Source organism: Tateyamaria pelophila, assembly GCF_019966495.1.
In the GTDB taxonomy this organism is placed as follows: domain Bacteria; phylum Pseudomonadota; class Alphaproteobacteria; order Rhodobacterales; family Rhodobacteraceae; genus Tateyamaria; species Tateyamaria pelophila.
This window is the reverse complement of sequence record NZ_JAIMIA010000004.1, coordinates 1-57,671: the sequence shown is the minus strand read 5'-3', so window position 1 is coordinate 57,671 and position 57,671 is coordinate 1. Positions and strand designations below refer to the sequence as shown.

At 58.7% G+C, this 57,671-nt stretch carries 54 protein-coding genes (1 of these 54 running past the window's edge); 35 read left to right on the top strand and 19 right to left on the bottom strand.

All coding sequences use genetic code 11. The features are described 5' to 3' along the window. Positions 1–63 carry the start of a CDP-alcohol phosphatidyltransferase family protein gene (locus LC354_RS02525; protein ID WP_223421262.1) on the bottom strand. 1,074 nt of this gene lie to the left of the window's left edge, so 63 of the gene's 1,137 nt are visible here — the first part of the coding sequence; it begins with the start codon at positions 61–63; its stop codon lies beyond the left edge, outside the window. Positions 64–142: 79 nt separating this feature from the next. Here LC354_RS02525 and LC354_RS02520 point away from each other — a divergent pair, with 79 nt between their 5' ends. The 8 genes from LC354_RS02520 to LC354_RS02485 all read left to right on the top strand — a co-directional run bounded on the left by LC354_RS02520 (position 143) and on the right by LC354_RS02485 (position 7,997). After that, positions 143–1,042: a metallophosphoesterase family protein gene (locus LC354_RS02520; RefSeq protein WP_223421261.1), complete on the top strand. Its 900-nt coding sequence runs from the start codon at positions 143–145 to the stop codon at positions 1,040–1,042. A 142-nt stretch (positions 1,043–1,184) separates the two neighbouring features. Then, positions 1,185–1,634 (top strand): HIT family protein, encoded by a 450-nt coding sequence (locus LC354_RS02515; RefSeq protein WP_223421260.1) that lies wholly within the window; start codon positions 1,185–1,187, stop codon positions 1,632–1,634. A 21-nt stretch (positions 1,635–1,655) separates the two neighbouring features. Continuing rightward, entirely contained in the window at positions 1,656–2,864 is a 1,209-nt protein-coding gene (locus LC354_RS02510) for an LptF/LptG family permease (protein WP_223421259.1), read from the top strand. Next, entirely contained in the window at positions 2,861–3,913 is a 1,053-nt protein-coding gene (gene lptG, locus LC354_RS02505; RefSeq protein ID WP_223421258.1) for an LPS export ABC transporter permease LptG, read from the top strand. The genes LC354_RS02510 and lptG overlap by 4 nt, the downstream gene beginning before the upstream one ends. Positions 3,914–3,925: 12 nt before the next feature. Next, positions 3,926–5,131: a CDP-alcohol phosphatidyltransferase family protein gene (locus LC354_RS02500; RefSeq protein WP_223421257.1), complete on the top strand. Its 1,206-nt coding sequence runs from the start codon at positions 3,926–3,928 to the stop codon at positions 5,129–5,131. Positions 5,132–5,280: 149 nt separating this feature from the next. Beyond that, positions 5,281–6,036: a sterol desaturase family protein gene (locus tag LC354_RS02495; protein ID WP_223421256.1), complete on the top strand. Its 756-nt coding sequence runs from the start codon at positions 5,281–5,283 to the stop codon at positions 6,034–6,036. Between the two features lie 27 nt (positions 6,037–6,063). Then, the gene (locus tag LC354_RS02490; protein ID WP_223421255.1) at positions 6,064–7,206 is read left to right on the top strand and encodes a GNAT family N-acetyltransferase; all 1,143 of its coding nucleotides are present in this window, start codon (positions 6,064–6,066) and stop codon (positions 7,204–7,206) included. Continuing rightward, positions 7,203–7,997 (top strand): NTP transferase domain-containing protein, encoded by a 795-nt coding sequence (locus LC354_RS02485; RefSeq protein ID WP_223421254.1) that lies wholly within the window; start codon positions 7,203–7,205, stop codon positions 7,995–7,997. The genes LC354_RS02490 and LC354_RS02485 overlap by 4 nt, the downstream gene beginning before the upstream one ends. A gap of 6 nt (positions 7,998–8,003) precedes the next feature. Here LC354_RS02485 and LC354_RS02480 read toward each other — a convergent pair whose 3' ends face one another. Next, on the bottom strand, positions 8,004–8,804 hold the full coding sequence (locus tag LC354_RS02480) for a phosphocholine cytidylyltransferase family protein (RefSeq protein ID WP_223421253.1): 801 nt from the start codon (positions 8,802–8,804) through the stop codon (positions 8,004–8,006). A gap of 327 nt (positions 8,805–9,131) precedes the next feature. Here LC354_RS02480 and LC354_RS02475 point away from each other — a divergent pair, with 327 nt between their 5' ends. Beyond that, a complete protein-coding gene (locus tag LC354_RS02475; protein ID WP_223421252.1) occupies positions 9,132–10,073 on the top strand; it encodes a sulfotransferase family protein in 942 nt (313 codons plus the stop codon). Positions 10,074–10,374: 301 nt separating this feature from the next. After that, positions 10,375–11,319 carry a lysophospholipid acyltransferase family protein gene (locus LC354_RS02470; RefSeq protein WP_223421251.1) on the top strand — a complete coding sequence of 315 codons (945 nt, stop codon included), beginning with the start codon at positions 10,375–10,377 and terminating at the stop codon, positions 11,317–11,319. A 90-nt stretch (positions 11,320–11,409) separates the two neighbouring features. Here LC354_RS02470 and LC354_RS02465 read toward each other — a convergent pair whose 3' ends face one another. Continuing rightward, a complete protein-coding gene (locus LC354_RS02465) occupies positions 11,410–12,183 on the bottom strand; it encodes an aspartyl/asparaginyl beta-hydroxylase domain-containing protein (RefSeq protein WP_223421250.1) in 774 nt (257 codons plus the stop codon). A gap of 286 nt (positions 12,184–12,469) precedes the next feature. On the opposite strand from LC354_RS02465, the gene LC354_RS02460 reads away from it, so the two are divergent. From LC354_RS02460 to LC354_RS02450, 3 genes are all read left to right on the top strand, one after another. Continuing rightward, positions 12,470–13,816: a DUF3300 domain-containing protein gene (locus LC354_RS02460; RefSeq protein WP_223421249.1), complete on the top strand. Its 1,347-nt coding sequence runs from the start codon at positions 12,470–12,472 to the stop codon at positions 13,814–13,816. Continuing rightward, positions 13,813–14,730: a DUF2950 family protein gene (locus LC354_RS02455; RefSeq protein ID WP_223421248.1), complete on the top strand. Its 918-nt coding sequence runs from the start codon at positions 13,813–13,815 to the stop codon at positions 14,728–14,730. Before LC354_RS02460 ends, LC354_RS02455 begins: the two co-directional genes overlap by 4 nt. A 281-nt stretch (positions 14,731–15,011) precedes the next feature. After that, a complete protein-coding gene (locus tag LC354_RS02450) occupies positions 15,012–15,233 on the top strand; it encodes a hypothetical protein (protein WP_223421247.1) in 222 nt (73 codons plus the stop codon). A gap of 109 nt (positions 15,234–15,342) precedes the next feature. Here the strand turns inward: LC354_RS02450 and LC354_RS02445 are convergent, their stop codons facing one another. From LC354_RS02445 to LC354_RS27645, 3 genes are all read right to left on the bottom strand, one after another. Continuing rightward, the gene (locus LC354_RS02445) at positions 15,343–16,110 is read right to left on the bottom strand and encodes a GntR family transcriptional regulator (RefSeq protein ID WP_317849262.1); all 768 of its coding nucleotides are present in this window, start codon (positions 16,108–16,110) and stop codon (positions 15,343–15,345) included. A gap of 81 nt (positions 16,111–16,191) precedes the next feature. Next, a complete protein-coding gene (locus LC354_RS02440; RefSeq protein ID WP_223421325.1) occupies positions 16,192–17,166 on the bottom strand; it encodes a membrane dipeptidase in 975 nt (324 codons plus the stop codon). Beyond that, positions 17,166–17,291: a hypothetical protein gene (locus LC354_RS27645; RefSeq protein ID WP_263289290.1), complete on the bottom strand. Its 126-nt coding sequence runs from the start codon at positions 17,289–17,291 to the stop codon at positions 17,166–17,168. Before LC354_RS27645 ends, LC354_RS02440 begins: the two co-directional genes overlap by 1 nt. Positions 17,292–17,926: 635 nt before the next feature. On the opposite strand from LC354_RS27645, the gene LC354_RS02435 reads away from it, so the two are divergent. From LC354_RS02435 to LC354_RS02405, 7 genes are all read left to right on the top strand, one after another. After that, the gene (locus LC354_RS02435; protein WP_223421246.1) at positions 17,927–19,042 is read left to right on the top strand and encodes a PucR family transcriptional regulator; all 1,116 of its coding nucleotides are present in this window, start codon (positions 17,927–17,929) and stop codon (positions 19,040–19,042) included. Positions 19,043–19,266: 224 nt separating this feature from the next. Next, positions 19,267–20,226, top strand: coding sequence for a DNA cytosine methyltransferase (locus LC354_RS02430; protein ID WP_223421245.1), 960 nt, complete (start codon positions 19,267–19,269; stop codon positions 20,224–20,226). A gap of 18 nt (positions 20,227–20,244) precedes the next feature. Further along, positions 20,245–21,147: a NaeI family type II restriction endonuclease gene (locus LC354_RS02425; protein ID WP_223421244.1), complete on the top strand. Its 903-nt coding sequence runs from the start codon at positions 20,245–20,247 to the stop codon at positions 21,145–21,147. Positions 21,148–21,240: 93 nt separating this feature from the next. Next, on the top strand, positions 21,241–21,471 hold the full coding sequence (gene nrtS, locus LC354_RS02420; RefSeq protein ID WP_223421243.1) for a nitrate/nitrite transporter NrtS: 231 nt from the start codon (positions 21,241–21,243) through the stop codon (positions 21,469–21,471). Positions 21,472–22,187: 716 nt separating this feature from the next. After that, a complete protein-coding gene (locus LC354_RS02415) occupies positions 22,188–22,418 on the top strand; it encodes a hypothetical protein (RefSeq protein WP_223421242.1) in 231 nt (76 codons plus the stop codon). Between the two features lie 459 nt (positions 22,419–22,877). Beyond that, the gene (gene ppk2, locus LC354_RS02410; RefSeq protein ID WP_223421324.1) at positions 22,878–23,708 is read left to right on the top strand and encodes a polyphosphate kinase 2; all 831 of its coding nucleotides are present in this window, start codon (positions 22,878–22,880) and stop codon (positions 23,706–23,708) included. Positions 23,709–23,724: 16 nt separating this feature from the next. After that, the gene (locus tag LC354_RS02405) at positions 23,725–23,961 is read left to right on the top strand and encodes a YdcH family protein (protein WP_223421241.1); all 237 of its coding nucleotides are present in this window, start codon (positions 23,725–23,727) and stop codon (positions 23,959–23,961) included. Positions 23,962–24,042: 81 nt separating this feature from the next. On the opposite strand, the gene LC354_RS02400 is transcribed toward LC354_RS02405, so the two are convergent. After that, positions 24,043–25,662, bottom strand: a complete 1,620-nt coding sequence (locus LC354_RS02400; protein ID WP_223421240.1) for a long-chain fatty acid--CoA ligase — start codon at positions 25,660–25,662, stop codon at positions 24,043–24,045. Between the two features lie 135 nt (positions 25,663–25,797). On the opposite strand from LC354_RS02400, the gene LC354_RS02395 reads away from it, so the two are divergent. After that, entirely contained in the window at positions 25,798–26,274 is a 477-nt protein-coding gene (locus tag LC354_RS02395) for an acyl-CoA thioesterase (protein WP_223421239.1), read from the top strand. Between the two features lie 142 nt (positions 26,275–26,416). Here the strand turns inward: LC354_RS02395 and pgi are convergent, their stop codons facing one another. The 3 genes from pgi to zwf are packed head-to-tail and all read right to left on the bottom strand — an operon-like array spanning position 26,417 to position 30,116. Continuing rightward, positions 26,417–27,994, bottom strand: a complete 1,578-nt coding sequence (gene pgi / locus LC354_RS02390) for a glucose-6-phosphate isomerase (protein ID WP_223421238.1) — start codon at positions 27,992–27,994, stop codon at positions 26,417–26,419. Positions 27,995–27,999: 5 nt separating this feature from the next. Then, entirely contained in the window at positions 28,000–28,668 is a 669-nt protein-coding gene (pgl, locus tag LC354_RS02385; protein WP_223421237.1) for a 6-phosphogluconolactonase, read from the bottom strand. After that, positions 28,665–30,116, bottom strand: a complete 1,452-nt coding sequence (zwf, locus tag LC354_RS02380) for a glucose-6-phosphate dehydrogenase (RefSeq protein WP_223421236.1) — start codon at positions 30,114–30,116, stop codon at positions 28,665–28,667. Before zwf ends, pgl begins: the two co-directional genes overlap by 4 nt. A gap of 210 nt (positions 30,117–30,326) precedes the next feature. Between zwf and LC354_RS02375 the strand changes: the two genes are divergently transcribed. Further along, complete coding sequence (locus LC354_RS02375) at positions 30,327–31,274, top strand: radical SAM protein (RefSeq protein WP_223421235.1); 948 nt, start codon at positions 30,327–30,329, stop codon at positions 31,272–31,274. A gap of 102 nt (positions 31,275–31,376) precedes the next feature. Here LC354_RS02375 and LC354_RS02370 read toward each other — a convergent pair whose 3' ends face one another. Next, the gene (locus tag LC354_RS02370) at positions 31,377–31,646 is read right to left on the bottom strand and encodes an usg protein (RefSeq protein WP_223421234.1); all 270 of its coding nucleotides are present in this window, start codon (positions 31,644–31,646) and stop codon (positions 31,377–31,379) included. Positions 31,647–31,850: 204 nt separating this feature from the next. Here LC354_RS02370 and gyrA point away from each other — a divergent pair, with 204 nt between their 5' ends. Beyond that, positions 31,851–34,595: a DNA gyrase subunit A gene (gene gyrA / locus LC354_RS02365; protein WP_223421233.1), complete on the top strand. Its 2,745-nt coding sequence runs from the start codon at positions 31,851–31,853 to the stop codon at positions 34,593–34,595. Between the two features lie 90 nt (positions 34,596–34,685). On the opposite strand, the gene LC354_RS02360 is transcribed toward gyrA, so the two are convergent. From LC354_RS02360 to LC354_RS02350, 3 genes are read right to left on the bottom strand one after another with little or no spacing between them, the layout of a single operon-like run. Continuing rightward, positions 34,686–36,161 (bottom strand): carboxypeptidase M32, encoded by a 1,476-nt coding sequence (locus LC354_RS02360; protein ID WP_223421232.1) that lies wholly within the window; start codon positions 36,159–36,161, stop codon positions 34,686–34,688. Next, positions 36,158–37,306, bottom strand: coding sequence for a heme A synthase (gene ctaA / locus LC354_RS02355; RefSeq protein WP_223421231.1), 1,149 nt, complete (start codon positions 37,304–37,306; stop codon positions 36,158–36,160). Before ctaA ends, LC354_RS02360 begins: the two co-directional genes overlap by 4 nt. A 59-nt stretch (positions 37,307–37,365) precedes the next feature. Beyond that, positions 37,366–38,094: an RNA methyltransferase gene (locus tag LC354_RS02350; protein WP_223421230.1), complete on the bottom strand. Its 729-nt coding sequence runs from the start codon at positions 38,092–38,094 to the stop codon at positions 37,366–37,368. 134 nt (positions 38,095–38,228) lie between these two features. Between LC354_RS02350 and LC354_RS02345 the strand changes: the two genes are divergently transcribed. Further along, positions 38,229–38,843 (top strand): thiamine phosphate synthase, encoded by a 615-nt coding sequence (locus LC354_RS02345; protein WP_223421229.1) that lies wholly within the window; start codon positions 38,229–38,231, stop codon positions 38,841–38,843. 9 nt (positions 38,844–38,852) lie between these two features. Here LC354_RS02345 and LC354_RS02340 read toward each other — a convergent pair whose 3' ends face one another. Next, entirely contained in the window at positions 38,853–40,046 is a 1,194-nt protein-coding gene (locus tag LC354_RS02340) for a HupE/UreJ family protein (protein WP_223421228.1), read from the bottom strand. Between LC354_RS02340 and LC354_RS02335 the strand changes: the two genes are divergently transcribed. From LC354_RS02335 to LC354_RS02320, 4 genes are all read left to right on the top strand, one after another. After that, positions 40,045–40,848: a DUF4198 domain-containing protein gene (locus LC354_RS02335; RefSeq protein ID WP_223421227.1), complete on the top strand. Its 804-nt coding sequence runs from the start codon at positions 40,045–40,047 to the stop codon at positions 40,846–40,848. The two genes, LC354_RS02340 and LC354_RS02335, sit on opposite strands and share 2 nt — an antisense overlap. Positions 40,849–40,899: 51 nt before the next feature. Next, the gene (locus tag LC354_RS02330) at positions 40,900–41,793 is read left to right on the top strand and encodes a PfkB family carbohydrate kinase (protein ID WP_223421226.1); all 894 of its coding nucleotides are present in this window, start codon (positions 40,900–40,902) and stop codon (positions 41,791–41,793) included. Then, positions 41,790–42,710, top strand: coding sequence for a pseudouridine-5'-phosphate glycosidase (locus LC354_RS02325; protein ID WP_223421225.1), 921 nt, complete (start codon positions 41,790–41,792; stop codon positions 42,708–42,710). Before LC354_RS02330 ends, LC354_RS02325 begins: the two co-directional genes overlap by 4 nt. 74 nt (positions 42,711–42,784) lie before the next feature. Beyond that, on the top strand, positions 42,785–43,492 hold the full coding sequence (locus LC354_RS02320; RefSeq protein ID WP_223421224.1) for a DUF502 domain-containing protein: 708 nt from the start codon (positions 42,785–42,787) through the stop codon (positions 43,490–43,492). A 119-nt stretch (positions 43,493–43,611) separates the two neighbouring features. Here LC354_RS02320 and LC354_RS02315 read toward each other — a convergent pair whose 3' ends face one another. Continuing rightward, on the bottom strand, positions 43,612–44,397 hold the full coding sequence (locus tag LC354_RS02315) for a 3-hydroxybutyrate dehydrogenase (RefSeq protein WP_263289289.1): 786 nt from the start codon (positions 44,395–44,397) through the stop codon (positions 43,612–43,614). A gap of 291 nt (positions 44,398–44,688) precedes the next feature. On the opposite strand from LC354_RS02315, the gene LC354_RS02310 reads away from it, so the two are divergent. Next, positions 44,689–46,518 (top strand): extracellular solute-binding protein, encoded by a 1,830-nt coding sequence (locus LC354_RS02310; protein WP_449649476.1) that lies wholly within the window; start codon positions 44,689–44,691, stop codon positions 46,516–46,518. A 291-nt stretch (positions 46,519–46,809) separates the two neighbouring features. Then, positions 46,810–47,190 carry a hypothetical protein gene (locus tag LC354_RS02305; RefSeq protein WP_223421222.1) on the top strand — a complete coding sequence of 127 codons (381 nt, stop codon included), beginning with the start codon at positions 46,810–46,812 and terminating at the stop codon, positions 47,188–47,190. Between the two features lie 11 nt (positions 47,191–47,201). Here the strand turns inward: LC354_RS02305 and LC354_RS02300 are convergent, their stop codons facing one another. After that, positions 47,202–47,825, bottom strand: coding sequence for a helix-turn-helix domain-containing protein (locus LC354_RS02300; protein WP_223421221.1), 624 nt, complete (start codon positions 47,823–47,825; stop codon positions 47,202–47,204). Positions 47,826–47,890: 65 nt separating this feature from the next. Here LC354_RS02300 and LC354_RS02295 point away from each other — a divergent pair, with 65 nt between their 5' ends. From LC354_RS02295 to LC354_RS02285, 3 genes are all read left to right on the top strand, one after another. Next, positions 47,891–49,411: a class I adenylate-forming enzyme family protein gene (locus LC354_RS02295; RefSeq protein WP_223421220.1), complete on the top strand. Its 1,521-nt coding sequence runs from the start codon at positions 47,891–47,893 to the stop codon at positions 49,409–49,411. 11 nt (positions 49,412–49,422) lie between these two features. Continuing rightward, the gene (locus LC354_RS02290; RefSeq protein ID WP_223421219.1) at positions 49,423–50,067 is read left to right on the top strand and encodes a DsbA family oxidoreductase; all 645 of its coding nucleotides are present in this window, start codon (positions 49,423–49,425) and stop codon (positions 50,065–50,067) included. A gap of 119 nt (positions 50,068–50,186) precedes the next feature. Next, positions 50,187–51,407: a multidrug effflux MFS transporter gene (locus LC354_RS02285; protein ID WP_223421218.1), complete on the top strand. Its 1,221-nt coding sequence runs from the start codon at positions 50,187–50,189 to the stop codon at positions 51,405–51,407. Between the two features lie 35 nt (positions 51,408–51,442). Here the strand turns inward: LC354_RS02285 and mfd are convergent, their stop codons facing one another. After that, a complete protein-coding gene (gene mfd, locus LC354_RS02280; protein ID WP_223421217.1) occupies positions 51,443–54,898 on the bottom strand; it encodes a transcription-repair coupling factor in 3,456 nt (1,151 codons plus the stop codon). Between the two features lie 66 nt (positions 54,899–54,964). Continuing rightward, the gene (locus tag LC354_RS02275; RefSeq protein WP_223421216.1) at positions 54,965–55,492 is read right to left on the bottom strand and encodes a component of SufBCD complex; all 528 of its coding nucleotides are present in this window, start codon (positions 55,490–55,492) and stop codon (positions 54,965–54,967) included. Positions 55,493–55,615: 123 nt separating this feature from the next. On the opposite strand from LC354_RS02275, the gene hemB reads away from it, so the two are divergent. Both hemB and LC354_RS02265 read left to right on the top strand, forming a co-directional pair. Further along, on the top strand, positions 55,616–56,617 hold the full coding sequence (hemB, locus tag LC354_RS02270; protein WP_223421215.1) for a porphobilinogen synthase: 1,002 nt from the start codon (positions 55,616–55,618) through the stop codon (positions 56,615–56,617). 292 nt (positions 56,618–56,909) lie between these two features. After that, positions 56,910–57,476, top strand: a complete 567-nt coding sequence (locus tag LC354_RS02265; RefSeq protein WP_223421214.1) for a lipid-binding SYLF domain-containing protein — start codon at positions 56,910–56,912, stop codon at positions 57,474–57,476. The last annotated feature ends 195 nt before the right edge of the window (positions 57,477–57,671 follow it).

Here is a 57,671-nt window from a genome sequence, read left to right as displayed (position 1 = left end):
ACCCTCGCCCACCAGCTTGACCGGAGCGATGGCGGTTTCCTGTTTGTGCGCAGATGTCGCCATAGGGGATTTTGCTTTCCTTAAAACCAGCGTAGCGATTATGCGGATATATGACCCGAAACAATCCGAAAACGCGAGTGCCATGCATCTTTCCTTCGCCCATCTGTCAGATCCGCACAATCCCCTGACGCCGAATGTGAAGGCCACGCAGGTGCTGAACAAACGGCTGCTTGGATATTTGTCATGGCATCGCAAACGGCATCTGCGCCACCGACCTGAAGTATTGACGGCGATGCTGGAAGATATCGCGGCGGCGGACTTGGACCATACAATCGTGGCGGGCGATCTGACCAACATCGCCTTGCCCGATGAGTTTGCGGCCGCGCGTGACTGGTTGAAAACGGTTGGTCCGCCTCAAGACGTAACCGTTATTCCGGGCAATCACGATGCCTATGTTCGCGTGCCCTTCGCCGAAGGGATCGGCCTGTGGAGCCCGTGGATGCTGGGCGATGATGCGACCGATGTGACCTTCCCCTTTGTGCGCAAGCGCGGACCGGTCGCATTTGTCATGTTGTCCACGTCAAATCCGACACCGCCCCTGTTCGCTTCGGGCACGCTGGGCAAGGCGCAGCTGGACCGGCTTGAGGCCGTGCTGGACGATCTGCGCGGACAGGATGTGTTTCGTGTCGTCGTTCTGCACCATCCGCCGGAGGATTACCCGACCAAGCGCCGCAAAGCCTTGCGCGACCGGGCCGCGTTTCGGGCGGTCTTGGCGCGCACGGGTGCGGAACTGGTGTTACATGGCCACCAGCATCACAGTCACTTTGGCCTGATTAGCGGACCGCAGGGCAAAATCCCGGTGCTTGGCGTGCCCTCCGCATCCATGGCGCTCAATTCCGAAAAGGATGACGAAGCACGCTGGAACCTCATCAATGTACGCCGAGAAGACGCTGGCTGGCGTCTGTCAACGCATGGCCGTGGTCTGACGCCGCGTGGGTTCGAGACCCTTGGCCGCTGGACCTTGCAGGTTCCACTGTCTTGACCCAACTGGAAATAGTGGACGCATCTGTGGCTTCGGTCGCACAGTCCTGCTTCTTGAGTAAACGGCAATTGTCAGTTAACCGTGACATGGAAAAGCCAAGGATGGCAGCAGTGCTCCTTTCCGATGGCAGCGGAGATCAATTATGCATGACAATCCCCCAAACAGCACAATGACGAAGTTTGGCCATCCCGCCACTGTGATCGGCGAAACGGAGCATTGGACTGTGCTGTTGCGCCCCGAGCAGGTCACCCTGGGGTCGCTTGTTCTGATCAGCCGTGAACCGGTCAGTGCGTTTGGCGATGTGAGCGCCGAAGGGTTTGCAGGCCTCAAGCCGGTCATCGACAAGATCGAGCATATGCTGCGCGACATGGTGCACTATGAAAAGATCAACTACCTGATGTTGATGATGGTCGACAATGATGTGCATTTTCACGTGATCCCCCGCTATGACGGTAGCCGAACCTTTGAGGAGATGACCGTCAATGATGCCGGATGGCCGGGTCCCCCACAGCTGGCGCAGGCGGTTTCAATGGATGACGCAACGACGAAACGCCTCGTCGATGCGCTGCGACACCACTGGTCAGACCTCTGATCCGGGGCGCAACAGGTTCATATGACCATCCTAGACAAATACGTGCTTTCGCAGACGATGCGCCGCCTGATGATCGCGCTCAGCATCGTGCTGCTGACGCTGATCCTGGAGCGGGTCCTGCGGTTGTTCGAATTTGCCGCGGCCAATAACGCGGCCTTCGGGCTGGTTCTGCAAATGGCCGCCAACCTGCTGCCACATTACCTGGGCCTAGCCCTTCCGGCCGCGTTTTTCATCAGCATTCTGCTGCTCATGGCGCAACTGGGCGACAATAACGAACTGGACGTCATTCTGGGATCAGGCGCATCCGTGCGGCGGATGGCGCGCACCGTGATCGTGGCGGGCGTAATCCTGTCGATCCTGAGCGTGTTGCTTCTGGGTTATCTGCAACCCTATAGCCGCTACGGATACCGCGCCATTCGGCATGCCGCGACCCACGCTGTCTGGACCGAGGCTATTTCGGCGCAAACCTTCTTCGCCCCCGCCAAGGGTCTGACGATCCTTGCGAACGAGATCGATCTGGATGACCGCGGCCTGAGCGGCGTCTTTGTGCACCAAATTTCCGATGACGGTCAGGAAATGACGATAACGGCGGCGAATGGTCAGGTGACCACGAGCCCAGACACCGGCGAGACGAAGATCGTTCTGGAAAACGTCGTTCAGATCATTGAGCAACCCGGACAAGCGCCGTATACCCTGTACCTGGGCAAGCTCACTTTTACGCCTGACTTTCCATTTGAACCAACGCCGTTTCGGGAGCGCGGAAACGATCAGCGTGAATTGACGCTGGGCGAGCTTTGGAAACGCAACACCCAACCGCAACCCGGCGCAGACCCCAAAGACGCGATTGAACAGACAAAGCTGAATGCCGAAGTCAACGGTCGCCTTGTCAGATCGATTTCCGTGGCCACCATGCCCTTCCTCGCGGTGCCCATGGGGATCGCCGCCAAACGGCGCAGGCGCGGCCCGGCGGTGGCCACGGCTGCCATTCTGCTGCTTCTCTATCACTATTCACTGGAAGTGGGCGAAGGGCTTGTGGGGCTTGGCGTTGTCTCTCCGCTGGTCGGGCTCTGGGTTCCCTTTGGCCTGTTTTCACTGTTTTGTATCAATATGTTCTGGCAAATCGACCAACGTTTGCGCCCCAACAAGTTCGAACAGTTCTTTGACCGCGTCGACAGTGTGTTCCAGGCGATGAAAAAGCGGATCTGGCCAAAAAGGCAGCCCTCGGAGTGAGAGTTCTCATTGGCTATTTCGGTTGGGTCCTCGGAGTCCGTATCCTGTCGGTCTTGCTGGCCTTCGCGGCGCTCTTGGTGCTGATGGATCTGATCGACAACATCGAGGATATCCTCGAGCGGCGCGGCAGCGTCGCCGACGTGGTCCTGTTTGCCGGATACAGGGTGCCCACGATTGTCGAGCGATTGATCCCGCTGTCTGTCCTGATCGGCAGCACCATGGGCATTCTCGCACTGGCCAATCACAGCGAATTGATCGTACTGCGCGCCACCGGCATGTCGCCACTTCGGATTGCAGCCTTGGGTATTCCCGCCTGTCTGATGGTCGTGCTGGGGCATTTCATTCTGGCCGACAGGGTGGCCCCTGCGTCGCAACAGGCCTTTATCGAGTGGTGGGAACCGCTTCTGAACCGGGGCGGGACGCAATGGCTGCGCGGCGAGGATAACCTTGTGCGGATCAGTGAAGTTTCGCGCGACGGCCAGACGCTGATGGGTCTGAGCTTTTTCGAGCGGGATGAAGCAGGTCGTCTGATCGCGCGCGTCACGGCGACGACGGCGAAATTCGAAGGGTCGGAATGGCAGCTTTATGATGCCGCCGAAACCATACTCTCCCAGACGTCGTCCGAAACCATCAAAACGGCGGTAAAGCCTTGGCCCGGCGGACCCGATCCACAGGTTATTCTGGACCTGATCGCGCGTCCCGAACAACTGTCAAAAGGCACGCTTGGCCAAGTTCTGTCTGTCGACTGGAGTTCAAGCGCCGATCCGTCGGTTTACAGTACCGAATTGGCGCGCCGGTCCGTCGGGCCGCTGACATCGCTTGTGATGATGCTCATTGCCGCCTCAACCATTCGGGGCATGAGCCGGTCCGGCGGGCCGCAACTGGGCGCGGCACTGGCTCTCGTGCTCGGCTTGACGTTTCTGGTCGTCGACGGCATGTTCGCGTCTCTCGGGAAGGCCGGCGTGCTTGGCCCGACCTTTGCCGCCTGGACGCCGCTCTTCATCTTTACCGGCATATCGGCATTTTTTCTGTTCCGTTTCGAAAGGTAGTGGGCCCCTCATATGCATATCTGGATTGATGCAGAGCCGGTGGCCGGCGCCCCGCGCCTTTTCGGCTTCACAACGCTGGAGCGCATTTTGCGCTCCATTGCAAAGGCGGGCGATCCATCGGTCAAGGTGGTGATTTCGGGCGTTGCAGACACTAAAGCGGACGCGAGATACACGGTTCTCGACGATACAGGCACGGTTGGTGAACGTCTCTCGGCCTATCTGGATAAGGTGGACGGCCCGGTATTGGCGCTGGATGGTGGCGCGGTCATCGATGCGCGCCTGTTGCCACTGCTGATGCAGGAGACCGATCCCGCCTGTTTCCTGGGCCATCCGGCCAGCAAGGATACCGCCGTTCTTCGGCTTACCAAGGGCACACCGCCGCCCACAAACACGACATCATTGCACGCGGCAGCAGAGCATTTGCGCGCGGCGGGCACCATTCGCGAAATCACGCCAGATGAGTTGCCTGATTTTGTTGGCAATCTGCGCCGCAACGTGCCGTTCCTGCTGGAGCGCGTGGCCGACGATCAGCACCGTGCCGAACTGGAGAAACGCCTCTTCCATCTGAACTACAAGGGCTCGACCGACTTCATGACGAAGTGGGTGTATCCGCCGATCGTGTGGCAATTGACCCGATTGTGCATCCGCTGGCGCATCACACCGAACATGGTGACGGTGTTCAGCATTTTCCTGACCATTCTGGCCGTTCCCTTGTTTGCCTACGGTTATTGGTTTGCAGGCTTTGTCGCCGCCTACAGCATGACCATTCTGGACAGCGTTGACGGCAAATTGGCGCGTCTGACGCTGACGGATTCACCCATCGGGAATATACTGGATCACGGGCTCGATATCGTGCATCCGCCGTTCTGGTATTGGGCATGGGCGGCGGGCCTCGTTGCCGCCGGGTCCGAGGCCCCGCTTTATGCGGCCACCCTCTGGTTGACCCTGTTTTATATCGCGGACCGTCTGGCATTGATGGTCGCCAAGGCCCGGTTCAAACGGGGCCTGCACGCGGTGACGCCATTGGACGGCACGGTGCGCACCTGGATCGCGCGACGCAACGTCAATCTGGTCGTGTTCACCCTCGGGGTCGCCCTCGGGTTTGGATCCGCCGCATTCCTGTTCATTACGGCTTGGCAGGGGCTGACCTTTGTGTGGCATGCCGCGCGCACTGCTTGGCTTTACCCCAGGGCTCGGCACGAACCCTTCCTCACCTGATCCGCGCAAAACCTGCCGGTAACAATTGGTGAAACATATTGAAACACCCTTATTTTGTTGCGTAATCTGCGACAATCCGTGAACTGGACATGCAGGGACCGGAGGACTATCTACCCAGTCCAAACGCTCCAAGTGAAAGGGATGCGACAATGTTTGTTGCCACATGGAAAGGCCGCAGTTTCGATCTGGGCAAAATGACCCTGCCTGATCTCGTGAAGGCCTATTGCACCTTCTACGCCATTCAGGCGTATTTCGGGCTCGCGATCATCTCGATCATCGCTGCCTTCTATTTTGGCTCTGGCTGGGTTGGGCCGCTCGTGGCGGCGGCTGCCGTTGTGGCGCTCTACCCGGTGGTCTGGTACCTTTTGCACCGCTTCGTCTTGCACAGCACATACCTTTATCGCTGGAAGTCGACCGCCGCGATCTGGAAGCGTATTCATTTCGATCACCACCAGGACCCCCATCGCCTCGACGTTCTGTTCGGCGCGCTTTACACGACCTTGCCGACCATCGTCGTTGTGACCATTCCTGTCGGTTGGGCGATCGCAGGCCCTGCCGGGGCGGCGTCGGGTCTGGCTGCGGGCCTTCTGACAACATGCGTCTATGAATTTGTGCACTGCATCCAGCACCTGAACTTCAAACCCAGGAACAAATACCTGAAATACATGAAAGAGCACCACCTGTTGCACCACTTCCACCACGAAGATGGCAATTACGGGATCACCAGCTTTGCCGTGGATAAGGCGCTGGGGACGTATTATGACAAGGCCAAGGACCGTCCGCGCAGCCCTACTGTCTACAACCTTGGCTACGACGTCGAAAAGGCCAAGAAATACCCTTGGGTGGCAGAAGAAAGCGGGCATATGCCACGGGATCGTCCCCCATCGGCGCGACAACAGGCGTAACGCGCCCCAACAATTGGAATACCGCCCGTGAGTGAAGCCCCGCTCGTTATTGTTCCGGTCGACACAGCGGCGGAAATGGATGCCTTTATCAAGCTGCCATACCGGCTGCATCAGGACGATCCGACATGGATCCCCCCGCTTTTTCTGGAGCGGCGGGAGGTTCTGGACCCCAAGAAGAACCCCTACCTCAAGCGTGCCACGGTCAAGCTGTGGCTCGCCAAACGCGGCGATGCGGTCGTGGGCCGCATCAGTGCGCAAATGGACCCTTTGGTTGCAAAACAGCGTAGCGCCGAAGAGGGGCATTTCGGTATGATCGCCGCCGAAGATGACCCTGCCATTTTCAAGGCCCTGACGGAAACAGCTGAAGCTTGGTTGCGCGATCACGGCGCGACTGTGGTTTTTGGCCCGTTCAACCTGAATATCAACGAAGAGACCGGCCTGCTGATCAACGGGCGCGACACTGTTCCGATGATGATGATGGGCCATGACTACGGGTATGTGGCCCGGCATCTGGAGGCCTTGGGCTATCACAAGGGTCGCGATCTGAATGCCTATGTGTGGAATGTCGGCGGTGAACTGCCTGCAACGCTGAAGGCCTTTGAAAAACGCGCGCCGACCAAGGGCATGGTGGTGCGCCCGATCAATATGAAGGATTACCGCGCTGAAGTGGGCCGGCTCGTCCAGATATTTAACGATGCATGGTCCGAAAACTGGGGCTTTGTTCCCATGGCCGATGACGAAGTCGCGCATATGGCCAATCAGCTCAAACCGCTGATCGTCCCGGACCTCGTTTGGTTTGTCGAGATGGATGGCGATCCGGCCGCCTTTCTGGTCTGCCTGCCCAACATCAACGAAGCCATCGCCGACCTGAACGGCAAGCTTTTGCCGTTTGGCTGGGCCAGGCTCTTGTGGCGCCTCAAGGTAAAAGGCCTGAAATCCGCCCGCGTTCCCCTGCTGGGTGTGCGCAAGAAATACCTCAACAGCATGCTGGGCCCGTTCATGACCGGCAGCATCATGGCCAAAATGTACCGCGAAGTCGAAAAACGCGGCATCGAAACGCTTGAGATGTCATGGGTCCTGGAAGACAATACCGCGATGAACCGACTGGCCGAACAGATGGGCGGTCGCCACTACAAGACCTACCGAATTTTTCAAAAATCGCTGACGTGACCTATTCTGCGCTTGTTCTGGCCGGCAGCCGTGGCCCTGACTGCACGGTGGCAGCCCTTGGCGGCGTGTCGCACAAGGCGCTCTTGCCGATAGCCGGTAAACCGATGATCGAACGGGTAATCGCAACGCTTTCAGCGGTCAAATCCATCGATAAAGTCGTGGTGGTCATCGAGACGCCCGAAGTTCTAAGCGATCTGCACAGCCTCAACGTCCTGATGGATAGCGGATACTTGCAAACGCTGACGGCCAAACCTTCGCCTGCGCAAAGCGCGCTGCATGGCTTTGAAGCGCTTGGGGGCGGTCAATCGGGGCCTGTCGTGATCACGACGGCGGACAATTGCCTGCTGACGCCGGAGATACTGGAGTATTTTCTCAGTTCGCTCCCGGTCGGCTCTGATGTTACCGCTGCCATGGCCAAAACCGACATGGTCCTGCAGGCCTACCCAGAGGCCCGCCGCACCCGCATGCGTTTTCGGGACGGTGGTCAAGGCGGGTGCAACTTGTTTGCCTTTCAGTCCCCACAGGCAGGCAAAATCATCCGCTTCTGGCGTCAGGTCGAGGAAAACCGCAAAAGCCCGCTCACCATGCTGCGCCAGTTGGGCGTCATGACGGCGCTGCGCTATCTCACGAACACCCTGACGCTGGCGCAGGCAGTGGAAAAACTGGGCAAGCGAACAGACACCAAACTGGCCGTGACGCATATGCCCTTTGCCGAAGCGGCGATTGATGTCGACAGCCCGGAAGACTTCTATCTCGCGGAAAAGATATTGATCGCACGTGACAGCAGGTAAGGCGGGTTATCCCGCCGAACGACCGGCCCATTTGTCACCCAGCGCTTCAGCGCGGCTCAGGTCTTCCATGAAATCGACCTCCTGCCATGTGTAGCCTTCGATGGACGCGGTGCCGACGACCTTTCTCACAGCCAGCGCATCGATGGCGCGCAGATACCAGCTTTTGAGGCCGTTTTCGCCGCGCAGCAGGTTGACGATGGCATCCTTGAAGTGCTGGCCACCCTCTTCGTTGAACATCAACAGGCCGATGGACTCGGCGTCCACCACATCCAGCGGCAGGGCTTTGCCGATACGGATCAGACGATCGCCTTCAAGGCAGACCTTCATGTCATCCGCGTCATAAGAGTCTTTGCGGTCGATGGTCACGGTGATGGGCATCTTGCGCTGTGCAAGCGCCCTGCCCGCCAGTTCGGGTTCGAACAATGTGTCACCGTTGATCACCATAAATTCGCCCGTCATCGCCTCGCGGGCAACATAGCAGCTGCCGGCATTGTCGGCGACGGCGTAAAACGGATTATAAACGGTGCGCACCTTCTGGTCGCCAAAATCCTGGGATGCGATCAGGTTGTCGACCTCTTCGGCATAAAACCCGGTGACGACCGTCACGTCGTTCACGCCATTTGCGGCCAACGCGCTCAGCTGCCATTCAAGGATCGACCGCCCGTTTATGGGCAGCAAGCATTTGGGTTGGTTCTGGGTCAAAGGAAGCAATCTGCTTCCCTGACCGGCGCTCAAAATGACTGCTTTCAACGTTTTATTCCAGTGTTTTAAGGTTTCTCGCGTTCTGCCCCTGTTCAGTCGAAACATCAAGTCCCCTGCAGCCGTGAGGTTTCAAAGTGTTACAGCTTCGAGTGGCCTTGGGGAAAGCCCAACACTCCGACGCGCCCGCACGCGAGCGATTGGCCGCGATCCCCCCCCGCGCGCCGGCGCGGTGCCTCTCTTTCGCGCAAAAGATTGACGCGCTTATCTATCAGGTGGGGTGGCAACCGCTCAACGGGTGCGATAAAACTTTACTCGACCTGGTGTCTTCGATGCGGCACGCTCCGTTCAGGCCAAAGCGATGCGGAGCAACACGCAAATGACACAATTTCTGCTTTGCGCATCGTGGAGCCAGAACCTTTGAGTGAGTACGTCATGAGCCGTAACCTTGGGGCATTTTTTATCGTCGGCGCTCCGCGTTGCGGAACCACTGCGATGGCACGCTATCTCGGAAAACATCCCAAGATCTGCTTTTCGAAACCCAAGGAAACGCACTATTTCTCATTCACGCGCAAGTCGGCCGATCCCGTGGCCATGCGGAAGGAATTTCTGACGGCGTATTTTCCGACCCTGAAAGACGACACCATGATGATCGGTGAAGGTGCTGTTTCGACACTGTATTCGCCAGACGCCGTCGAACGGATATTGCGAAGTTTCGAGGCACCCAAATTCATTGTCATGCTGCGTGATCCAGTCGAATTGATCCGATCCTATCATGCGCGTCTTCTGCACTTGCGGCAGGAAGACGAAGCGGATCTGGCCAAAGCCTGGGCGCTTCAGGAGGCGCGCGCGCAGGGAAAGCACATTCCGCGCAACTGTCAGGATCCACGGGTTTTGAAATACAGCGAAATCGCCCGCATCGGGGAGTATTCCGCTCAGTTGATCGCGTTGGTCGGCCGCGAGAACTGCATGCCTATCTTTTTTGAGGATTTCCTGACCGACACGCTTTCGACGTACAAGAGCACGCTTGAGTTTTTGGATGTCCCCTATGATGGGCGCGTTGAATTCAAGCGGACCAACCCGGCCAGCAGTTATAAAATAGGTCTGCTTCAAAGTCTATATACGGGCCGCCTGATGCGACCGGTAGCCGGGCAGTTGCTCAACAACCCTGTGCGGGCGGCACAGTTTCAACGAGCGTTCCGAAAGCTGCGCAAAAAGGTCAAACGTTTCAACGCTGTCGAGGCCAGTTCACCTCCATTGGATCCAGGCTTTGCGGATGAACTGCGCCTTGGCTTCGGGAAAGATATCGCGATCCTGGGCAAGACCTTTGGCAGAGATCTGTCCCACTGGATGCACTCTCCACTCGGCGTGTCCTGAACTGGTCTCAAATTATTCATCAACTTGCATGATTATTTGCCAGTCGAATTGATGTCCCCGACATGAGCGCGCACGGTTTTGAAACGGACCGCTTTGCTGACGTGGTCGACATCGTTGTCTTATACGGGTTGACCAGAGCAGAGCCGAAACCACCTGACCAAGACCGCGACCAAACCCGCTCTTGATCTGGCGCGAACATCAAATTAAGACCTAACGACGATGCAAAAAACGCGCTTGCGGCGTATTGAAACGGCAACAACTTCGGGTCAGTATTTAACAAAAACAAGCGAGGGAGGGGGCAATGCCAAAGAAAATATCAAAGCGTTTCAACCCTTTGATTTCGGCCCTCCACTTCGCGATCCGTCGCCTTCCGGCAAAACAGGCCACCGCGCTGATGGCCTTTGTACTGTCCAAGGCAGGAAGTTCCTTTGTAAAATCGACGAATATGCGCCGGAATATCCAGGAAGCCTTTCCGGAACTGGAAGAGGGTAAAGCCGATGCCCTTGCCAATGAGATGCTTGCCAATTTCGGAAGACACATCGCAGAGGTCGCCCATATTCCGGATTTCAGAGACGGTAAGAACGGGACACGAATCGATTGGATCACCTCCGATGGTTCCACCTTCGACGGTAAAGGGCCGGTGATTTATGTCGGCGCGCATGTGGGGAGTTGGGAACTGAGCCCGTTGCTTTTCCATCAGCTGAAACAACCATTGACGGTAATCTATTCGCAAAACAAAAACCCGATTATCGAGAACTTGCTGGCGGCGCATCGCGCTGAAACCGGTGCAATCTACGTGGAGAAATTCAAAGCCCTGCGCCCCTGTTTTCAGGCGCTTGACCGCTCGGAGTGTATCGCCTTGCTGGTGGATCAACGGGTCAATGCAGGCATTGAAGTTGATTTCTTTGGGCGTACCACGGCGATCACGCGACTGCCGGCCCGATTGGCGACAGGTTTCAATTGCCCCATTGTCCCCTTCGAGATCATACGGGTCGCACCCGGACACCTGCGCGTGACTTTTCAAGAGCCGATTTTGCCGGAAGGCAGAAAAGGCAAGGAAGCCGAGTTTGACCTGACACAGAAAATTGCCAACGCGATCGAAGGCTCCATCACGCGAAACGCCAGCCATTGGTTCTGTAGTAAACTCAGATGGAAGCGGGCCGACCGTGAAAGGATGAAGCTTCAGGCGCTGGAAAACGCGACAGTCAAGCCGACACTGAAGCCTTTGTCACAAGACGAATTGTAGTCGCGATCCGCGTGTCACCGGTCTTGCGACCGGCAAGCAGGCTCCTTTGGTCCACAGGCACGCGGCCAGCTTCGGTCATGGCACGAGACTTCACTCGTCGGCTTTTTCAAATTTCCGGAATGTGTCTTCCCAATCGCCCAACTGACGCCGCGCATTCCCAACAAAGGACGTGCGTCGGATGGCCTGGAAAAACAACGATGCCACGACGTTGCCGGGAAACCGTAGAGGCCTGTCAAACTGAACCAACAGGATGACCCGCTCATCGTCTGTCCGGTTCCAGGTCTCGTGTTGCTTGGTGTCATCAAACACAAAGCCTTCACCATCTTGCCAATGTACGATCTCGTTTTCGACGCGGATGGCGCAATTTGCGGTATCCTTCGGTACTTTCAAGCCGAGGTGAAACACGCACATGCCCGCGGTCACGCCCTTGTGCGGAGGAATGGCCATGCCCGGTGCATGAATGGAAAACATCGCGGTGCGCAGTCCGGGCACATTTTTCAGGGCCGCTGTCGTCTGCGGGCAGCGCGCGCAGTTCTGATCAACGCGAAATCCGTAACCCCACAGAAAGAAAGACCGCCATTTATTCTGATCATCCAAGCCTTTGTGATCCGGAGATATCTGCGCCAGTGGCGGGATCCCTTCGCGGTTTTTCAACACCGCCAGTGCCTCGTCCCGAATGGCTTCCCAATTGGCCTCCAGAGCATCGATCCATTCAAAGTTTGACCGGTCGAACACTGCGGCGTCACCAACCTTGGAGTGGCGTTTGATATACGGATTGATCCATTTGCGTTGGCGTTTGCCAAAACGCACAAACCATGAATTTACTGGCTTTTTACGCGGCGCGGCGGTTGTTGTCTGGCTCATACAAACAATGCTCTGAAAAAGGAATTGGGGCGCGATCAACGAAACATCGCACAGTCAGAAAAAATTGTAAACGCCACACACAGCGCGTGAACTGCCACCTCTGATTGCAGAGCAGGATTGGCATCTGCGCGCGCCGTTCCCTTTGAAACGGTTGCACTCTGCAATACGGAAAATCGGTCATTCATGGGCACACGGTCAGTGAACTCTGGAAGTCATTCATGGAACTTACCTGTTGCATCCTTCCATGGGCATAATACACTTTGCGTACAAAGCAGGGAGCTGACAATTGAACAATCCATGGACATCCGCTGCATTGATGCTTGCCATTGCAACCTTTCCGCTGACCCCGGCGATTGCACAGCAGGCCGACAGTGCAAGTGCCGAGACCACAGCGGACGCTGAAACGGAAACGGCCGAAGACACCCTTCTGACAAACGACGAACTGGACGAGCTGGTCGCTCCGGTTGCGCTGTTTCCGGACACTCTTTTGATCCAGGTATTGGTTGCAGCGACCTATCCTCTCGACGTCGTCAAGGCCCAGCAGTGGCTCGAAGACAACGAAGGGTTGAGCCAGGACGAGATTTCCGCAGCCGTCGCCGCCGAAGACTGGGACCCCAGTGTTCAGATCCTGACGGAAGCGTTTCCGGACGTTCTGACCCGCATGGCGGACAACCTCGACTGGACCGAGCTTGCAGGCTCGGCCATGTTGGTGCAATCCGAAGACGTGATGGCCTCTGTCCAGCGCATGCGCGAAACCGCGATCGAAGTCGGTAGCCTTCAGGACACCCCCGAACAGGTCGTCGCGCGCGATGAAACCGAAGCTGTGACGATCCTGCCCGCGGACCCGGAAGTCATCTATGTTCCGCAATACAACACCGAAACCGTCTATGTCAGCAATCCCGACACCAACAACAACAACGATGCATTGCTGTTCTTCGGCTCGGCGATCCTGATCGCGGCCATCGTCGACAACAACAACAACGATTATTGGGGCGGCTACTGGGGATGCAGAAACTGCGGCGGCTGGAATGGTCGTCCGGTCCACTACCGGGGCGGCGACATCGACATCAATGGCAACGTTAACATCGGCAATAGCGTAAATATCGGCAATCAATGGAAGCCGAACAATGTGCGCCGTGATCGGGGCAAGGATCAAATTCGTGATCATAAGGACCGCGGCGGCTTGAACAACCGTACAGGCAATCGGCCCAGTACAATGCCCGCTCTGACTGACAGAAATCCATCGCGCGGCGATCAGATGCGGCGTGATCTTGGCGCGCAAACAGGTGCCCGCGACATCAGCCGCCCCGAAAACCGGGCGGCAGCCCAGCAAATCTCGCGGGATCGCCCTCAAACCCGAGACATCGCCCGTGATCGCCCTCAAACGCGCGACGTTGCCCGCGATCGGCCCCAGAATGCGGGCGTCGCAAAACGCCCCGCAGCCACCAAAAAGAAAGCGATTGCACCCGCAAAAGCGAAACCGGCTGTAAAGCAGCGGGCGGCTGCACCAAAACAACGCAAGCAGGTTCAGCATTCTGCCGTGAAACGCAATCAAAGCGGCCATGGTGCCAGGAAATCAGCCTCCAGAGGGGGCAACCACAGAGCAAAAGGCGGCGGAAGAGGAAGCAGATGATGGTTGTTAAGAAAATGAAAGCGATCACACTCGCTGGTCTTCTCGTCGTCGGAAACGCGGCCTTTGCGAATGTCGATGGTCAACAGACCGGATATGCAACAACTGAAGCGCTGGCCAATGCGTTGGCCTCTGCGATCCGGACGCAATCCGCCGAACAGATGGAATCTCTGTTCGGGTCTGAGGCTGTTGAGATCATGCCATCAGGGGAGACCTTCGAAGAGCGCCTGATCCTGCAAAGCTTTATCGATGCCTTCGACCAAGAGCATTTCGTTCAGGAAATCTATGGTCAATACGGTGTTTTGCTGATCGGAGAGGACAATTGGGCCTTTCCGATGCCGATGATACGCGGCGAAGACGGGTTGTGGATCTTTGACGTCGAAGAAGGCCTGCAAGAGATGGTACATCGCGCAATCGGGCGCAATGAGCTTGAAACGGTCGAAGTTCTCAAAAGCTATGTCGCGGCTCAGGCGGAGTACAAGCGTACCGATTGGGACGGCGATGGCGTGCTTGAATTCGCCACCGCCGTGATCTCTGACGAGGGTCAAAAGAACGGGTTGTACTGGCCCGGAGACGACAGCCCCGCGGGAGAATTGTTCGCCCGTGCATCAGCCAATGGCTACGTGGCGGATGGCGAAGAGCAAGGTCCAGAACCCTACGAAGGCTATATCTATCGCATGTTTTCCAGCCAAACTGATGCAGCCCCCGGTGGCGCGATGGATTACTTCGTCAATGGCCATCAAATCGCCGGCCATGCCGCGCTTGCCGTTCCGGCGGAATATGGCGTAACCGGCATCATGAGCTTCATGGTCTCCGAAAACGGTATCATCCTCGAAAAGGATCTTGGCGAGGACGGTCTCGAACTCAGTTACGATATGGAAAGCTTCGATCCTGGCGAGGGCTGGGTTCCGTTTTAGACAACACCGATGTGGCCTTTATCCGCGTAAGGACAGCAAGGGCAAACCGGTTCGCTACGAAGAGTAAGAAAGAGCCTCTCATCTTGTTATGGGAGGCTTTTTTGCGCTGATCATCACGGCATTACGGATGTCAGCCCAGCACGCCACACAGATATCTTGTTATGGAAATTGCGCAGCGTTCCCCCAGAATATCGGCCTGGTGCGTGACCGCCTCACTGCGATGGGCGCTGCCTCACTCCGTCCAGCGCGGCGGGTCATTCCGTCTCAGCCGCTCGAAGGAAATGAACAAAGGGGTCAATCCAACAGGAAGGGTGTTTGGCAAAACGGTATCCGGAGCCATTGCCCCTGCCCCATCAATGCAAGACCTCGCCGAGACACGTGCCGAATGTGGCGCTCATAGTGTGGCGATGACGCGCCTGCGCAAGGGCGCTCGGGTTGTCGCCTTCTGCGACACCAGCGCGGTCACCGATCACCGGATCGGGGATTATGTTGCGACCCTATAAAGCCACCCGGAGATGACGGCGGCTTGATCTACGGCTGATGGGCCAAGCCGCACACGGGCATCGGGGCGCGGACCGGGCCGCGACAATTGCGCGGTTTTTGGAGATACGATCAGTCGGCTGACGCGATCAGATCCATCACGGTTTCACGGTCATAATTGAAGTGTTCCTGCATAGCCGCCGCCGCTGCTTCGGGCTTGGATCCGATGATGAGATCGGCAATTGCCACGTGATCCTTGGCGGATGATTGCGAGGCTCCGGGATGGCGGTAGCGCATGCGGTAATAGGCCGTCAGCTTGCGGGCATTGGTCTTGATCATCTGCATCAGCAGATCGTTGCGCGCGGCCTGTGCGATGGTTTCGTGAAACCGCGTGTTCAGCTGATAATACCCAGCCGGATCCGTGTTACCATACTCTGCCGCATGTGTGCCGCACGCACCAACCACGGACAGCAATTCGGCCTTTAACGTGTCCGTTATCCGTTGCGCTGCCAATCCGGCGGCAAAGCTTTCGAGATTGGCGTGCACCTCAAGGATCGTCAGAAACTCGGCGACGGTCGGCTGAAAAATGACAGCGCCTTTGCGCGGGTCTCGCTGCACGAGCCCGTCCGCTTCGAGGCGTATCAACGCGTCGTGCACCTGTGTCTGCGACACGCCGCACACCTGCATCATTTCCTTTTCGTCGATCGCGCGGCCGGGAAGTGCGTCTCCCGCATCAATTTGCGCGATGATATAATCGACAACTGCGTCTGGCTCTCCTGCCATATTGCTCCCCTGCATCGCTTCGATCAGTTCATATCCATTCGCATGGGAATGAGCCAGCCTGTAGCATTTCGTCGACAGGGCGCACAGCGGTGCCAACCTCGTCAGATCATCAGGCACTTGCCGATACTTCAACGTGCGGCACAGCAATCATACCCCATTCAGGACCGACCTCTCGGGTTCCTTGGCGTGTCTCTCGCACTATGAACCTGGCGTGAAACCTTTCGCGTAGAACCGGTGCCAGTTGTCGCCCATAATGCCCGCGACCTCCGCGTCGCTCAATCCCGTTGCGCGCAAGCCCGCCTCAATGGAGTCAAAGTCGCGATTGTCGTTGAACCAGGACGGCATCGGCGGAAAGCCCGGCGCAGAGGCCGACCCTTCACCATAATCAATCTCTTTGCTCCAACGTCCCACCCGCATCCATTCGACCACGCTGTCGGGCTGATCCTGGCACAGGTCCGTTCCGATCCCGAAATGGCGGGCACCGAATTTCTCGACCGTGCGAGCAATCATCTCGCAAAAGCTTTGCAGCGTGCAGTCGGATTTATCCCTGAGATGATGGGGATAGACAGAAAAACCCAGCATGCCACCGTTTTCCGTCACCGCGCGAATGACGTCGTCTTTCTTGTTGCGCAGCGCCGGTGACCATTCATAGGGGTTGGCATGGGTGATCGCGATGGGGCGTTCGGAAATGTCCGCCGCCTCGATCGTCGAACGATCCGCCGAATGGCTCATGTCGATCACCAATCCAACGCGGTTCATTTCCTTGATCACCTGACGCCCCATCCGGGTGATGCCGGTATCTTCGGCCTCGTAGCAGCCCGTCGCCAGCAATGACTGGTTGTTATAGGTCAGCTGCATGAACCGCGCGCCCAGCGTATGCACGATCTCCACCAGCCCGATGTCGTCTTCGATGGGGCTGGGGTTCTGAAACCCGAAGAAAATCGCCGTTCGGCCGGTTTCGCGCGCGATATTCACATCGTCGGCCCATTGGCCCTTCATGATCAAGTCTGGGTACTCCTCGAACCAACGGTTCCACCGCTCGAAATTCAGTACCGTTTCGCGGAAATTCTCATGATAGGCGATTGTCACATGCACCGCATCGACGCCACCCTCACGCATCTGGCGAAAGATCTTCTCAGACCAGTTTGCATATTGCAGATTGTCGATGCGCATCATGACGACGTGACCGTTGCGATATCGGCGGACCTTGGGATGGCCTCAAACTCCGCCACTATACGGCCTGCACGGCCGAAGATGCGCGGCATCCGTGCTTTGGCGGTATCTTTCGTTTCTCGCATGATCTCATCCTTCACCCACGCGGCACAAGCGCGCCAAAACAAGTTACCGTAATTCTCCCCGTAGGGCATGCGGAATGAACCATGTTTTCACAAAGCGCGTTTGAATTTTCGTCGCACCGACAGACCCCGTTTCGCGCGTCCTTCTGGCAACCAATGTCCCGAACTTCTATGGCCACGGCATCAAACCTGTCATGCCACCAGACATCAAGCGCAACGTTCCGTGTCCGTCGCAGCGCACAAATAGCATGGAATTGGACCCATCTGCCATTTTCGGCCTGGCGACAGACGATAAAGATTGCGCGATAATGTCGTGCGCGGATCGCATATCCGACCACATGGACGTCTCCATCATCGTTTTTCCATGGCCGACTATGGCAACTCCGACTGGTCGCGCTACCTCATTTAACAATTCAATGGGATGTGAAATGCTCTGCGGTAACCCCGTATCAATACTTAACACTTGATACCGTAATGCAAAATTGACATTCTGATACCAAGGTTGAGTCTGCAATGTGCGCGGATGTGGAGTCGCGGGATAATTACCCGCCTTGGCCATACAGGCTGCGGATTTCCGCGGTCAAAACGGCACGTCGCCTTTTACGGCGGTCCGGCAACTTAACTTCGGTGGAGGCACCATGACAAAGGTAATTACGCGGTATTTCGATAGCGCCAAACAAGCACGTATGGTCGTACAAGAGCTTGTGCGCCAAAGACGATTTTCCCGCAAAATCATAGACTTGTTTGAAACTGCGGACGGGCTGACAGAAACACTCACCGCCGCGCATGTCCATCCCGACACAGCGAAAGCCTATGAGAAACATATGGCGAGCGGCGGTGCCGTACTGCTGGTCAAGGCGGGGTACAAACCCTTGGGCGTCGCCGGGACAACCCGTGAAGTCACGGCTGACATGGGCGCAAAGGACCTTGGCGATCTCGTAGAAGAGGTCGAAGTGGCGGATCCCCCTGTCCCGTCCCGGTCGCTCAGTGTTCTGGAGGGAGCGCCGCTTATCCTGACACGGCAGCGTGACCCTCATTCTACGAACTACCACATGGCCGACTGGCCGATTCCACTGATCAGTCGCCGCAAGCCTTTCAACGAAATGCTGTTCGATCCGCATGCGCGCATGGCAGACATGATCCTTCCGCTGATCAGCCGTCGCAAGCCCAAGGATAATTTCGCCTTTCCGCGCCATGCCCGGATGGCAAATTTCCCGATCCCGCTGATCAGCCGTCGCAAGCCCAAGGACAAGTTTGCCTTCCCACGGCACGCACGAATGGCAAATTTCCCGATCCCGTTGCTCAGCAAGCGCAAGCCTTACACCAAGTCCATCATCCCGCGTCACGCGCGCATGGCAACCGTGCCTTTCCCCTTGTTGATCAACGGCAAAACAGACAATTCCCTGATCCCCGGCGGGCCACGCATGGCCAATTTTCCGATCCCCTTGATCAGCAAACGCGAGCCTGCGGACAAATTTGCCTTCCCGCGGCATGCCCGCATGGCCAATTCCCCAATTCCCTTGCTGAGCAGCCGCAAACCCTACACCAAGTCCATCGTGCCGAAGCACGGGCACATGGCAGATTTCGGATTGCCGCTGGTGATCAAGCACGGTCTCGATCCCAACACGGAGCCTTCGGAATTCTCGCTCTCCAAGGCGTTGGGAATAGCAAAATATAGCGAGGAAGGAAGCACCAGCACTTCAACGTTCTCGTTCTCGAAAATGATGGGATGGCCGACAACCATTCGGCGCTAATCATCCTCGGTACAGTTGCACGAATACCGACAAAGCCACCCGCGTCAAACCGGGTGGCTTTGTTTTTTGACCGGGCCACGATTCTCTGCGTTTCAAAACCCCCGCTTTTGTCTTGCCCGACACGTGACCACCCGCTAGAACAGACAAAGAACAAAAAACGCTGTAACAGGCCGGAGCCGGGTTGGCCGGTCCCAGAGGCGATACAGGGCACAAGGGCAGGCTGAATGCTGACATCCGTTGAACTTTGCGCCGGTGCCGGTGGTCAGGCGCTAGGGCTGGAGCATGCGGGCTTTGCCCATACGGCACTTGTCGAAATCGACAAGCATTGCTGCAATACGCTGCGCCACAACCGTCCGAACTGGAACGTGATTGAACAGGATCTGCGCCTGTTCAAGGACGATGCGGCGGCTTATCGCGGCATGGATCTGTTGGCCGGCGGACTCCCCTGCCCGCCCTTCTCGATTGCCGGAAAACAATTGGGCGAAAAGGACGAGCGCAACCTGTTTAACGACGCAATTGATATCATAGACGCTGCGCGCCCACGCGCGGTTATGATCGAAAATGTCCGTGGATTCTTGGGCGCTGTCTTTCACGATTATCGCGAGCGGCTGAAAACCCAACTGGACAAGCTCGGCTACAAAACGGATTGGCGTTTGCTGAACGCCTCTGATTTTGGCGTGCCACAGTTGCGCCCCCGCGTGGTCATCGTGGCGGTTGAGCATCGCCGTGCGGAGCATTTTGACTGGCCCGAACCAAATCCCCACAACCCGCCGACGGTTGGTGAAACACTGCATGATCTGATGGCCGCGGGCGGATGGCCCGGCGCGCGATCCTGGGCTGACAAGGCGGACGAGATTGCCCCGACCATCGTGGGCGGCTCCAAAAAGCATGGCGGCCCCGATCTGGGCCCCACCCGCGCCCGCGCGGCATGGGCCACGCTCGGCGTTGAGGGGCGCACCGTTGCGCCAGAACCACCGGATCCGTTCCACCAGGGCATGCCCCGACTGACCGTGCCGATGGTTGCACGCATTCAAGGCTTTCCCGATGACTGGCATTTTACCGGTGCCAAAACCAACGCCTATCGGCAGGTGGGCAACGCGTTTCCGCCACCTGTGGCACAGGCCGTTTCGACGCAGATCGCCAAGGTTTTGCGCAAACGGGTGCTGCGCGCCGTCAGTGGATGATGCAGGTCTGAGGCGCAGATGAAAGCCTCTGTTCCGGACAGCCGTGTCGGACCGGGTCACCCGGACCACACCCTGTTGAGCGAAATCGCATCTGACATCCACAAACGTGCAGGCGGTGCCGCGTCGCTTGCAATTGAATTTGCGCATATTCTGCGGCACTGCATCGATGATGTGATCATGACGCCCAAGACCGGGCGGCGATCTTATGATGAGCTGGAAAAGACGGAAAAGACCTATATCGGCACGCGCGTCGAGATTGAACTGCGGGCGCTGTTGAGTCTGCCCAAAGGCAAGCTGGACACCGTGATCAAGGGTCATGACGTCGATATCAAGAACACCATGGGCAGCAACTGGATGATCCCGACCGAAGCGGTCGACCAGCCTTGCATCCTGGTTGCGGCGGATGAAGTGCGGGCAAAATGCTATCTGGGCCTGATCGTCGCGCGGCCCGCCTACCTGACCCAAGGCCAGAACAAGGATGCGAAAAAAACCGTTTCAGCGCAGGGCTTTGAAAACATCCTCTGGCTGTTGCGGGACCATCCCTATCCGCCGAATTTCTGGCGCACCGTTCCCGCAGACGTGACCCAGCGCATTTTCGCGGGCAAGACGGGTAATGCGCGCATGGCCGCATTGTTTCGCGAAATACAAGGCGTCGCCATCACCCGCGACGTTGTCGAGGCTGTGGCCCAGCAACGTGACTTCATGCGGCGTATCCGGTCGGACAATGGGCGCGGCACCCGCGATCATCTGGCCCGCGAAGGCGTATTGCTGCTGTCTGGTCATTACGACGCGCCGTTGATTGCCGCACTCGGGCTGCCCGCCTGCGCCGCAAGTGAATTCGTGTCCTATCGCCCGTGCGATGCCACTGAGTGCGCTCTTGCCGCAGAGCACGGTCTGGCTGTGGTCGCGTCGAACAGATGAATATGCCTGCATGCCACGCTTTCCTGCACGGCCGAGAACCTGCTTGCAATCACACAGCCGACGCAGCACGGTCCTGGCAACAAGGACCATCTAATGCCCAATACATACTCATTCTGGCGTGTCGCCACAGAAGCAAGCGTCATAAAACGCGCGATCAGGATTGCGCTGATCGTCGGGACCGTCATTGCGATCATCAATCACGGCGACCGGATGGTGCAGGGCACGATGGATGCAGCAGCCTGGTTGAAGTGCCTCCTCACCTTTCTTGTGCCTTACGCGGTTTCTACCTATTCGTCGGTCATGGCCGTACGCGATCGGATGTAAACCCTCGAGGACGCCTGAACCGTTAAGATCCTCTTTGTGATGCATGATCAGTTCCCGTGTAATCACCTCAGCTGTGCGAGCCATTGGCATGTCCTGCCATCTGATCGGCAAAACGTCTTGAAGGCGGATGTAGAGTGCACTGCGCGCCTTGTGCTGCATCCCGCCAGAATCATCGGCGACCGACAGTCTGAATACGCCTTTGATCCCTGGATCCGCGATGACGGGTTGTGGGCCGAAGGGCCGGACGCCCCTAACGATGAGAGAAGAAGCTTTTAAAGCGAATATCTCACGTCCAAAGGCTATGACGAAGCGACCCCTTGGGCGGATGATGCCAATGCAGGCATGAGGGACAACCAAATCGCGTCGGGCTGGATATTCGACAATAGCAGCCTGCGCAAATATGCGTGAGGAAGACAACAAACGCCTTTGCTGACCACTGAGGCGATCGAGTTCACAAACAAGACGGCTGGCCCATGATGTGCACGTTCAAGTTGCATCAAACCGCACTGCCGTATATTGTGTCACGCCCTTACGCCTTCATGTTTGGCGGTCCGACCTCCCAACCGTTCGAGTGCAGAGCGTCAAGTCGCGCATCAGGTGTTTGATGCATTCAAGAATAGCCCGGTCGGTCGCGCATTTCAGAATCATGGGGTTTCTCTGGGCGACCACTGACCGAGCGAAAACACCTGTTCCATGACCCCCTCGCCAAAGTGTCGATGAACCTGTTTGATCACCATACGGATGCGGATAGCAACCGGGACACGGTTTGTAACGCACTGTTGGTCTCCATTGATCTCGCAGCAACATTCATCGAAGCCGCCAGTCGCTTTATGCCGGATCATATCGTCGAGAGATGCAGCCTCGTGCCGTGGCTAAACGAGGAAACGCCCGTTTGGCGCCACTATGTTATCTCCGAATTGATTTTTCAGTCCGATCTGTTGCAGTAAAGCTGATGCACTGGGATGCCCCTGGCCTGCGCGCGATGCTGTGCGATCTGCAAACCAATCCAGAAGAGCGGATTGATCCGCCCTGGGGGGCACTCATCAGGCAGATATTGACCCGGTTCACCAGGCATCTTAATCAGTGGCGTCTACGCATGTCGCAACGGGTCACCAAACCGACGAGGCCGGGCAGCCATGCGAAAGCGCGTCCATCCGAAAGGGCGCTTTGGCCTTCCTGAAAGGCGGCTCCAAAGTCAACGCGCAATCGACCCGCAAATATTGCGATGCGACATGGTAAAACTACCTGAAGCACAAAGACTGACCACATCTGCGCAAAGCCTTGATACAAGTCAAAGAAAGCAGTTCTCGATCGTGACACAATGTCTCAAGCAAATTGGAGGCACCATGCAAAGCACCGCCGAGACGAAAACACCCCCCGTCGCAGAAGAAACCACCTGCAATATTATGGCCTTTGAGCAAGGTCAGTATCCCTATGCAAACCGGTTGAGCCGGTCCGAATACGAAAAGGAAAAGGCGGCGCTGCAAGTTGAGCTTTTGAAGGTTCAGCAGTGGGCGAATGATACAGATCAGAAATTCGTCTTGCTATTTGAAGGCCGTGACGCGGCCGGCAAAGGTGGCACGATCAAGCGGTTTACAGAGCACCTGAACCCGCGCGAAGCGCGCGTCGTGGCCCTGAACAAACCCACAGACGAAGAACGCGGGCAGTGGTTTTTCCAACGCTACGTCAAACATTTGCCGACGGCAGGGGAGATCGTGCTTTATGACCGGTCATGGTATAACCGTGCCGGCGTTGAGCGGGTCATGGATTTTTGCGAGCCCGGTGAATATCTCGAATTCATGCGCCAGACCCCCGAGTTCGAACGGATGCTGGTGCGCAGTGGGATAAAACTCTTCAAGTACTGGTTTTCGGTCACCCGCGATGAACAGTCGCGCCGCTTTGAGGCCCGCAAGACCGACCCGCTGAAACAGTGGAAACTGTCGCCGATTGATCGCGCAAGCCTCGACAAATGGGACGATTACACCGAAGCCAAAGAGGCGATGTTCTTTTACACCAACACCGCCGACGCACCTTGGACGGTCATCCGGTCGGATGATAAAAAACGTGCCCGGCTCAATTGCATGCGACACTTTCTGTCCACTTTGGACTATCCGGATAAGGACTTGAGCGTCGCAACACCGGCTGACCCGAACATCGTGCATCAGGCCGATCACGTGGTTCACAGTGCGGACCACATTCTTGCGGCTTCGCTGCACCCAAAATCAAGACGCAGCTGAAAAAAGGACACCCAGCATGAGCCATACGCCACACGAACTCGCCAGCGATTTTCCCGAACATGCCGACGAGATCAGCAAACGCCGCCAAAGTGACGCACACTTTGCACGGCTTGTTGATGAGTATCACACGATCAACCGCGAGGTGCACCGCGCCGAAACGGACGTCGAGCCTACATCAGACGATCACCTCACCGAGATGCGGCGCAAGCGGATCGCCCTCAAGGATGAGATTTACGGTCTTTTGACCGCGTAACGCCAAACAGGCGCGCCAACCGGACATCTCCGGTTGGTGCTTCTTGGTTCAGGGGGCAGGCGTTCGCCCCGAACGACCGCCCTACCCGATCAGGACCTCGCCGAATTTTTCACGCAGATTGCGCTTCAGCACCTTGCCCGTCGCGTTTCGTGGCAGCACATCCATGAACACCACGCGATCCGGAATCTGCCATTTGGCGATTTTGCCCTCAAAGATCGACAAAACCTCTTGCTCGCTCGGCGACTGCCCCTCTGCGGCGACTGCCACCAACACGGGCCGTTCGTCCCATTTTTCGTGCCGCGCGCCAATCACGGCTGCATCGGCCAGGGCCGGGTGCGCAACGGCGATGTTTTCAAGATCCACTGACGAAATCCACTCACCGCCCGATTTGATAATATCCTTGGACCGGTCCTTGATCGACAGATACCCGTCAGCGTCCAGTGTCGCCACATCGCCCGTGTGAAACCACCCGTCGGTCAGGGTTTCTTCGCGGGTCTTGTGGAAGTAACTGTCGAGTATCCAATGCCCGCGCACCATCAGATCCCCTTGGGCAATCCCATCGCGCGGCAGTTCGGCACCGTCCGGATCTACAATCTTCAACTCGACACCCCATGGCGGGCGCCCCTGGTTTTCGCGCTTTGCGTGCTGTTCCTCGATCGGCAAGTCGAAATGTTTGGCCAGCGGCTGGTTGGACGATCCCAAGGGCGACATTTCCGTCATGCCCCAGGCATGGATCACTTCAACGCCGTATTGCTCGCGGAACGTGGTCATCATGGATGGCGGGCAAGCCGACCCGCCGACAACGGTGCGCTCAAGACTTTCCAGCATCGAGCTGGATTTAGCGGCCTCGCCCAACAACCCTTGCCAGATGGTCGGCACACCCAGCGCAATGTTGACGCGGTACGTATCGATCAACCCGACCAACGACGGTCCATCAAGGCCCGGGCCCGGCATTACCAGACGCGCGCCGACCATGGCGCAGGCATAGGGCGTGCCCCATGCGTTCACATGGAACATCGGCACCACGGGCAACACGATGTCGCGCGCCGAATAGCCGATACAGTCGCGGGTGTTGGACGCATAAGAGTGCAAAACGGTCGAACGATGCGAATACAGCACACCTTTGGGGTTGCCCGTCGTCCCGGACGTATAGCACAGCGACGAGGCCGTATTTTCGTCAAATTCGGGCCATGGCGCGTCCGGATCACCGGTCTCGATCAGTTCGTCATAGAATTCCAAACCCTCGATCTCGGCTGCGGCATCGGCATCCCGTGCGCCCATCAGAACAATGTGTTTCACACCCGGCAACTTGCTCCGAATCGCCTTCACCAGCGGGATGAATGTGTGATCGATGAACAACACCTCATCCTCGGCATGATTGATGATATAGACCAACTGTTCGGGAAAGAGGCGCGGGTTGATGGTGTGACAGACAAAACCAGCTCCCGGTGCCCCGAAATAGATCTCCAGATGGCGTCGATTGTTCCACGCAATGGTGGCACAACGCGCCTGTGGCCGCAGACCCAGCTTTTTCAAAGCGTCGCCCAGACGATGCGCATTCGCCGCAACCGAGCCCCAGGTCACGTTTTCAACGCCACCACCGGTATTGACCGATACGATCTCGGTCTCCCGGTGGAACCGGGCCGCGTGATCCACCAAAGATCCGATCGTCAGCGGGAAATTCATCATTTGGCCAAGCATCGGGTGCCTCCTAAAGTTATCTCGGAGGCACGGCTTGTCAGCGCACCCTCCCAGATGCATACGTCCTCCCTTGAATCAATCTGCCGATGCGGTCCGGTCCTTGCAAGCCTGCACAGAGCATCGTAGCCATCAAACATGCAATTACCGTTTCATTCTCCCCTCGGCCCGTCCGATCAACGCCGCGCCGGACTGCCTGCCCCTGTCGCTCTCGCGGTTGCCGACCGGGTACACCACGATGAACTGGATGCGCTGATGCACGTCAACAATGTGCGCTACATAGTGTGGTTCGAACGGCTCCGGATCGCCTTCATGGAGCACTACGGCATCGGCACCATCAACGACCCAAACGGTCCTCGGATCGTCATCAGGTCAGCCGAGATTCGCTATCACGCCGAAATGCTGCGCGGCGAGGTTTATGTGACGACCTGCCACTGCACCGCGTTCCGCAACACGTCCATGACTTTACAGCAGGACATCTGGTCAAACGGCACTCTGCGCGCCAGCCTTACCTGCGTCATGGTCCTGCTCAAGCAGGACGGATCAACGCGCAGCGCGATTCCCGCGCCCATCAAAACCGCGCTGATCAAAGATGGGGCGACCCCGCCGGAGTGATCCACCTTCATCTTGCCAAATAAACTCAATCCCCAAGGCCGGACGACCGGCGCAAACGTCTGTCTGGGGGTGAGACAAACGCATCCGCCGAGGGCGGATGCAATCTTCGTGTGCGCCGCAAGGCGCTCCGTTTCAAAGCCTTCTAGCCGCGATGATGATGCAGATAGGCGACAAGGCTTTGGGTGGACGCATCTTTGGATGTGGCTGGCTGCGTGCCTTCGATGATCGGCTGCAAGGCTGTTGCCAATTCCTTGCCCAATTCAACGCCCCACTGATCATAGGAATTGATGCCCAGAATCACGCCCTCCACAAAAACACGGTGTTCATAAAGCGCCACGATCTGGCCCAACGTGAACGGATCCAGCTTGGGATAGACCAAAGTGGTAGACGGGCGGTTCCCCGCAAACACCCGGTGGGCGGCCTGACGCTCCAGTTCCGCGCCACTGAATTTGTCCGCGACCTTTGCCCGGGCCTCATCCAGCGACCGGCCCCGCATCAAGGCTTCCGACTGCGCCAGACAATTGGCCATCAGCAGATCATGGTGATGGGCCAATTCCGGTTCGTGACCCGTCGCTGCGACCATGAACTCGCACGGGATCACCGACGTGCCCTGATGGATCAACTGGTAAAACGCGTGCTGCCCGTTGGTGCCGGGCGCGCCCCAGACCACCGGTCCGCTCTCGATCGTCAGTGCGCTGCCGTCCATGGCGACGGACTTGCCATTTGATTCCATCTCCAACTGCTGCAAATAGGCAGGCAATTGTCCCAAACGCTGGTCGTAGGGCAGCACCGCGCGGCTGGCATAGCCGCAGACCTGACGGTGCCACATGCCGACAAGCGCCAGCATCAGGGGCATGTTTTCTGTCCCCTCAGCAGCGCAGAAGTGGCGATCCATGTCCTGTCCGCCGCGCAGGAAAGCGCGAAAGCCCTCCGGCCCGATGGCAATCATCAGGCTCAGACCAATGGGCCCCCACATGGAGTATCGTCCGCCAACCCAGTCCTCGAAGCCAAAGACGCGCTCGGCCGGTATGCCGAAAGCGGCTGTCTTTTCGAGGCTCGTGGACAGGGCGGCAAACTGCGCCCCGGGATCACCGCCATGATCCGCCATCCACGCCCGCGCCGTGCGGGCATTGGTCATGGTCTCTATGGTGGTAAAGGTTTTCGAGGCCACGATGACAAGCGTGGTTTTCGCATCCAGCCCGCGCAGAACATCGGCAATATGCGCCCCGTCCACGTTCGACACGAAATGGCAGCGCGGACCATCCTGGTAGGCGCTCAGCGCCTGTACGGCCATCGCAGGCCCCAGGTCAGAGCCGCCAATGCCGATATTCACCACATCGGTGATGGCGCTGGCGCGCACATCATCCGCATACGCAGCCATCCGGTCGAGCGTGGAGAGGACCTCCGGCATGACATCGACACCATCTACTAGAACGGGACCGCCATCCAGATTACGCAAGGCGGTGTGCAGAACCGCGCGCCCTTCCGTCTCGTTGATCTCGGCGCCGGCAAACATCGCGTCACGGCGCGCTGCGACATCTGCATTGTCTGCCAGAGCAATCAGCATGTCGCGGGTCGCTGCATCGATATTGGTTTTGGAGTAGTCAAACCGCATGTGCTGCGTTTCAACGGAAAAATCAGCTGCCCGATCCGCATCGAACAAATCCAGAATCGCGCGGTTTTTTACGGCCGCATGCTGTGCCTTCAGGTCATTCCACATGGCTATCACTCCGCCCAATGTACCGTTAATCCGTCCAGCACCGCAGCGATCGGTGCCTCCTGTGGGTCAAGTCCCCGTGCACGCTCCAATGCGTCGCGCTTCTCGGGTCCAAAAATCACAAGATGTTTGGCCATCGCTCCGGCCAGTGCAGGCCCGCTGAAAGAAATCCGAGGCTCCTGCCCCGCCACTGATACAGGCACGACCAGGGGCGCATCATCTGCCAGCATGTCCGCCAGACCCTCGGCTCCGGGAAACAGGGATGCGGTGTGCATGTCTGCCCCCATGCCCAGCAACAACAACGAGATCGGCATCTCGTCCGCCAGTTTTTCAGACAATACCGGGGCGGCACTGTCGGGCGTTTCACCCGGCACATGAAAGGGCACGAACTGCGCCGCTGCGGCCCGGTCTACGAAAAGGCGTTCCTTGAGCAGACGCGCATTGGAGCGTTCGTGGTCCTCCGGCACCCAGCGTTCGTCGCTCAGCATCACATGTACCCGGTCCCATTCCACATCGGCCGCACACAGGACATCGAAAATCGGCCCGGGCGTGGTCCCCCCCGGCACGACAAAAGACGCATGCGAATGGACCAGCAGGCAGTTCTTCAAATCTCCGGCCAGCTCATTAGCCAGATCGATCGCGAGCATTTCGCGATCCGCATATTCGTTCAGTTTCATGGACTTACCTTTCGCCAGACGCGGGTGTCGCGGGCCAGCATCTGCACGGCATCTACCGGCCCGTCGCTGCCGCTTTCATAGAGCTTGGGCACATCGCCGCGCTCTTCCCACCCCTTGATGATCGGATCGGTCCAGGCCCAGGCGGCCTCGACCTCGTCGCCGCGCATGAACAGGGTCTGATTGCCACGGATCACGTCCATGATCAGACGCTCATAGGCATCCGGCGGCGCGTCCGCATCGTCGCCCAATGCCTGCGCAAACGACATATCCAGCGGCACATCGATCAGACGCATACCGCCCGGTCCGGGCTCTTTGATGGTCACACCGAGAGTGATGCCTTCGTTCGGCTGCAAGCGGATCGACAACACGTTGTGATGGTCTTCCTGCTCGCCAAAGATTGAGTGGTTAAGCTCTTTGAAAACAACGGTAATCTCGCTCGATCGCGCCTTGAGGCGCTTGCCTGTCCGCAAATAGAACGGCGTGCCGGCCCATCGCCAGTTCGAAACACCCACCTTCATCGCCACATAGCTTTCCGTGCGCGAACGCGGATCACCGACCGCCTCGCGGTAGCTTGGGCCATCGTCGCTCGCCTCATACTGGCCCCGCACAATATGATGCGGATCCATCTTGTCCAACGCGCGGATCACCTTCAGTTTTTCATCGCGAACCGCGTCAGGGTCGAATTTCGACGGCGGCTCCATCGCGATCAGGCACAGCAACTGCATCAGGTGGTTTTGCACCATGTCCCGCATCGCGCCCGATTTGTCATAATAGTCGCCACGTCCTCCGACACCGACCGTTTCCGCCACGGTGATCTGGATGTGATCCACGTATTGGCTGTTCCACAGCGGCTCGAACAGCATATTGCCAAAGCGGACGGCCATCAGGTTCTGCACCGTCTCCTTGCCCAGATAATGGTCGATCCGGTATATCTGGCTCTCGTCGAAATATGCAGCGAGGTCGCGGTTCAGAGCGCGTGCGCTCTCGAGGTCGCGACCAAAGGGTTTTTCGACGACGATCCGGCTGGCATCGTTGGTCAGCCCGTGGATGTTCAAACGTTCCGCGAGATCCCCGAAAAGGCTCGGTGCAACCGAGAAATAGAAGGCATGCACAACGCCGGGACGCATATGGCTGACCAGATCACTCCAGCCCGACTCGCCACGCGCGTCGATAGGAACATAGTGTAGCCGTTCGACAAATTGCGCGAGGTCTTCATCACCGACGGACCCTTCGGCGCTGAATTCCCGCACCGCGTCCGCCACCATCTCCCGGTATTCCGCACTGTCCATCTCGGCGCGCGCGGCACCGATAATCTGGGCCTCGGGCTGCATCTGACCTGCGCAGAAACGCCGGAACAGCCCCGGCAGGATCTTGCGGCGGGCCAAGTCACCCGTGCCGCCGAAAATGACCAGATCAAAAACGTCTACCGGTATGACACGCGACACCATATGTCTGCTCCTTGTCAAAAATGTTTGCGCAAACATTACCACAGGTACGCCCGGGTACAACAGCACAAACGAGCTTTGCCCGAGCGCGCCGTCAACGCGTTTCAGGCACGGCTCTATCACAAACACGTCAGCCCGTCATCGGCGGCTTTTCACTTGCGGAACTCCGGCTTAGACCTTGGCGTTGCATTCAAAGCCAATACGGATACCTGCATGAAAGATCTCGCCCTCGCCAATTCGGGAAAGTTTCAGGACGCGGAAAGGACCGCCAATGGCGAAGCGCGAGCCAAGGTTTCGCTGACCCGCCCAGAGACGCTTTGGTTCAATACCGGTACCCTGTGCAATATCGAATGCGCCAATTGTTATATTGAAAGCTCGCCCACAAATGATGCGCTGGTCTATCTGGATGCGGCTGACATCGTCCCCTATCTGGACCAACTCGAAGATCGCAATTGGGGCGTGCGCGAGATTGCCTTTACCGGCGGCGAACCCTTCATGAACCCGCAGATGCTCGACATGCTGCATCTGTCGCTGGCGCGCGGCTACGATGTGTTGGTCCTGACCAACGCCATGGCTCCGATGATGCGGCCGAAGGTCAAATCCGGGCTGAAGGATCTGGTGGCGCGGTATGGCGCCAAGCTCACGCTGCGGATCAGCGTCGATCACCACCGGGCCGACATTCACGATGCAGAACGTGGCAAGGGTGCATTTGATAAAACGCTGCGCGGGGTGAACTGGCTTTCATCCATAAATGCGCGACTGGCCGTGGCCGGGCGCGTTGAGATGGCCGAAAGCGAGGCAGAGGCGCGCGCGGGATATGCCGCCCTCTTTGCCGCGCATGGATGGGAGATCGATGCCTTCAATCCGGGCGTGACCGTCCTTTTTCCCGAGATGGATGAAAGCGCGGAGGTGCCGGAGATTACAACCGCCTGCTGGTCCATCCTCAACAAAAGCCCCGATGCCGTCATGTGCGCCACGTCACGGATGGTCGTCAAACGCAAAGGGGCGTCAAAACCGGCCGTTCTGGCCTGCACCCTGTTGCCTTATGACCCAGAGTTCGAATTGGGGACGACGCTGCAACAGGCAGAACGCGACGTCTCTCTCAACCATCCGCATTGCGCCAAGTTCTGTGTGCTGGGCGGCGCAAGCTGTTCCGCTTGATCCGCGACACCCGAAACACCGCCTGGTCACGCACGCCATCCACCGTCATGCATACCTTCGCGTGACTACAGGCACATGTTCTCCGTCGCCGCGGCGCAACCGTCAGTGCAGCGTGAATTCGCCCGTCACGTTGCGCCACTCACCGGCCCGGATCAACTTGCGATGGGTAAATCGGACGGAATGCAACGCGCCCTCGATCTCCGCCTTCCAGAAATCCACGAATTTCAAAAGCGCATCGTGGTCCGGCGCCAGATCGTATTCCTGCCAGATAAACGTGTTCAGAACGTTCGGATAATCCGGCATCCGGTAATAGAATTCCGCAGTGGTCAGCCCATATCCTCGGAGCATGAGTTCGGTCTCGCTTTGGGTCATTTTTGTCCTTCTCCTTCTCGACTCTGCTCTCATCATTCGCAGCAAATTGTAAAAATACAATAAAAACAGTTGATTGGCAGCCTATCGGACCTGCTGCCAACAAGCTCACTCTTCGAGCGCCCCATCAGGCATTGCACCTCATATGCCCTTTCTGATAGGGTCCATCGCAAGATATAGACCCAGGCAAAGAACGGGCAGTACAACGTGAACGACACGCCAGAAACCCCTGAAAACGATGACGAAATTCCACCGCAGAGACCTGCTTACGATGGTCCTACGGTCACGATCGAGCACGAAATGCGGACGTCCTATCTGGACTATGCCATGTCGGTCATCGTCAGCCGCGCCATTCCCGATCTGCGGGATGGTCTGAAACCGGTTCACCGCCGCATTCTCTATGCGATGTCGGAAACCGGGAACACGCATGACAAGTCCTATCGCAAATCTGCCCGGCCCGTGGGCGATGTCATGGGTAAATATCACCCGCATGGCGACTCTGCGATCTATGATGCACTTGTGCGGATGGCGCAGGATTTTTCGATGTCACTGCCGCTGCTTGACGGTCAGGGCAACTTTGGCTCCATGGACGGCGATAACGCGGCCGCCATGCGCTATACCGAAGTGCGCATGGACAAGCCTGCCAGTTACCTGCTGGCCGATATCGACAAGGAAACCGTCGATTTTCAGGACAACTATGACGGCAAGGACCGCGAGCCCACCGTCCTGCCCGCGCGTTTCCCGAACATGCTGGTCAATGGTGCCGGCGGTATCGCCGTCGGTATGGCCACCAACATCCCGCCTCACAATTTGGGCGAAGTGGTTGACGCCTGCCTCGCATTGATCGCCGAGCCAGACCTGTCCAGTGAACAGTTGATCGAATACGTACCCGGCCCAGATTTCCCAACCGGTGGCATAATGCTGGGCCGCAGCGGTGCGCGCAAAGCGTATCTGGAAGGCCGCGGCTCGGTCATCGTCCGTTCCAGGACCCGCGTCGAGGAGATCCGCAAAGACCGCTTTGCCATCATCATCGACGAAATCCCCTATCAGGTGAACAAGGCCACGATGATCGAGCGCATCGCCGAAGCAGCGCGCGACAAGAAGATCGAAGGCATCGCCCACGTTCAGGACGAATCCGACCGCAACGGTGTTCGCGTCGTGGTCGAACTGAAACGCGACGCAACGGCGGAAGTCGTGCTGAACCAGCTGTTCCGCTTTACCCCGATGCAGGTCTATTTCGGCTGCAATATGCTCGCCCTCAACGGCGGCCGCCCCGAACAACTGACCCTGCGCCGCTTTTTGACCTGCTTCATCGAGTTCCGCGAAGAAGTGGTGGCGCGCCGCACCGCATTCGAATTGCGCAAGGCACGCGAACGCAGCCACATCTTGTGCGGCCTTGCCGTCGCCGTCACAAATATCGACGAGATCGTCGCGACCATCCGCCAATCCGCAGATGCTGCAGAAGCGCGCGAAAAGCTGATGACACGCCGCTGGCCCGCCCGCGACATCCTGCCCTACATCGCGTTGATCGATGATCCGACCCACACGGCAAACGACGACGGCACCTATAACCTGTCCGAAGCGCAGGCGCGCGCGATCCTCGAATTGCGCCTTCAGCGTTTGACACAGATCGGCGTCAAGGAAGTCACGGACGAGCTTGAACTTCTGGCTGGTAAGATCAAGGAATACCTGGAAATTCTGGGCAGCCGCGAACGGATCATGGGCATCATCGCCGACGAGTTGCGCGAGACGAAAGAGCTGTTCGCCGTGCCACGCCGCACCGAGATTGTCGACTGGTCCGGCGACATGGAAGACGAAGACCTGATCGAGCGCGAAGACATGGTCGTCACCGTCACCTCGGGCGGCTATATAAAACGCACACCGCTCGCCGATTTCCGCAGCCAGCGGCGCGGCGGCAAAGGTGTTGCCGGCATGCAGACCAAGGAAGAGGACGTGATCACCACCCTCTTCGTGGCCAACACCCATACCCAATTGCTGTTCTTCACGACCGATGGCATGGTCTACAAGCTCAAGACCTGGCGCTTGCCGCAAGGGGGCCGCACGTCCAAGGGCAAGGCGATCGTCAATATCCTGCCCATCCCCGTGGGCGTCAGCATCGCCGCGATCATGCCCGTGGACAGAGACGAAAAGGACTGGGACGACCTCCAGGTTGTCTTTGCCACTTCCGCAGGGACTGTGCGCCGCAACAAGCTGTCGGATTTCACCAATGTCATGCGCAACGGTAAGATCGCGATGAAATTCGAGGACGAGCATGCCGAGACGACCTTGATCAACGCACGTATCGCTTCGAACGACGATGACGTGATGCTGGTGACGAATTCAGGCCGGGCCATCCGGTTCCCGGCGACGGATGTGCGGGTGTTCAACTCGCGGGCCTCCGTCGGTGTGCGTGGCATCAGGCTCAGCGGGTCCGACAAGGTGGTCTCGATGTCCATCATCCGCCATTTCGACGCAACCAGCGATGAACGCTCGGCCTACCTGAAAATGCGCAGGGCTGTCGCAGGCCTGGCCGACGATGTCGACGCGGTCGATGACGAAGAGGCCAACGCCAACGCCACAATCAGCCCTGACCGCTATGCAGAGATGTCCGCCTCGGAAAACCTGCTGTTGACGATCACCAGCAAGGGCTCGGGCAAACTTTCCAGCAGCCACGATTACCCCGTGCGCGGGCGTGGTGGTTTGGGTGTCACGGCCATGGACAAGGCGATGCGCGGTGGCGAGATCGTTGCGTCCTTCCCGGTGGAAATGGATGATCAGATCATGCTGGCCACATCCAAGGGCCAGTCGATCCGCGTACCGATCGAGGGCATCAGCTTCCGGTCGCGCAGTGCCGGTGGCGTCAAGGTGTTCGACACAGGCAAGGGCGAAGAAGTGGTGAGCGTCGCGTGGATCGCGGACCAGGGCGACGAAGACAAACCCGTCGAAGAGTAATGCCGCAGCCTTAAAAAGACTTCACTCTCGGCTCGCGCCAAATCAGAATGTGATATGGGCCGCCCCTCGGGGGCGGCCCATTCCGTTTGATCACAGCTTGTAGATATCGCTGAATTTGGCCTTGAGGTAGGCGATCAATGGTGCCTCCGACGGCTCCATTCCACTCGCCCGCGCAATCACATCGCGCGGTTCATACAGCCCACCATGCTGTTGCAGGTTCTCGCGCAGCCAGGTCGTCGCCGCACTGGTATCGCCCCGTGCCAGATCGGATTCCAGACCCGGCACAGCAACGCGCAACGCTTCATTCAGACAGCCGGCATAGACATTGCCCAGCGAATAGGTCGGGAAGTACCCAAACAGGCCCACCGACCAGTGCACATCCTGCAAAACCCCGTTTGACGCCTTGTCCACCGCATAGCCGAAATCTGCCGCGAACCGGTCATTCCACGCGGCTTCCAGATCACCCATCGCCAGATCTCCAGACATCAACGCGCGCTCCAGATCAAAGCGCAGCAGCACGTGCAGATTGTATTGCACCTCATCGGCTTCTGTCCGGATATAGCCATCGGAGACCCGGTTGACAGCGGCATAAAACGCGTCTTCGTCACCGACCCCGATATCCCCAAATGCATCGCGCATCTGACCATAAAGCCAGCCGGTGAAGGCACGGCTGCGCCCCAGCTGGTTCTCGTAAATCCGGCTTTGGCTTTCGTGAACCCCCATCGATACGCCGCGCCCCAACGCGGTCAGCAGATAGGCATCATCGATATTCTGCTCATAGGTGGCATGGCCAACCTCATGAATTGTCGAATAAAAGCAGTTGAAGGGATCGGTCGGGTTGGTCCGCGTGGTGATCCGCACATCATGCCCGGAACCGCTCGAAAACGGATGCACGGCCTTATCGATACGACCATGCGCGGTGTCATAGCCAAAGGCCAGCGCCAGTTTCTCGCTCACCCTCAGTTGCGCCGCCTCGGGAAACTCCCCACTCAAAGTCTTGGGCTTGGGCCGGTCGAGGATCGCGGCACGCAAGGCGACCAGTTCCGGGCGCATCGCGCTGAACATCGCCTCCAGATCGGCACCGGTCGTGCCCGGCTCGTAATCCGCCAACATCGCATCATAGACATCACCGGACCCGGCAAGCGCCGCGCCCTCCTCGCGCTTCAGCGCGATCACCTCGCCAAGAACCGGCGCAAAGCTCGCAAAATCATCCGCCGCGCGGGCGGCCGCCCATTTGCCCTGCGCGGTCGAGGTCAGGCGGGCAAGAGCCTTGGCCAGCGCTGCCGGGATCTTGGACGCACGCTCAAAACTGCGGGTGATTTCGCGCACCTGCGCCAACCCCACAGCATCCAACGACGACGCGTCAATCGCCGCCAACCAGTCGCCCACGCGCGGATCCGTGCGCCGCGCATGCAGAACCGCTTCGATGGCCGCCATCTCTTCGCCGCGTTGCGTTGCAGCACCGCGCGGCATCATCGTTTCCTGATCCCAGCCCAAACGCCCGGCGATCTGACCCAGGGCCTGCGTTTCATGCTCATAAGCCATTAACTCTTCATAGGCGTTCATCTGGTTTTTCCCCGGATCGATGTTGCAATGGGATACGCGGTCAGGAACCGGGCACGCAAGATCAGCGCCCAGAGAATGACAGCAAGGAATTGGTGCAAAATGGCAACCTGCCAAGGCGCTCCATAAAGCACGGTAACAATGCCCAGCACGATTTGCAGGCTCATGGCGGCCAACACGGCGTTGAAGGCAAAGCGGGTGTTGGCGTGCGACGATTTCCGCGCCCGCAACCATACCACCACAGCAAACGCCAGCAGCAGGTATCCCGTTACCCGGTGAATGAACTGCACCAGCCCCGGGCTTTCGAAGAAGTTCCGCCAAACAGGTTCAAGGATAAAGGCGGATGGAGGCAGCACCTGCCCCCCCATCAACGGCCAATCGGTATAGCTGCGGCCCGCATCAATGCCCGCGACCAGAGCGCCGATCAGAATTTGCAGGAAGGCAAAATGCATCAACCCGGTCGAGAGGCCAAAGAGCTTCGCCTCCTTGTCGCGCCGGGCCTGCATCAAGTCCCGCTCAGGCCGACCAAGATGTAAGATATACCACGCAATGAAGCCCAGAATGACAAAGGCCAGCCCCAGATGAGTGGCAAGACGGTAGCTCGCCACATCCACCATGCCTTCACCCGATGTCACGCCACTGGCCACCATCCACCAGCCAATGGCCCCTTGCAGACCGCCAAGCGCCCCAAGACCCAGCAACCTCGGTGTCCAACCTGTCGGGATCTGCCGACGCAGCAGGAACCAGAAAAACCCGATCGCCCAGACCACACCAATCACCCGGCCCAATTGCCGGTGACCCCATTCCCACCAATAAATGATCTTGAAATCAGACAGTTGCATCCACTGGTTCTGAATTTGAAACTCATCGATCGCCTGGTATTTGGCAAACTCGGCCTCCCAGTCGGCGGCGGTCATCGGTGGTATCGCACCGGTAAAGGGACGCCATTCCGTGATCGACAATCCGCTGTCGGTCAGGCGCGTCAGCCCGCCCACCGCGATCATCACAACGACCAACGCAAACAGCAGCATCAACCAGACCCGGATCGCACCGCGTGCGCCCCCGCGTCCCTTGTCAATGACCCCGGTTTGCACGGTTTGCTTTTCGGTGGTGCCCACCTCTTCGAATATGCTGCGGTTCTTTGCCATTCCAGCCTCTCGCCTTACGTGTCGGGCAACCTAGGTCCGTCTCTGTCCGAGGTCCAGCATCAGCGGTGCCCGGCCCAGCGGACCATCTGACGCAGCATCCCGTGCAGGGTCTGAACATCGGCGCGTGTCAGCGGCATCCGGCTCCACATGTTGCGCAGGTTCAGACGCATGCTGTCGGATTTGTGCTCGGGGAAAAAGAAACCAGCCGTGTCCAGACGCTCTTCGAAATGACGGGCCAGATGGTCGACCTCCTGACCTGTCGCCCATTCCGTGCCTGCCATCTCGGTATAGGCGTCGGTCACGTTACCTGCCGCGCGCATCCACTCATAGCCGATCAGCAAGACACATTGTGCAAGGTTCAGTGACGGGTATTCCGGGTTCACCGGGACAGAGATCAACGCATTGGCCTGCGCCAGATCCTCGTTCTCAAGTCCCGACCTCTCTGGGCCATACATGACGGCCACATGGCCCCCTGCCGCAATGCGGGTGGCGGCATCGCGCATCGCGGCTTCCGGGCTGAGCACAGGTTTGGTCAGATCGCGCTGGCGTGCCGTGGTTGCATAGACAAAGGTGCAATCGGCCAAGGCACCCGCGACATCGTCATAGATCCGCACGGCATCCAGAACGCGCCCGGCCCCACTGGCCAGAGCGGCTGCCGCAGGGTTCGGCCACCCATCACGCGGGTCCACAATCCGCATCCGATCCACGCCGAAATTCAGCATCGCCCGGGCCGCAGCCCCGATATTTTCGCCCATCTGGGGCCGCGTGAGTACAAAAGTCGGTGTCATGTCGGGGCTTTATCCCAGCGCAACGCGGCCCACAATGACTTGATTGTGCCTCAAACCCTCCCACTGGAAGCATAGAAGTTTTCTTTCCCTGTCACATCCGTTACGCCTGCGGTCGAAGCACAAGGACGATCCGAATGAGCACACCTGAGCAACCGCAGCTTTACCTTCTCACGCCGCCCGTGGTGGATATCGACGTGTTCCCTGATCAATTGGCGGCATTGCTCGACGCCCATGCCGTTGCCTGCATCAGGTTGGCGCTCGCGACCGGGGACGAAAGCACAATCGCGCGGGCCGCAGATGCCTGCCGCGAAGTGGCCCATGCCCGCGACGTGGCCATCGTGGTCAATGATCACACCAGCCTGGCGGAACGTCTGGGGCTTGACGGCGTGCACCTCAGCGATGCGTCCAAATCCGTGCGCGACGCGCGCAAGGCGCTTGGTCCTGACGCGATTGTCGGCAGTTTCTGCGACACCTTGCGTCATGACGGGTTAAGCGCGGGCGAAGCGGGCGCGGACTATGTCGCCTTCGGCCCGGTCCGCGCTGTCGGCGATGAAACCTCTGCACCGACGGACCTGTTTCAATGGTGGTCCGAAATGATCGAGGTTCCCGTCGTGGCCGAAGGTGGTCTCACATCCGATCTGGTAGCCCATCTTGCGCCCTACACCGATTTTTTCGGCATCGGCGAAGAGATCTGGGCCTCGGATGATCCAGTCGCGGCGCTCAAGACCCTGACCGCCGCGCTGCGCTGACACCCCGCGTTACAGCAGCGTGCGCTCGATCACCCAATAGGTGGCGATCCCGGCGATGATCAGCGATCCGGTCATAGACCACGCGCGAAACATCACCGGGTATTCCGAGACAAGCTCTTCGACCCCGTCAAGCCGAGCGACGGACGCTGCACGGCAGCCGAGCCACAACGCGATGGCCGCAAAGGCGATCACCGTCAACTGGCCAAACTCGACCCCCACGTTGAACCCGATCAGAGCAGGCACGAACTGCGCCTCCGGCAATCCGAACTCGCCCAGCACCGAGGCAAATCCAAGCCCGTGCAACAGGCCGAATCCAAACACCACGATCGGTCGCCATCGGGTCAACCCGCGCGAAAAGATGTTTTCCACGGCGACATAAACGATCGAGGCTGCAATCAGCGGCTCGACGATGCTGCCGGGCACCGACACGAGACCTAAGGCCCCCAGCGCCAGCGTCACGGTGTGGGCCAGCGTAAAGGCACTGATCTGCCACAACAGCGGAGCCAGTTTGGTCGACAGGAAAAACAGACCGAGCACAAAAAGAATGTGGTCAAGACCCTTTGGCAGGATGTGATCGAATCCGACAGGGATATAGGCCGTGAATGTCTGCCATCCGGTGGCGGCATCCCCGCCGATGATCGAGATCGGGCCGCTGTCCGATCCACCGCTGATCAATCCGGTAAAGGGTTCATCCACGCCTTGCTGGCGCAACACCAGATCGCCGGCACCGCGCGGCCAGGCCACTTGCAAGGTTTCTGCCCCGGCGTCCAAATCGCCTGACACGATCAGGTTGGAAATCCGCGGCAGCTCATCATCGAGAACCTCAGGTACGATCACACTGTCGAGCCTGAGTGCAACGGCTGCGCCGCCCGCCGTCACCAATTGGCTGTCATTCCAGGATGCAATCAACTCCTGCGCCCGCGTGGCGATTTCGTTTGCGGACTGGGCGCGCAACGCATCGTAGTCTGCAACGTTTTCCGCCGCGTCCGTGTCCTCGACCGCGTCAAGATCAATGCCGGACAGTTGCGCCTCAAGGTTGATGCGCATCTCCAGGATCACACGGCCCTCAGGCGTGGTCAGGTCTGCAATTGTCGGAACAACTTCGTGAGCCGAAGCCAAACCAGCCCAAAAGACCAGCCAAACGCTTGACAACACCGCCCAAAGCCTCAGCTTTGAATTGAACCCGTAGAAAGTACCCATCATGATCCCCGTCCGCATTTTTCTTGCCTTTTGGTGCGCGATTTGCGCCAGCGTTGCAACCGCTCATGAATTCTGGCTCGAACCGGGGGCATTTCAAGTCGCACCTGGGGATCAAATCACCGCGCAGTTGAAAAACGGCCAGAAATTCGAAGGCATGTCCCTGTCATACTTCGACCGAAACATCGCCCGTTTTGACGTGGTGATGGGAGACGTGGTGACGTCGGTTGACGGACGGATGGGCGACAGCCCGGCCCTCGATATTCCGGCCTCTGAGACCGGGCTGGTGGTTGTCGTGCACGAAACCACGCCGTCCTTTGTGACATACAAGGAGTGGGAGAAATTCGCGGCCTTTGCCGGGCACAAGGATTTTGCCGATATCTATGCGCGCCATGAGGCCAACGGTTTTGGTCCCGTGCCGTTCAAGGAACGTTACACGCGGCATGCCAAGGCGCTCGTCGCGGTAGGCGATGGCGCGGGCGCGGACCGGGCAATGGGTTTGAAAACCGAGTTCGTGGCGCTCACCAACCCTTACGCGCCTGGGTTTGACGGCACGATGCGCGTTCAACTGCTGTATCAGGGTGCGCCGCGCGTCGATGCCCAGGTCGAAGTCTTCGATCGTGCGCCGGATGGGGCCGTGACGATTACCTTGCACCGGACGGATGCCGACGGGATTGCCGCCATCCAAGTCACGCCGGGTCATGATTATCTGTTCGATGGCGTGGTACTGGCGACGGCGGATGACAGCGAGGAGGCCGTCTGGGATACGTTTTGGGCCGCCCTCACCTTTGGTGTGCCATCACGCTGACCCCGGGTTGCCGGTCTTGCCTTGTTCCGCGCGGCGCGGCACAAGACGCCTATGACATCAAAGCCTGATATCCTGTGCATCGGTTCCGTCCTTTGGGACGTGATCGGGCGTGCCCCCCTCGCAATGCGTCAGGGGTCCGACGTGCCCGGGCGCATCACCCGCCTGCCCGGCGGCGTTGCGATGAACATTGCAATGACGCTGGCCCGCTTTGGGCTGACACCCGCTTTGTTGACCGCCATTGGTCGGGACGCGGAGGGCGACGAGTTGATCGCCGCCTGTGCCGCGCGCGGAATGATCACCGATACGGTTTATCGCTCCGACGATTTGCCAACGGATCGCTATATGGCTGTCGAAGGCGCGAATGGGCTGATCGCCGCCATCGCGGACGCACATTCGCTGGAGGCCGCCGGGGCCAAGATCCTGCGCCCTCTGACCGACGGCACGCTGGCGACGGGAAATGCGCCGTTTGACGGGCTTGTGGCGCTTGACGGCAACCTCACCATCGACCTGCTCAGTGAAATCACCACAAGCCCGCTTTTGGCGCAGGCCGATTTGCGGGTCGCCCCCGCCTCGCCGGGCAAGGCCGAGCGCCTTGGTCCGTTTCTGACGCACAGCCGTGGGACGTTATACGTGAACCTCGAAGAGGCCGGATTGCTGTGCCAGTGCAATTTTGACACCACCTCCGACGCGGCGCTCGGTCTGATCGATCGCGGCGCGGCGCGCGTGCTTGTGACCAATGGCGGGGAGACCGCCACCGAAGGATCAGAGGCTGGGCTGATCAGTCAAACCCCGCCGCAGGTTCTGGTCACACGCGTCACGGGTGCAGGTGACACATTCATGGCCGCCCATATCGCCGCAGAAGCGCGCGGTGCGGACCGGACCGATGCTCTGTCGCGCGCGTTGGAAGCCGCCGCCACCTATGTTTCAGGAAAGACCCCACAATGACCATTTTCAAACCCTCCCCGGAAGTGGCCGATGCGCTGGCCACCGGCAAACCCGTTGTCGCGCTCGAAAGCACGATCATCACGCACGGCATGCCTTATCCGCAAAACCTTGAGGTCGCGCGCGCCGTTGAAAGCGACATTCGGGGATATGGCGCCGTTCCAGCGACGATGGTTGTCATCGAGGGCACGCTCCATGTGGGTCTGACCGACGCACAGCTTGAAACGCTTGCCCAGTCCAAGGGCGTCGCCAAGCTGAGCCGGGCCGACATGGCGGCCTGCATGGCCTCTGGCGGTACGGGGGCCACGACGGTGGCGGCCACGATGATTGCCGCGCGGCTGGCCGGAATCGATGTCTTTGCCACTGGTGGCATTGGCGGCGTGCACAAGGGGGCCGAACATAGTTTTGACGTGTCTGCGGATCTGCTGGAACTGGCGCAGACACCTGTGACCGTGGTTGCGGCAGGAGCCAAGGCCATCCTCGATATCCCCAAGACGCTGGAAGTGCTGGAAACCCAGGGGGTGCCAGTCATCGCGTTTGGCCAACGGGACATGCCTGCATTCTGGTCGCGCAGCTCCGGCCTGCCCGCCCCCTTGCGTATGGACAGTGCAGCACAGATTGCAGCCGCTCACCGGATGCGCGCAGCCCTTGGCCTGCCCGGTGGGCAACTGGTGGCCAATCCGATTCCGCAAGCACACGAAATCGACCGCGCCACCATGGGTCCGATCATCGCCCGCGCGCAGCAAGATGCCGGCGATCACAATATTACGGGCAAGGACGTCACACCGTACCTGTTGCAGCGAATCTATGAGTTGACCGAAGGCCGGTCCCTGACGGCGAATATCGGACTGGTGCAAAACAATGCTCGGCTTGCCGCCGAAATTGCCACTGCCTTGAGCAAAGCAGCCGTTGGAGCATAACTCCCGAGCGCAAACCATTGTACTGAGCCGCGCCATCCCCTAACTACAGCAGAACTCCTCCTTTCGGACAGTACATGAATACGCCTTTCGACCCAGAAAAGCCACGTGGCCCCGGGCTGTTTGCCCGGCTTCGTGCGTCATTCCTGACAGGCCTGGTGGTGATAGCACCCGTTGGACTTACGATCTGGTTGATCTGGTCCGTGGTCGGCTGGATCGATGGGTTCGTCCTGCCATTCGTTCCCTGGCAATACCAACCCGACAAACTGATCCAGACCTATCTGGGACTCGATCCATCGGTTCAGATCAATGTGCGCGGCATTGGTGTGGTCATATTCCTCGTGTTCACGACCGTCATCGGATGGTTGGCCAAAGGGCTGATCGGACGTTCGATGATCCGCTATGCCGAAACGCTGGTCGAACGGACACCGGTGGTGCGCTCGATCTATTCCGGCATCAAACAGATTTCAGAGACAGTCTTTGCCCAGAGCGAACGGTCTTTCGAGAAGGCGTGTTTGATCGAGTACCCCCGCAAGGGCATCTGGGCCATCGGGTTCATTTCGACCACTGCCAAAGGCGAAATCAGTGACCGCGCAGGCAATACGGGCACATTGTTGAGTATTTTTGTGCCCACAACGCCAAACCCCACGTCGGGGTTCTTGCTGTTCCTGCCCGCCGAAGATGTCATTGAACTGGATATGACCGTCGAGGACTCCGCGAAACTGGTGATCTCGGCCGGTCTCGTTTACCCAAACGGCAAGAATCCGACACGCCCCACGCAGTGACCTGACGAAGCGACCACCCGTTTTGGGTGGTCAATAGCGCTTTTGAGATCGTGCGCTGGTGTCTGTGGCTGGCGCAGGGAGCCTCCGGCGGGAGTTTATCTTGCAAGATGAAGCCGGGATCAGAGAGCCGTCCAACCACCATCCACACTGATCGTGGTGCCGGTAATCTGGTCCGCCGCAGGGGAACACAGGAAGACGGCAGTTCCGCCAAGCTGCTCAGTGGTCGCAAATTCCTTGGACGGCTGGCGTGTGAGCATGACATTCTGGATCACCTCTTCGCGGCTCATGTCATATTCCTTCATCGTGTCGGGAATTTGTTTTTCCACGATAGGCGTCAGCACATAGCCCGGACAGATGGCGTTGGCGGTGATGGGCTCCTGCGCGGTTTCAAGCGCGGTTGTCTTGGTCAGGCCGACGATCCCGTGTTTTGCTGCGACATAGGCCGCCTTGTAGGGGGACGCTGTCAGTCCGTGCGCCGAAGAAATGTTAATGACGCGACCCCAGCCCGCATCCCGCATCATCGGCAGGGCCATGGCCGTGGTGTGAAAGGCCGAACTGAGGTTGATCGCGATGATCGCATCCCACTTCTCAATTGGGAATTCGGGAAGCGCAGCCACGTGCTGAATGCCCGCGTTGTTGATCAGGATATCGCAGCTGCCCGCCTTTTCGATCAGGGCACGACACTGGTCGCCCTTGCTCATATCCGCCTGGATGTATCGGGCGTTGGTGCCGGTGTCGTCCGCAATCTGTTTGGCAAGGGCATGATCGTCCTCGTTGTCCGAAAACGAATTGAGAACAACATCAGCGCCGGCGCGTGCCAGCTCCCAGGCCATGCCCAGACCGATGCCCGAATTCGAGCCGGTGATCACGGCTGTCTTGCCGGAAAGAGAGATTTCAAACGTCATTGCTATGCTCCTGTCGCGATGTCATGAAATTTTGGACACCTTGTCATGCTGCACGTGCAAAAGAAATGGCCCAAGATGGTTGCCATTCCGGGATGAGGCCAAAAAAAACGCCAGCACGAAGCTGGCGTTAAGTTATTGAGGCAGGTTTCATACAGGCAAGAAACCTATCGAGCAGTGAGATCTTTATACGCAATTCCGCGCGAAGAGTCCAAGCTAAAAGTTTGATAATGCGTAAATGTCCCAAGGCGGCTATGCTTAAGAAAATAAGGGTTAACGAGGATTGTTGCCAATATGGAGCGGGATTATTTCCAAAAAGTGAGGGGCAAAACCATCACCCTCGTCGCGATTCTATGCGGGTCTGTGTTTGCTGCCGGAGCACCACTAGCAGAGCCAACCCATGGCATAGCTATGTATGGCGCACCCCAGTTGCCACTGGATTTTGTGTCTCTTCCTTATGCGAATCCGGCGGCGCCCAAGGGCGGCGCCATCACTTTGGCCAATACGGGCAGCTTTGATTCGCTCAACCCCTATATCCAGAGAGGCAACGTGCCCTGGCAGCTACGCTTTCTGACCCATGAAAGCCTGATGGGGCGCAATCATGACGAACCGTTTGCGCTTTATGGTCTGCTGGCCGAATCAATCGAGGTTCCGGAGGACCGCTCCTGGGTCGCTTTCACCTTGCGACCAGAGGCCCGGTTCTCCGATGGCAGCCCGGTGACGGTCGAAGATGTGATTTGGTCCTACGAGACATTGGGCACCCAAGGTCATGGCCGTTATGCCAGCCTTTGGGGGCAGATCGACAATATTGAACAGACCGGCCCGCGCAGTCTCAGGATCAGCTTCAACGCCGAGAACCGCGAACTGGCCCTGTTGGCCGGTATGCGCCCGATCTTGCAAAAGGCACAATGGCAGGATGTCGATTTTGACAATGCAAGGCTGGCCGATGTGCCCATTGGAACCGGCCCTTATGTCGTGACCGACTATGAGGCTGCGCGCCATGTCGTTCTGACCCGCAACCCCGACTATTGGGGCAATGATCTGAATTTTCGCCAAGGCACCTTCAATTTCGACGAAATAACCATCGATTTCTACGGTGATGGTGACGTCGTGCTTGAGGCGTTCAAAGCCGGTGAAGTGTCTGCGGTGCGCGAATTCAACGCCGAAACCTGGGCCAGCAGATACGACTTTCCGGGCACGCAAAGCGGTGCGGTCGTCAAAACGGAGATCAAGCATCAGAAGCCATCCGGCATCACCGGGTTCGTGATGAACACCCGCCGCGCCCCCTTTGACGATTGGCGCGTGCGCGAGGCTCTGATCACGGCCTTCAATTTCGAATATATCAACGACACGCTGACCGGCGGTGCGCAACCGCGTATCACGTCCTATTTCTCCAACTCCCCGCTGGCAATGGAACATGGACCCGCCAAGGGCCGGGTTGCCGAATTATTGGCCCCCTTCAATGGCAAGATGCTGCCCGGTGTCATGGACGGGTATGACTTGCCAACCTCGGACGGCACTTTGCGCAACCGGCGTGGCTTGCGCCGCGCCTTGAAGCTGTTGGAAGAGGCCGGGTGGACGCCGCAAGACGGTCAGTTGCGCAATGCGAATGGCGATGCGATGGCCTTCACGATCCTGCTGGACCAGAGCAGCACGCAAAATCGCGCGATTGCGGACCTTTATATCCAGTCGCTCACCCAGTTGGGGATCGACGTGAAGGTTGATCTGGTCGATGGGGCACAGTTCACCGCACGCACGGCCAGCTATGATTTTGATATGACCTACCATCGGCGCGCCCTGTCGCTGAGCCCCGGCAATGAGCAGAAGTTCTATTGGGGGTCTGAGGCGGCTGATCTGCAAGGAACGCCGAACCTGATGGGCGCCAAGGACCCGGCCATCGACGCAATGGTGACCGCGATGCTGACGGCGACAACGCAAGAGGAATCGATTGCGGCAACCCGCGCTTTGGATCGCTTGCTGACGGCAGGTCGCTATGTGGTGCCGTTCTGGCAATTCACCGCAGGGCGGATCGCGCACGTGGCGCAGATGAAGCATCCGGAGATGATTCCAATCTATGGGGATGGCCCGGAATACATGCCGCAGTTCTGGTGGTGGGAAGAATAGACCGCTTCAAGACCGAACTGACCCACGTTTCAGCCACGTGAAATCGCGGGATAAACCATGGAGTCGGTTCGTCCCGCGGGCGGTTCCCGCAACCAACACACTCATTAAGGGCAAAGAAATCCAAGTTGTCACCCGCCCAACGGGCATTCGACCACAATCGGACGTTGAAATGTCGAATCAAAGCGAAACTTCTCCAACACCGGGCGCTCTGTAAGCGCTGACAATTTTATGAAACCTTTACGTACGCTTAGTTCGGATTGGGCATCAGAAAATCATCGTCGGAAGGCGCATATGCCTGTTTTGAAGACGAAATGTGAAATGCTGCATCGCAGAAAAACCCTTGATTTGCTACGGAACTCGCTTAAACTCTTAACGGAAGTTAACTTCCTCCATGCGCATTTGGCAGCAAAACGCTGGACGGGTTGTAAACAGATCAAACCGACGAGGAATGATATGAACTGGACAGACCTGAATCAAAACTGGCTTGAAGGGTACACCGCGTTGTGCTGCGCTTTTCCAAATCTTGAGCAAAGCGCAATGCCGTTTCTGAAGGGCGATCAGGAGCGTTTCGAAGGCTACCTGGCCGCAACGCATGACATGACGTTGCAAGAAGCCCGAGAAGCCCTTGAGGCGTTTCTACAAGACAGTCCGCTGATCCTTCAATCGGCCTGATGGCTTTCATCTCAGATGAGGGATGTGACCCATAAAATCAGCGCATCCTCGCTGCTGACCGACACAACATTATGGCCCATGGTCGCGTCGTAATAGGCACTGTCGCCGCGGCGCATTTCGATCGGTTCGTAAAACTCCGTGTAGAGACAGACGACCCCGGTCAGCACATACAAGAATTCTTCGCCATCGTGGCGCACCCACCCGTCAAACTCGTCCATTGATCTGGCCCGGATACGCGCACGATAGGGCAACATGTTCTTCTTCGTCAGCGTTTCAGCCAGCAATTCGTGCTCGTAGGTGACCGTTGCCTGCGCGTTGCCCTCGCCGGATTTCGTGACCGCGATCCGCCCGTTCACCTGCCCTTTTTCCGGCGGCGTGAACAATTGCGGCACAGAGATTTCCAGCCCGGTCGCCAGCTTTTTCAGCGCTTCATAGGTTGGCGACATCTGACCGTTTTCGATCTTGGACAAGGTCGAGCGCGCCAGACCGGCCTGTCCCGCCGCCTGCTCCAATGTCCAGTCGCGCGCCTTGCGCAATTGACGCACCCGTGCGCCCAGATCCAGCGGTTCGCCGACATCCTGGTGTCCACCCGAACGGGCGATCTGGATCAGGGATTTGGGGTCTTTTCCTTGCATGAGGGCGTGTATAGGCCGCCTCTGCGAGGCTTGCAACGCTGCGCGCAGAAGGTTAGCGACAAACTATGCTTAGCCTTTCAGATAGCGCGCCATGGCCGCCCTGCCCCGCACCGTTCAACATGGCGGCGCATGTCTTGCAGCATAGCGATACCCTGGCCGGGAAACCGGCCTTGCGTCTGGTCACGGACAGCGCAGAGGACATCTTGCCCACCCTGTCCTATGCGGATCTGAAGGCTGCTGTGCTGGGGACGGGAACAGGCCTCTTGCAGGCCGGGTTGCAACCCGGCGACATCGTTTTGATGCGCCTCGGAAACACGCCGGATTTTCCGATCGCTTATTTGGCAGCTTTGGCTGTCGGGCTTGTGCCGGTGCCAACCTCGGCGGCTTTGACGGAACCGGAAGTGGCGCGCATCGTTGCCGACCTTTCGCCGCGCCTGATCCTGCGCGATCCGGAGGTCGCCTCGGCCCCCGGTGCGCCCGAGATGCTTCTCGCCGCATTGCGTCGCTTGCGCACATGTCCACCGGCCGAGTGGCATATGGGCGATCCGGACCGGCTTGGCTACATCATTTACACCTCCGGCACATCCGGCAGCCCGCGCGGCGTGGCCCACGCCCATCGCGCCATCTGGGCGCGCGGGATGATGCATCAGGGCTGGTACGGTCTGCATCAGGATGACGTGATGATGCATGCCGGGGCGTTCAACTGGACCTATACGCTCGGCACTGGCCTGATGGACCCATGGACCATCGGGGCAACCGCCCTGATCCCCGCCCCCGGAACAGCGGCGCAGGCGCTGGGTGGACTGATCGCGCGGGAAAAGGCCACAATTTTCGCGGCGGCCCCCGGCGTCTATCGCCAGATGCTCGCGCAGGGCGAAATGCCGACGGCACCGGCCCTCAGGCACGGGCTGAGCGCGGGAGAAAAGCTGCCCCCGCCCACGCACGCTGCGTGGTCCGCCGCCACGGGCACGCCCTTGTTCGAGGCTTACGGCATGTCCGAGTGCTCGACTTTCATTTCGGCCTGTCCCGACATGCCCGGCGATCCCGGCACGCTGGGCCGCCCGCAACCGGGTCGCCGCGTTGCGATCATCGGGCCCGACGGGCCCGTCGAACGGGGCAGCCCCGGCGTGATTGCCGTGCACCGCGACGATCCGGGCCTGATGCGCGGATATGTCGGCCACCCCGAGGAGACGGAAGCCAAGTTTCAGGACGCGTGGTTCATGACGGGCGATATCGGTGAAATGGGTGTGGACGGCCAGATCACATATCTTGGCCGCAATGACGATATGATGAATGCCGGAGGCTACCGTGTTTCCCCGGTCGAGGTAGAAGCCGCCCTTGCCCACGCCCCCGGCATGACCGGTATCGGGGCGGCACAGGTCGAGGTCAAACCCGGAACGTTTATCATCGTCGCCTTTTACACCGCCGCCGACCCACTGGACGAAGCCGCCTTGCGCGCGTATGCCGAACCAAAGTTGGCACAGTACAAACGTCCTCGCGCCTATCTTCATATCCCGTCACTGCCAACCGGCGCGAACGGAAAACTCCTGCGCCGACGCTTGCCTGCGTTCTGGCCTGCCGCATAAAGGGTGTTCTCATGCCAAACCCAATCAAGCTCGACATCATGTCTGACCCGATCTGTCCGTGGTGCTATATCGGCAAGGCTCATCTGGATCGCGCGCTCGGCGCGCACCCCGATCACCCATTTGTGATCGAGTGGCATCCCTTCCAGTTGAACCCCGACATGCCACGCGAAGGCATGGGGCGCCGCGCCTATCTCGAGGCCAAATTCGGTGGCAAGGAAGGTGCTGTACGGGCCTACGCCCCTGTCGTCGAACAGGCCGAACAGGCCGGGCTCAAGATCGATTTCGAGGGGATGCAGCGCACGCCAAACACAATGGATGCGCACCGCCTGATCCACTGGGCCGGGATCGAGGGCAGGCAGACCGCAGCCGTCTCTTCCCTCTTTCGCGCTTATTTTGTTGAGGCGCGCGACATTGGTGATCATGACGTACTGGCCGATATCGCGGATGGGATCGGCATGGATGCGGCGGTTGTCCGGCGGTTGCTGGCATCTGACGCCGATCGCGATGACATCGCCGCCCGCGACGCCCATTCGCGCAAAATGGGGATCAATTCTGTCCCGACATTTATCGTCGACGGAAAACACGCGGTTCCCGGTGCACAACCTCCTGAATTATGGACAAAGGTCATAGAAGACCTGACCACCCAGGCCAATTAATTTCACTCGGTGAAAAAAAGGGTTGCAGACGGTAGATTTGCAACCAAAGGTCGTTGCCAATCCTCAAATTTCCCGCCAGTATTAGGCGAATGGGCCGCAACCCAAGGTTTAGCCATACATTGTCCAAGAACGTTAAATCAGTGCAAAGCCTTGGAAAGGTAGAATTTATCGCTCTGATGGCGATGATGTTTGCGACCATAGCATTTTCGATTGATGCCATGTTGCCGGCCTTGCCCGCCATCGCTGCTGATATCTCACCAGACGTGCCGTCGCAGGTTGCATTGATCCTGACTTTCTTCGTCATCGGCATGGGTGTCGGCACGTTTTTTATGGGCCCTTTGTCAGACGCATACGGACGCAAGCCCGTATTATATCTGGGCCTTGCGATCTATGCGCTTGGGGCCGTGCTCAGCTGGATCGCCCCGACATTGGAGTTGATGTTGGCGGCTCGGGTCCTGCAAGGGCTGGGCGCCGCAGGTCCGCGTGTCGTCTCTGCGGCGATCATCCGGGATCTGTATTCGGGACGTGCGATGGCCAGCATTCTGTCGCTGACCATGATGGTGTTCCTGCTGGTGCCGGGGGTGGCCCCGTTGATCGGCATGATGATCACGAAGGCCTTTGGCTGGCGGATGATTTTCGGCGCGTTCTTGCTGTTCGGTGTGATCCTGTTGATCTGGTTTGGCACGCGGATGCGTGAATCCCTGCCCGTCGAAGATCGACGCCCGATGAAATGGGCGCTTATGGTCGATGCGATTCGGCAAATGCTGGTACACCCAACCGTGCGTCTGTCGATCCTTGTGCAGACGATCACGATGATGATCCTTTTCACGATCCTGACCATGGTGCAGCCGATCTTTGAACTGGCGTTTGATCGCGCCGAGAGCTTCCCCTACTGGTTTGGTGCCATCGCGGCCATATCAGGTGTGGCCAGCCTGCTGAACGCCAAGATCGTCGGACGGTACGGGATGCGCAAGCTGATCACCTGGGCGTTGAGTGTGCAGGTGCTGATTTCTTTAACATTTGTGCTGTTCTTGTTTACCGACATGCACGGCGTCTTTGCCTTCTACATCCTCTGGCAATTCGGCGTCATGTTTCAAAGCGGGCTGACCATCGCCAACCTCAATGCCATCGCGATGGAGCCGATGGGCCATATCGCGGGGATGGCGGCATCGGTGATCGGCTCGGTTTCTACTGTGATGGGCGCTTGCATTGCATCGTTGGTCAGCATGATTTTCGACCCGACGCCCTTGGCCCTGGCCGGAACCGTACTTGTCGGCTGCATGGTGGGCGGTGGTTTGATGCAATTGATGCGGCTCGAAGAGCAACGCGAAGTCGCCTGAGCCTTGTGGGCGTCGCGCGCTTTCTGCCGCACGCCTCAGGCTTTGGTTTTGCGCTTTTTCTCCGCAATGACCTTTTCCGCCAGATCGCGGGCAATCGCAAACGCGCCTTTGATCTTGTCGGCTTCCTTGGTCCAGTCGCGCCGCACCACGATCTTGTTGTCCTTGACCTTGGCAAGCCCGCGCTGATCCTGAATGAACTCGACCAAACCCTGCGGTGAGGCGAACTTGTCATTGTGAAACTGGATGACACCGCCCTTTGGTCCACCATCCAGTTTGGCGATGCCTGCGCGTTTGCACATGGCCTTGATCCGCACCACCAGCATCAGCGTGTTGACCTCCCGCGGCAGCGGGCCAAACCGATCGATCAATTCGGCGGCGAACCCTTCCAATTCGACCTTGGTCGACAGGCCAGACAGTCGGCGATAGAGGCCCAGCCGCACATCCAGATCCGGCACATAGGCCTCGGGGATCAGAACCGGCACACCCAGATTGATCTGCGGTGCCCATTGCTCGTCCGCCTCGGACAGGCCTTCCATTTCGCCCGCCTTGATCTTGGCTATCGCATCTTCCAGCATGGATTGATAAAGCTCGAAACCCACATCGCGCATCTGGCCCGATTGCTCTTCGCCCAGCAGGTTACCCGCCCCGCGAATGTCCAGATCCTGCGAGGCCAGCGTAAACCCGGCCCCCAACGTATCGAGCGAGCCCAGAACGCGCAGGCGCTTTTCGGCAGTGGCGGTCAGCTTCGCCCGCGGTTTGGTCGTGAGGTACGCGTAAGCGCGGGTCTTAGAGCGCCCGACCCTGCCCCGGATCTGATACAGCTGGGCCAATCCGAACATGTCGGCACGATGGATCACCATCGTGTTGGCGGTCGGGATATCAAGACCCGACTCGACGATCGTCGTCGCCAACAGCACATCGTATTTGCCGTCATAAAACGCGTTCATGCGGTCGTCCAATTCTCCCGCCGCCATCTGACCGTGAGCCACAACGTAAGTCAGTTCAGGCAGTTGCGCCTTCAGGAATTCCTCGATCTCGGGCAGATCGCTGATGCGCGGTACCACATAAAATGATTGTCCCCCGCGATAATGCTCGCGCAGCAACGCCTCGCGGATGGTCACCGCATCAAACTCGCTCACATAGGTGCGGATCGCGAGGCGGTCGACAGGCGGCGTGCCGATGATCGACAGGTCTCGCACGCCGGTCAGGCTCAGTTGCAGTGTGCGCGGGATCGGTGTTGCCGTCAGGGTCAAAACGTGGACATCACTGCGCAGTTGCTTGAGGCGTTCCTTGTGGGTCACGCCGAATTTCTGTTCTTCGTCAATGATGAGCAGGCCAAGGTTCTGGAACCGCACGCCTTTGGCCAACAGCGCATGGGTGCCGATCACGATATCCGCCGTGCCGCGTGACATCCCGTCACGGGTGGCGCTGGCATCCTTGGCACTTACAAACCGGCTGAGTTGACGAACCTGGACAGGCAGCCCTCGGAACCGTTCGGCAAAGCTTTTGTAGTGTTGCCGTGCGAGCAGTGTCGTGGGCGCGATCACGGCCACCTGGACACCGGACATCGCCGCCACGAAGGCCGCGCGCATCGCCACCTCGGTCTTGCCAAAACCGACGTCGCCACAAATCAGCCGATCCATCGGCGCGCCACTGGTCAGATCGTCGATGACATTGCCGATGGCGGCCAGTTGATCATCTGTCTCCTGATAGGGGAAACGCGCGCTGAACGCATCCCACAGGCCCGCAGGCGGCTCGAGCACCGGGGCCTTGCGCAAGGCCCGCTCGGCCGCAATCCGGATCAGCTTGTCGGCCATCTCACGGATGCGTTCCTTGAGCTTGGCCTTTTTGGACTGCCACGCGCCGCCGCCCAGACGATCCAGCAAACCTTCTTCATGGCCATATCTGGACAGCAGTTCGATGTTCTCGACCGGCAGATACAGCTTGGAGTTTTCGGCATATTCCAGCAGCAGACACTCATGCGCCGCCCCTGCCGCCGTCACGACCTCCATCCCCTGATAACGGCCAATGCCGTGGTCTACATGCACGACCAGATCACCGGGGGACAAGGATTGCGTTTCGGTCAGAAAGTTTTCGGCCCGCCGCTTGCGTTTGGGTTGACGGATCAGACGATCACCCAAGACATCCTGCTCGGAAATCACGGTCAGACCCGGCGCTTCAAACCCGTGCTCCAAAGCCCAGACGGTCAGGTGCAAGCCGCGTTTCCCAACGCGCGTTCCGTCGGTGATCGGAATGACTTCGGCCAGTCCTTCGTCTTCGATCAATCCTGTCAGACGTTCGCGCGCGCCATCGGAATAGCTGGCGACAACCACAGGAGCATCTTGCAGTTTTGCTTTAATATGCACTGCCAAAGCCCCGAAAAGGCTGATGGTTTCCTGTTGGCGCTCAGGTGCGAAATTGCGCCCGATGCGCCCGCCCGCATCCGTCACGCCAAGGCCGGTCGCTTGTGGCAGCGCGGCCAGCTGCAACACACGGTGGCCTGCCACCGCAGCCTCCCACGCCGCATCGTCCATATAAAGACCGGCGGGCGGCGCAGGCTTGTAAACGCTGTCCATCTTGGAGCGGTTGGCCATCGCCAGACGGCGCGTTTCGTATTGATCCGCAATCGTATCCCAGCGGGCCAGCCGCGTCGGGGTGACTTGCTCGTCCAGCGTGATTGCCGCCTTGGGTACGTAGTCGAAAAGTGTCTCGAGATGGTCGTGAAAAAACGCCATCCAGTGTTCCGCACCCTGATGCTTGCGCCCCGCACTGATCGCCTCATAGAGCGGATCATCTGTGCCCGCCGCACCAAATTCCAGACGATAGCTTTGGCGAAAGCGCGTGACGGCCGCGTCATCGAGGATCACCTCGGACACAGGCGCCAGTTCGATCACATCCAGCTTTTCGGTGGTCCGTTGCGTCGCCGGATCAAAGCGGCGCGCGCCGTCCAGCACATCCCCAAACAGGTCCAGCCGCACAGGACCCAGATCGCCCGGCGGGTATATGTCGATGATGCCGCCCCGGATCGCGTAATCGCCCGGCTCCATCACGGTCGGGCTTTGAACGAAGCCCATGCGCACAAGGAAGTTGCGCAGACTGGCCTCGTCCACGCGACTGCCGACGGAGGCAGAAAACGCGGCCTCTTGTAACAGCGCGCGCGCAGGCACACGTTGCGTCGCCGCATTCAACGTGGTCAGCACCACATATTGGCTGGGCATCTTGTGCACCAAGGCCGCCAGTGTCGCCATGCGCTGCGCGGAGATGTCGGCGTTGGGCGACACCCGGTCATAGGGCAGACAATCCCAACCCGGAAATACCAATACCGGCATATCGGGTGCAAAAAACCGCAGCGCAGCCTGCATCGCGGCCAGCCGCTTGTCATCACGCGCGACATGCAAGACGGCACCCTGTTTGGCCACCTCTTCCAGGATCAGGCGGGCGTCAAAGCCTTCGGGCGCGCCAGAGACGGTGATATGAGTGGGTGCGGGCATCGGGCCATGACTTGTTTTGGACAGGACGCTTCAATTGGGGCTTTGACAGCGCGAGTCAACCGCAGATCAGGACCCAAACGGCCCGACTGCCAAGTTTTGGTACATCCCCCACAAGGCAGTCACGAAAATCGACACCATCCCGATGGCCTGTACAAAGGTGCGATGGCGCGACAGACGGCGCCAGAGCGCCGGGCCTGTCGACTGCTCATCATGGATCAGACGCGCGGTCGACAGGTTCAGTGCTCCCACGAAGGACATCGGCAAGCCCAGCAAGAAAAGCGCCTGCGCAAACTCGACCCGGTAGACAAACCCGAGCAGGCCGAGCCCGGTCAAAACAAAACAGGTCAGCCCCAGCACCCACAAGCCCGACACATTGCCGATAAACAGGATCCGGTTGGTGTTGATCCGGACCATATCCTCAAGGTCGGCGGCCGATTGTCCGCCATTGCGCCGGGCGCGCGCGACCATATCGAATGGAACGCCCAGAACCCAGTGGCTGGCCGTCGACCACACAACCGCCAACGCGATCCAGAACCACAGGTTCGAGAACGAGCGCATGTCGATCAGCTCAAAGATTGTTTCGTACCAGTCCAAGGAGGGAATTCTTGCTTTGCGGAATGTCCTGACTCTCTTAACCGCGCTTTTGAAGGATGCCTACCCTTGGCAAGCGCAAAAATCCGTGGCACCCCTGAGCTGTCAATCAAAGTGGACAGACCCATGCGCCCTACCCAAGCTTCCTACCCCGCCACCCGCCTGCGCCGCGTACGCCAATCGCCAGCCGTGCGCGGAATGGTCCGCCAGAACACGCTGACCGTCGATGATTTCATATGGCCGGTCTTCGTGCGCAGTGGCGAAGGGATCGAAGAGCCGATCCCCTCCATGCCCGGCGTCCTGCGTAGGTCCGTCGACAAGGTGGTCGAGGCCGCGCGCGAGGCCGCCGATCTGGGCATCCCGGCGATCTGCATTTTCCCCTATACCGGACTGGAAGAGCGGACCGAGGATTGCGCAGGCGCGTGGGACCCGGACAACCACGCCAACCGCGCGATCCGCGCGATCAAGGCCGCCGTGCCCGAGATTGCGATCATGACGGATGTGGCGCTGGATACCTATAATATCAACGGCCACGACGGATTTGTCGAAGACGGCGAGATCGTGAACGACCGCACCGTCGAGGCACTCGTCAAGATGGCGCTTGCCCAGGCAGAGGCCGGGGCCGATATCATCGGACCCTCAGACATGATGGACGGACGTATCGGCGCGATCCGGACAGCGCTGGAGGCCGCAGGCCACCAGAATGTGATGATCCTGAGCTATGCCGCGAAATATGCGTCGGCCTTCTATGGCCCTTTCCGCGATGCGGTGGGCGCATCCGGCGCGCTCACGGGCGACAAGAAAACCTATCAGATGGACCCCGCCAATTCCGACGAAGCATTGCGCCTGATCGAGCGCGATCTGTCCGATGGTGCGGATATGGTGATGGTCAAACCCGGAATGCCCTATCTCGATATCTGTCGGCGGGTCAAAGACAGCTTTGGCGCACCGACGTTCGCCTATCAGGTGTCGGGGGAATACGCGATGATCATGGCCGCCGCTCAAAATGGCTGGATCGACCATGACCGGGTGATGTTGGAAAGCCTGATGGCCTTCAAGCGCGCTGGTTGCGACGGCATCCTGACCTACTTTGCCCCCGCAGCCGCGAGACTTCTGGCCAAACGGTGATCTGCACGGGGCGGAGGATGTGCCTCCGCCTTACGGGCAATGGGCACGTGTCGTGCGCAACAGTATGAGCGAGCGTTGCATTTGCGAATGCTTTTGTCGGGTGCCAGACGCCTACCCCAAGCGCAATGGCCGAGCCATTGGCCCGTAAGGCGCACCCTTGGTGCGCCATCCGCACTCCGGCATAAATTCGCCATTCCGGCTCAAATGGGTGACAACTTGTATTGTTAGGCGTATAATTGCGCGTAAGCGTGGGTAAACCGCGCATTTAAATGAACTATACAGGCGGTTCACAATGACAGATTTCAGGATTTCGCGGCGCGTGTTCGCTGCGGGCGCATTGGCCAGCACCGGTGTGGTCGCGGCATGTGGCAACGGTGTCGGCAGCTCGGGTGCCGCAACGATAGACGCGCGGGTCAGTGCCACTCTGGCCGAGATGTATCGCAGCTATCCCAATACGGCGGACCTCGCTCAAAAGGCCAATGGCATGCTGGTCATGCCTCTGGTCACGGAAGCAGGCTTTGGTTTTGGTGCCGGATATGGACGTGGCGCCCTCATCATCGACAATGTGACCGTTGATTATTACTCGATGGTCAAGGGTTCCGGTGGCCTGCAAATCGGTGCGCAGCAATCTGCGCATGTGCTGTTCTTCATGACCGAAGATGCGCTTGCTGATTTCCGCCGGTCGCCCGGTTGGGCGGCGGGCGGTGACGTCGAATACGTCATCTCAAATCAGGGTGATGGCCTCGCCGCTGAAACCACAACGGCGCTTGCTCCAATTATCGCCGTCATCTTTGCCCGCGCGGGACTGCGGGTCGGCGCGACGCTGGAAGGCACGAAGTATACGCGGATCATTCCCTGATCACAGGCATACCCCGTTGAAAACGACAAAACGCGCCCAGTGACAGGGCGCGTTTTTTTGTGCATCGTGCAAGACAGGTACTGCGATGGAACGACCTGTTCGGGTTTCAGCCCCTGCAAGTGAAGGACCACCGGCTGACGCCGGAGGCATCATTTGTCGGAATGTAATTCCAGGTACTGCTTGATGACATCGTCT

Coding starts and splice junctions, on each gene's coding strand:
- LC354_RS02520 (WP_223421261.1), top strand. CDS start 143: ATGCATCTTTCCTTCGCCCATCTGTCAGATCCGCACAATCCCCTGACG.
- LC354_RS02515 (WP_223421260.1), top strand. CDS start 1,185: ATGCATGACAATCCCCCAAACAGCACAATGACGAAGTTTGGCCATCCC.
- LC354_RS02510 (WP_223421259.1), top strand. CDS start 1,656: ATGACCATCCTAGACAAATACGTGCTTTCGCAGACGATGCGCCGCCTG.
- LC354_RS02500 (WP_223421257.1), top strand. CDS start 3,926: ATGCATATCTGGATTGATGCAGAGCCGGTGGCCGGCGCCCCGCGCCTT.
- LC354_RS02495 (WP_223421256.1), top strand. CDS start 5,281: ATGTTTGTTGCCACATGGAAAGGCCGCAGTTTCGATCTGGGCAAAATG.
- LC354_RS02480 (WP_223421253.1), bottom strand. CDS start 8,804: ATGTTTCGACTGAACAGGGGCAGAACGCGAGAAACCTTAAAACACTGG.
- LC354_RS02475 (WP_223421252.1), top strand. CDS start 9,132: ATGAGCCGTAACCTTGGGGCATTTTTTATCGTCGGCGCTCCGCGTTGC.
- LC354_RS02470 (WP_223421251.1), top strand. CDS start 10,375: ATGCCAAAGAAAATATCAAAGCGTTTCAACCCTTTGATTTCGGCCCTC.
- LC354_RS02465 (WP_223421250.1), bottom strand. CDS start 12,183: ATGAGCCAGACAACAACCGCCGCGCCGCGTAAAAAGCCAGTAAATTCA.
- LC354_RS02455 (WP_223421248.1), top strand. CDS start 13,813: ATGATGGTTGTTAAGAAAATGAAAGCGATCACACTCGCTGGTCTTCTC.
- LC354_RS02450 (WP_223421247.1), top strand. CDS start 15,012: ATGAACAAAGGGGTCAATCCAACAGGAAGGGTGTTTGGCAAAACGGTA.
- LC354_RS02440 (WP_223421325.1), bottom strand. CDS start 17,166: ATGCGCATCGACAATCTGCAATATGCAAACTGGTCTGAGAAGATCTTT.
- LC354_RS27645 (WP_263289290.1), bottom strand. CDS start 17,291: ATGCGAGAAACGAAAGATACCGCCAAAGCACGGATGCCGCGCATCTTC.
- LC354_RS02435 (WP_223421246.1), top strand. CDS start 17,927: ATGACAAAGGTAATTACGCGGTATTTCGATAGCGCCAAACAAGCACGT.
- LC354_RS02430 (WP_223421245.1), top strand. CDS start 19,267: ATGCTGACATCCGTTGAACTTTGCGCCGGTGCCGGTGGTCAGGCGCTA.
- LC354_RS02425 (WP_223421244.1), top strand. CDS start 20,245: ATGAAAGCCTCTGTTCCGGACAGCCGTGTCGGACCGGGTCACCCGGAC.
- nrtS (WP_223421243.1), top strand. CDS start 21,241: ATGCCCAATACATACTCATTCTGGCGTGTCGCCACAGAAGCAAGCGTC.
- LC354_RS02415 (WP_223421242.1), top strand. CDS start 22,188: ATGAACCTGTTTGATCACCATACGGATGCGGATAGCAACCGGGACACG.
- ppk2 (WP_223421324.1), top strand. CDS start 22,878: ATGGCCTTTGAGCAAGGTCAGTATCCCTATGCAAACCGGTTGAGCCGG.
- LC354_RS02405 (WP_223421241.1), top strand. CDS start 23,725: ATGAGCCATACGCCACACGAACTCGCCAGCGATTTTCCCGAACATGCC.
- LC354_RS02400 (WP_223421240.1), bottom strand. CDS start 25,662: ATGCTTGGCCAAATGATGAATTTCCCGCTGACGATCGGATCTTTGGTG.
- LC354_RS02395 (WP_223421239.1), top strand. CDS start 25,798: ATGCAATTACCGTTTCATTCTCCCCTCGGCCCGTCCGATCAACGCCGC.
- pgi (WP_223421238.1), bottom strand. CDS start 27,994: ATGTGGAATGACCTGAAGGCACAGCATGCGGCCGTAAAAAACCGCGCG.
- pgl (WP_223421237.1), bottom strand. CDS start 28,668: ATGAAACTGAACGAATATGCGGATCGCGAAATGCTCGCGATCGATCTG.
- zwf (WP_223421236.1), bottom strand. CDS start 30,116: ATGGTGTCGCGTGTCATACCGGTAGACGTTTTTGATCTGGTCATTTTC.
- LC354_RS02375 (WP_223421235.1), top strand. CDS start 30,327: ATGAAAGATCTCGCCCTCGCCAATTCGGGAAAGTTTCAGGACGCGGAA.
- LC354_RS02370 (WP_223421234.1), bottom strand. CDS start 31,646: ATGACCCAAAGCGAGACCGAACTCATGCTCCGAGGATATGGGCTGACC.
- LC354_RS02360 (WP_223421232.1), bottom strand. CDS start 36,161: ATGAACGCCTATGAAGAGTTAATGGCTTATGAGCATGAAACGCAGGCC.
- ctaA (WP_223421231.1), bottom strand. CDS start 37,306: ATGGCAAAGAACCGCAGCATATTCGAAGAGGTGGGCACCACCGAAAAG.
- LC354_RS02350 (WP_223421230.1), bottom strand. CDS start 38,094: ATGACACCGACTTTTGTACTCACGCGGCCCCAGATGGGCGAAAATATC.
- LC354_RS02345 (WP_223421229.1), top strand. CDS start 38,229: ATGAGCACACCTGAGCAACCGCAGCTTTACCTTCTCACGCCGCCCGTG.
- LC354_RS02335 (WP_223421227.1), top strand. CDS start 40,045: ATGATCCCCGTCCGCATTTTTCTTGCCTTTTGGTGCGCGATTTGCGCC.
- LC354_RS02340 (WP_223421228.1), bottom strand. CDS start 40,046: ATGATGGGTACTTTCTACGGGTTCAATTCAAAGCTGAGGCTTTGGGCG.
- LC354_RS02330 (WP_223421226.1), top strand. CDS start 40,900: ATGACATCAAAGCCTGATATCCTGTGCATCGGTTCCGTCCTTTGGGAC.
- LC354_RS02325 (WP_223421225.1), top strand. CDS start 41,790: ATGACCATTTTCAAACCCTCCCCGGAAGTGGCCGATGCGCTGGCCACC.
- LC354_RS02320 (WP_223421224.1), top strand. CDS start 42,785: ATGAATACGCCTTTCGACCCAGAAAAGCCACGTGGCCCCGGGCTGTTT.
- LC354_RS02315 (WP_263289289.1), bottom strand. CDS start 44,397: ATGACGTTTGAAATCTCTCTTTCCGGCAAGACAGCCGTGATCACCGGC.
- LC354_RS02310 (WP_449649476.1), top strand. CDS start 44,689: ATGGAGCGGGATTATTTCCAAAAAGTGAGGGGCAAAACCATCACCCTC.
- LC354_RS02305 (WP_223421222.1), top strand. CDS start 46,810: ATGCCTGTTTTGAAGACGAAATGTGAAATGCTGCATCGCAGAAAAACC.
- LC354_RS02300 (WP_223421221.1), bottom strand. CDS start 47,825: ATGCAAGGAAAAGACCCCAAATCCCTGATCCAGATCGCCCGTTCGGGT.
- LC354_RS02295 (WP_223421220.1), top strand. CDS start 47,891: ATGCTTAGCCTTTCAGATAGCGCGCCATGGCCGCCCTGCCCCGCACCG.
- LC354_RS02290 (WP_223421219.1), top strand. CDS start 49,423: ATGCCAAACCCAATCAAGCTCGACATCATGTCTGACCCGATCTGTCCG.
- mfd (WP_223421217.1), bottom strand. CDS start 54,898: ATGCCCGCACCCACTCATATCACCGTCTCTGGCGCGCCCGAAGGCTTT.
- hemB (WP_223421215.1), top strand. CDS start 55,616: ATGCGCCCTACCCAAGCTTCCTACCCCGCCACCCGCCTGCGCCGCGTA.
- LC354_RS02265 (WP_223421214.1), top strand. CDS start 56,910: ATGACAGATTTCAGGATTTCGCGGCGCGTGTTCGCTGCGGGCGCATTG.